This is a genomic window from Blautia sp. AM47-4 (assembly GCF_003479865.1).
Lineage (GTDB): Bacteria > Bacillota > Clostridia > Lachnospirales > Lachnospiraceae > Fusicatenibacter > Fusicatenibacter saccharivorans.
This window is the reverse complement of the sequence record NZ_QUHY01000014.1, coordinates 1-57,671: the sequence shown is the minus strand read 5'-3', so window position 1 is coordinate 57,671 and position 57,671 is coordinate 1. Positions and strand designations below refer to the sequence as shown.

The window sequence follows — 57,671 nt, the reverse complement described above, 5'->3', positions numbered from 1 at the left end:
GATCGGATGGGGTACGATGGGGACGATCTGGGGACCGCCAAAGAAAGGAAAGCAGATCATTACCGTATTTATCCGGGAAAGCCGCCGGACGCATCAGATTCTGCAGAAGGAAGACGAGTTTACGGTCTGCTTTTTTCCGGAGAAATATCGGAAGGATCTTGGAATCCTGGGATCAAAATCGGGAAATGATGTGCCGGATAAGATCAGTCTGACCAGTCTGACACCGAAGATGCTGGGAAATGCGGTTGGATTTGAAGAGGCAGAGCTGACCTTTGTCTGCAAAAAAATCTATGCGGTCAGAATGGAGAAAGAAGATCTGCCGGAATTTACGCGCGATACTTTATATAAAGATGGCGATCTCCATTATCTGTATATGGGCGAGATTGAAGATGTCTTTGGCATGATTGAGGAATGAAACAGGAAAATTGGCGTGATGTATCAGTATTTCTTATCACAATCTTGTATATACTGCACCGGGCAGAAAGGCATCAGACTGCGTGAAATGCGGAAAATGTGAGAAAGTATGTCTGCAGCACCTGCAGATCAGAAACCTGCTGGAGGATGTGGTGAAAGAGTTTGAAGCGGAGCGTGCTTGAAAAAATTTCCGAAATTTACAAAAAGTACATCTGATCAGGGAGTAACCTGATCAGATGTACTTTTTTGTACGCAGTATATCAGAGTTTGATCCAAGGGAACCATTCTGCTGCAGAATAATTGGATTAATAGTTGGCTTTATAAGAATTTCTTTTTTCCGCCGTTACGCGGTGCATCCGCTCTGCCATTACAACCATCAGAATCAAAATGGCCATCAGGAATACCGGATACAGTCCGAAGGAAATATGCTGGCCGAGAACACCGAAAACCGGCGGCATCAGGCAGGTTCCGACGTAGGCAAAGGCCATCTGGATGCCGATGATTCCCTGGCTTAAGTCAGCACCGAAGTTTGCCGGTGTCTCGTGAATGATGGAAGGATAAATCGGCGCACAGCCAAGTCCGATCAGGATCAGGCCGATAAACAGAAGGGAATCGCCAAGCGGCAGCAGCATCAGAATCGTGCCGACTGCGATCACAGCCTGTCCGAGCCGGATCATTTTCTGGTCATTTAATTTCATTGTGATGAAACCGCAGAAGAACCGTCCGATCGTGATGCCAATGTAGAACAGGCTTGCCCAGCTTGCTGCGCGTTTTGCATCAATGCCGCGGAACAGAGTACAGTAGCTTGCAGCCCACATGCCGGCAGTAGATTCTACTGCGCAGTAGCAGAAAAAGCAGGTCAGAACCTCTTTGACACCGGGAACGCGGATCAGGCGGGAAAAACTTCTCTGCTCCGGAACGGAGTTCTCATCTGCAGAAGCATCAGCAGATGGCTTCTGCCAGAGAGGAAGACTGAAAAATAAAATCAGAGTCAGCACAATCTGGAACAGGGCGATGGTACGGTAGCCGTTGTTCCAGGTGGAATGATTGATGGCATATCCCATGACGACCGGACCGGTGCTGCATCCGACGCCCCACATGCAGTGCAACCAGCTCATATGGCGGGCTTTATAGTGCAGTGCAACGTAGTTGTTCAGAGCCGCGTCCACGCTTCCGGCGCCAAGTCCATATGGGATACCCCAGAGGCAGAGGGCGAGAAAAGAGTGGCTGACGGAGAAACCAAACAGCGCAACCGCTGTTGTGAGAACGCTTACCGCCGTGATTTTTCCGGTGCCGAAGCGGGTATTCAGACGGTCGCTGTTCAAACTGGATACGATTGTTCCGGCGGCAATAATCATAGAAATGATGCCGGCAGAAGAAACAGAAGTTCCAAGCTCCTGATACATGACCGGCCACGCTGAGCCGAGCAGAGAATCCGGCAGTCCGAGACTGATGAATGCCAGATAAATGACTGGTAACAAAAGTGAAACCATGGTAAAAACCTCCTCTTAAGAAAAGATAAAATAAGAATGAATCGTTTTCTTGCGTTTAACGCAAAACCAAGATTCATAAGCAGTTTTAAAGTATCATAACCGATAAAAAGAATCAATACTTTCTTTTTTTGATTTTACAGTAAAATCTTTGTGGAAAAAGCTGTAAATTTATTTATTAATGTAGATTATTTTTTATATCAAATTTATTAGTTGTACTTTACAGTACGGAGAAGATCGTGGTACACTAAAAGAAGACTAGTTGCGGTTCCCGCATCGGTGAACAGTAACCGGGCATCCCGGTTTGCCGGGGCATTCATATTTAAGAGAACCCAAGGGAGAAAAAATACACAAAGAGAGGTAGACAAGAAATGGGAGGCTTTTTTGGAGTTGCATCAAGAAAAGACTGTACACTGGAACTGTTTTATGGAGTAGACTATCACTCACATCTCGGAACAAGAAGAGGCGGTATGGCGACATACGGGGCAAATGGCTTTTCACGTGCTATCCACAACATTGAAAATTCACCGTTTCGTACAAAATTTGAGCGTGATGTGGAAGAAATGGAGGGAAACCTCGGCATTGGCTGCATTTCCGACTATGAACCGCAGCCGCTTCTGATCCAGTCACACCTTGGAAGCTTTGCGATTACCACGGTTGGAAAAATCAACAACATGGATCAGCTTTTAAAAGAGGTTTACGGCAACGGCCGCACCCATTTCCAGGAGATGAGCACCGGTCAGATCAATGCAACCGAGCTTGCGGCATCTCTGATCTGCAGTGAAAAGACGATTCCGGAGGGCATCCGCCATCTGCAGGATGTTGTTGACGGTTCCATGACGCTGTTGCTGCTGACAAAAGACGGCATCTACGCTGCGCGCGATAAAAAAGGCCGCACCCCGCTTGTTATTGGAAAGAAAGAGGGAGCGTACTGCGCATCCTTTGAAAATTTTGCATATCTGAACCTGGGTTACACGGATTACCGTGAACTCGGACCGGGTGAGATTGACTTTATTACGCCGGAGAGCGTCGAGATGCTCGTGCCGCCGCAGGAGGAGATGAAGATCTGTTCCTTCCTGTGGGTTTACTATGGTTACCCGACTGCGTCCTATGAGGGGATCAATGTAGAGGAGATGCGATATCACTGCGGTGCCATGCTTGCCAAACGTGATGCGGGAAGCAATGTCCACCCGGATCTCATTGCAGGCGTGCCGGATTCCGGAATTGCCCATGCAATCGGCTATGCGAATGAGTCCAAAGTTCCGTTTGCAAGACCATTCATCAAATATACCCCGACCTGGCCACGCTCCTTTATGCCGACAAATCAGGAACAGAGAAATCTGATTGCCCGAATGAAGCTGATCCCGGTGCAGGCACTGATCGATCAGAAAAAACTGCTGCTGATCGACGACTCCATCGTGCGCGGTACGCAGCTCCGTGAGACAACGGAATTTTTATATCAGAGCGGTGCAAAAGAAGTTCATGTCCGCCCGGCGTGCCCGCCGCTGTTGTATGGCTGCAAATTCCTGAATTTCTCCCGCTCCAAATCCGAGCTGGATCTGATCACCAGACGGATTATTCTGGAAAAAGAGGGAGAAAACGCAGAGAAAGTACTGGAAGAGTATGCAGATCCGACCAGCGACCGCTACGAGTCCATGTGCCAGGAAATCTGCCGCCGTCAGAATTTCACCAGCCTCAGGTATCACCGTCTGGACGATCTGGTAGAGTCGATCGGACTGCCGAAATGCAAAATGTGTACCTATTGCTTTGACGGAAAAGAATAAACAGGTTATAATGGTTTTTAAACAGGCCAGCTGACAGAAAAATAAGAGTCTGTCGGCTGGCTTTTTTCTGTAGGAAAAAGAAGAAAAATATATTGGAGGCTTACCTATGGGAATTAGTATTCTGATTGTAGATGATGATAAGCTTCTGGTGGAAAAACTGGAAGAAACCGTCAACTGGAGCGGAATTGGAATTGATATGGTATTTACGGCGAACAACATCCGCCAGGCGCAGAAGCTGCTGGAAGAGTATCCGATAGAAATGCTGCTGTGTGACATTGATATGCCGCAGGGGAACGGGCTGGAGCTTCTGGAATGGATCCGGTACAAAAAGCTGGATATCGAATGTACCTTTCTGAGCAGCTATGCAAATTTCGCGTATGCGCAGATGGCGTTGAAGCTGTCGTCAAGGGAATATCTGTTAAAACCGATTTCCAATGTGGATCTGGAAACAGCGCTGCGCAGAATTGTCGGGATTGTGCAGGAAAAACATCAAAAACAGAAGAAACAGGAGAAAAAAGGAGAGAATGAAAAGCAATTCTGGGAGGATCTTCTGGTTCAGTGTCTGCAGGAGGAGTATTGGATTGAAAGGGCAAAAAAGAGCGGATATTGTACTCCGGATGAGACCTTCCGTCTGATTCTGCTGCGGGTACTGGAAATTCCGGATAAGGAACATTATAAAAAAGAGATCAGCTTATATAATTTTGTGATTACAAATGTTCTGACGGAATATGTGGAAACAACAGAAATGCAACTGGAAACCGTGGTACATGTCAGTGATCTGGAATGGGCAGTTGTGTTGCGAAATCACGGAAGTGCGATGGGAACGCAGGAGGAACTGGCAGGACTGCGGACCTGTCTGGCGGGCGCGTTTCCGGCAAGATTCTGCATGTACATGGGAAAACCGGCGGTACTGGATGAGATTTCAAAGAGCCGCGATCAGCTCGAAGAGATGGAAAAGTATGTAGTGCCGGATGAAACAGGGATTCTGTATGAGACACGCTGGTCTTTCGTAGAGCGCGATTATCAGGAAGTGCCGTGGAAAACGTATCTGGCTGAGATGGAGCGATCCGATTCCCTTGCGGCTGTGCGGGAAAAGCTGCAGGAATATCTGAGAAAGCGTGAGAAAAGTGGCGGTCTGCGAAAAGATTTCACAAGTCGTTTTTTTGAAGAAATGATACAGAATATATATGTTTATTTAAAAGAAAGCAATATCGTTTTCGGACAGGTTTTTGACAGTGAAGAGTATGAAACGAAACGGAGAGAGGCGGTTCTCTCTGTGGTAGGTGCCCATGCGTTCATCGATTATCTGTTTGATGTGCTGGAAGGTCAGAAAAAGAACGAATCCCGCAGTGACAATGTGGTGGAGCAGCTAAAAGACTATATCGAACAGAATCTGAACGAGGATCTTTCAAGATCCGTGCTTGCAGGAAAAGTGTTCCTCTCAGAGGACTATGTTTCCAAAATTTTTATGAAAACAACGGGAATGTCGCTTCCGAATTATATTGCTGAGCGGCGCATTGAGCGGGCAAAGGAGTATTTGCGCAGTTCATCGCTTCCGATTAGCAAAATTGCGATGGAAGTCGGCTATGGAAATTTTTCTTATTTCAGTAAAACGTTCCGGGAGCTGGTCGGATGTACACCAAATGAGTACCGGAGCAGACAAAAATAACAAAAAAACGATGTCAATAACAAAAAAAACGTTCTGATTAAAAAAGAGATGTGAAAAGACATCTCTTTTTTAATATACAGACTGCCGGAAAATGATAGAAAAACGCCCCTCTTTTTTGTATAATATGTTCATCGGTTGAAACGAGAGCATGAAAAAGAAAAATGGTAACTGTTTCAGAGCCATGCGAAATGAAAGAAAAATCGCGATGGAGATCTGAATCGTTACAAAAAATCTAAAGGAAAGAAGGGATGATATGTGAGCGCCAACCATAGTAAAACCAAAAAGAAAAGCTCCATAGGATTTGTAGAGGAAGTGAGAAGAAGCAGGCCATTATATTTACTGATGCTTCCTTCCATTATCATTTTTGCACTGTTTACGTACTATCCGATGTACGGAATTGTGATTGCATTTAAAAACTTTACACCTGCGGAAGGCATTATGGGAAGCAGCTGGGCTGGACTGAAATACTTCAAACAGTACTTTAATTCCTATCAGTTCGGTCTGACCATCAAAAACACAATCATCATCAGTCTTTACACCATTGCGGTAACATTCCCGCTTCCGGTTATCATGGGACTGCTGGTTAACCAGATGAAGGCACAGAAGTTTAAAAAGTTCTTCCAGGTATCAACCTACCTGCCGCACTTCATCTCTACCGTTGTTATGGCCGGAATGCTGATCCTGTTCCTCTCCCCGAGTACAGGTATTATCGCAAAGCTGGTCGGACTGCTTGGATTCAAGCTCCCGAACCTGATGGGAAGTGCGAAAGCATTCCCACACATTTATGTATGGTCTGAGGCATGGCAGCATGTAGGATGGGACAGTATCCTCTATATCGCAACACTTTCCTCTGTAGACCCGACCTTGTATGAAGCGGCAACGATGGACGGCGCCAACAAATGGCACAAAATGATCCACATCGATGTTCCGGCTCTGCTGCCGACGGCAACCATCATGTTTATCATGAGAATGGGAAGCGTTATGAGCGTTGGATTTGAGAAGGTTTACCTGCTGCAGAATACACTGAACAGTACCTCAAGTGAGATCATTTCCACCTATGTGTATAAGATGGGTCTTGTGAGCAGCCAGTACAGCCTTTCCGCTGCAATTGGCCTGTTTAACAACATTATCAACCTGGTTCTTCTTCTGGCAGTCAACTTCCTTTCCAGTAAAATGAGTGATACCTCACTGATCTGACAGAATTTTGAGCCTACATAGGAATGGAGAGCAAAGATATGAGTAAAGCAAAAGCAGTATCAACAAATAAAGTAAAAAAATCCAGAGAAGACTGGATTTTCGATATCATCCTGTATACGATCGGTGTGCTTCTGATCATCATTACCCTGTATCCGATGTACTTCATCGTCATTGCATCGTTCAGTGATCCGGCAGCCGTATCCAACGGACAGATTATGTTCCTTCCAAAAGGAGTTAACTTCAAAGGGTATAAGCAGCTGGCGAGCTACGCAAAGCTGTGGACTGGCTACCGGAATACGATTGCTTACGTAATTATGGGAACGCTTGTGACACTCGTTGTCAATATTCCGGCTTCCTACGCGCTTTCCAGAAAGCATTTATATGGAAGAAGATTTTTCACAGCATTTTACCTGATCCCGATGTTCTTCACCGGCGGTCTGATTCCAACCTACCTGGCAGTACAGAGATTTCATCTGCTGGACACCTTCTGGGTTATGGTTGTTCCGTTCTCCGTTGTAACGTATTACATCATCGTAGGACGAACGTTCTTCAACAACAGTATCCCGGAGGATCTCTGGGAGGCGGCGCAGCTGGATGGATGTGGATACCTTGGATTCTTCTTCAAGATTGTTCTCCCGCTTTCCAAAGCCGTTATCGCTGTTATTGCCCTGTGGGCAGCAGTAGGACAGTGGAACTCCTACTTTAATGCATTGATTTATATCCGAAGCGAAAGTCTGCAGCCGCTGCAGATTGTCCTTCGAAGCATTCTGGTCGGCAATCAGACCATGAGTGCCATGAGTACCGGCGCTGCGGCCGTTGAGGCAAAGCAGATGGCCGACCTCATCAAATACGCGATCATCGTGGTTTCCTCCGCGCCGATCATGTGTATGTACCCGTTAGTGCAGAAATACTTCAATCAGGGTGTTATGCTCGGATCACTAAAAGGCTGATCCTGCGGACAGGAGAGAAGTATTGCAAATAAAAAATCATAAAGGAGAGATGATGATGCGAAAGAAAACAAAAATGGCCTGGAGCGTTGCTCTTTCGGCCGCAATGGCAGCCGGACTGCTTGCAGGATGTGGAAGTAATGGAGGAACGGAAAGTACGAGTGGAAGCACTGCAGCAAGTTCTGCAAAGACAGAATCTTCTGCCAGTGACACGACAGATACCAGTGACCGCCCAACCTACAAAATTGCAACAGTAAGATGGACCGATACCTGGCCGACCGATTTCCTGAAGGAAGGAGTCATGAAGGAAATCGAGGACAAGATGAATATCAACATCGACTGGCAGGTTTATTACAACAGTGACTGGTCCGAGCAGAAATCTCTGCTGCTGGCTTCCGGAGACCTCCCGGATGCATTCCTTGGATCTATCTGCTTAACACAGGCAGATATGGCACAGAACAAATCGGCATTCCTGGATCTGACAGATCTGATCGAAAAAGATATGCCAAACCTGAAAGCAGCCTTTGAGGCTGATCCGGAACTGAAAGCAGTCTGCACCAGCCGTGACGGAAGAATCTACAGCTTACCGAAGAAGCTTCCGCTTCGTCCGAAGGTTTGCGGCGATGTTATGTGCATCAACCAGGAATGGCTGGATAACTTAGGACTGGAAACTCCGAAGACCTATAAAGAACTGGAAGAGGTTCTTGTTAAATTTGCGACAGAAGATGCTGACGGCGATGGCGATCCAACCAATGAGATCGGTATCACAAATGCAGCAAGCAGCGGACTGTTAAGCGGTGATCTGCGCCACATCCTTTCCCCGTTCGGAACCATGGTAAGCCGTGACGGAAACTACATGGGACTGAATGGCGAAGGAAAACCGGTCTTCATGCCGATGGAAGAAAATTACAAAGAAGCAGTAAAATGGATGCGTCAGTTATGGGAAGAGGGCGTTGTTGACCCAGAGTACTTCACACAGGATGGCTCCATGCAGACAGCAAAACAGCAGGCTGATGGCGGTTCTCAGGTAGGTCTTATCTTTGGATGGACTGCAGACGCTCAGGTTGGTCCGAACGTAAATCAGTTTAAGACTCTTGAGGCAGTAGAAGGCTACGATGGAAACCACTACGTAGAAGCAGCAACCAATTACCTTGATATATCCGACCGTGAGCTCATGATCTCCAAAGACTGTAAAGATCCTGACACCCTGCTGAAGTGGGCAGATGAATTTTACACCGATCTTGCATCGTTACAGACCTTCTATGGTTCCGTTGGAAGCCAGATCACAGACAATGGTGACGGAACCTACAATGTAGATGTACCAAGCGATGGATCTTCTCTGGATACCTCTGCATGGTCCAACTCCTTACGTGATTTCGGTCCGAAATACATGAACGAGGATTTCTATGACAAAGTTTCTCTTCCGGAGGATCAGGCGACGGTGTCAAACTGGCCGATGATGCAATCAATGAGAAATACGTTGATACTGAGAAAAACTGTGGATTCCCGATGGTTCAGTATACCGACGAAGACCTTTCCAGAATCACGGCAATCGGAACCGATATCTATAAATATGTAGAAGCACAGTATGCGCACTGGGTAGTAGACGGCGGCATCGATGATGAGTGGGATTCCTACATCGATCAGCTGAAAGCTATGGGCATTGACGAGTTCCTTCAGATTCAGACAGATGCTTACAATGCATACAAAGAAAATCTGGCAAAATAAACAGAAAAAATATTACCTGTAAGAAGCAGGCGTTGATCCGGCGGGTCAATGTCTGAAGTGCAAAACAGCAGGAGAAACGGCAGGCCAGAAATGACCTGCCGTTTTTGACAAAAGGAGGATTTTTACATGTTTTTGGAAAAAGAGGGTAAGTTAATTTATTCTTACGATGGCGAGACCGTCTGCATCGAAGCGTGGGGGAAAGATGCACTGCGTGTGCGCGCGACAAAAAATAGAAGCTTTACCGGCCGCGACTGGGCGCTGGAAGCAAAGGACGCGCATGCGGGAGAGGTTGAAATCTTTGAGGATCCATCAGCAAAAGGCGGAGCCTTTGCCAATATGTACGAGGGAACGGATACTCCTACGGAAAAATCACAAATGGAAAGCTTCATGCAGTGATCGATTCCGGCAGCGTCATTACGTTCTATCATGAGGATGGAAGAGTTCTGTTAAAGGAGCATTTCCGCCGTCTGCGCGATGAGGAAAGCATGCCGCTCAACATCATGGGACGCGAGTACAGCAACGGTGTCGGGGATAATTTCCGTATTGTAGCGCGGTTTGTAGCAAGAAAAGGTGAGAAAATCTTCGGAATGGGACAGTATCAGCAGCATGAGCTGGATCTGAAGGGCTGCATGCTGGAGCTGGCACAGAGAAACTCACAGGTCAGTGTTCCTTTTTATCTTTCCAGCATCGGCTACGGCTTCTTATGGAACAATCCGGGTGTCGGCCAGGTGATGTTTGCGAATAATGGAACGGAATGGGTAACGGAATCCGGGAAAGAAATCGATTATCTTGTGATTGCAGGTGATACGCCTGCCGAGATCGAGGAGAATTATATGACGCTGACCGGAAAACCGCCGATGATGCCGGAATATGGCATGGGCTTCTGGCAGTGTAAGCTCCGCTACTGGAATCAGGAACAGCTTCTGTCTGTAGCAAGAAAATACAAAGAGCTTGGCGTACCGCTTGATGTGATTGTCGTCGATTTCTTCCACTGGACGAAGCAGGGCGAGTTCAAATTTGATCCGAAATACTGGCCGGATGTGCCGGGCATGTGCCGCGAATTAAAGGAGATGGGAATTCAGGTTGTTGTGTCGGTATGGCCGACCGTTGACATTTATTCCGAAAACTTCGAGGAGATGAAAGAGAAGGGCTATCTGGTTCGCACGGAACACGGTGTACCGCTGACGATGCTCTGCGGTGGAAATGAAGTCTTCTTCGATGCAACCAACCCGGATGCAAGAACGTATGTCTGGGAGAAGATCAAGAAAAATTATTATGATCAGGGTGCCAAACTCTTCTGGCTGGATGTGGCAGAGCCGGAATACAGCGTTTATGATTTCAAGAACTACCGTTATCAGCTCGGAAGCGTACAGGAGGTCGGAAATATTTATCCGAAATATTATCTGAAAGCGTTCTATGACGGCATGACGGCAGAAGGCGATACCATGCCGATCAGCCTGATCCGTTCTGCCTGGGCAGGCAGTGCGAAATATGGTGCACTCGTATGGTCAGGCGATATTGTAAGTACCTTCGAGTGCTTCCGGCGCCAGGTACAGGCAGGTCTTAACATGGCAATTGCCGGTATTCCGTGGTGGACCACTGATATCGGCGGCTTCCACGGCGCAAGAACCGATGACCCGGATTTCCATCGTCTGTACATCCGCTGGTTTGAGTACGGATGCTTCTGCCCTGTCATGCGTCTGCACGGAAACCGCAATCCACAGGAGGGCTACGGTGCAGAACAGATCGGATCCGGCAGTGACAATGAGATCTGGAGCTTTAGCGATGAGGCATATGAGATTTCAAAGAAATACATTTTCCTGCGTGAGCGCCTGAGAGATTATATCCGGGTACAGATGAAGAAAGCACATGAGGACGGAACCCCGGTGATGCGGCCTGTTTTCTATGATTTCCCGACAGATCCGGAAAGCTGGAATGTGGAGGACGCTTATCTGTTCGGACCGGATCTCTATGTTGCACCTGTGATGGAGGATCACGTAACGGAGTGCAAGGTTTATCTTCCGGCCAGAACGGCATGGTTTAACGCATGGACCGGAGAGAAGTATGAGGGAGGACAGAAGGTAACGGTTGCTGCTCCGATGGATACTATTCCGGTATTCGTAAAGGAAGGAGCAGATACCGAACATCTGCTGAATATTTTCTCTGAATAAGAGAATGTTCCCGTTCATCGGTACCAGGCGAACGGGAACAGAGAATCCTGTTCTTGCCATGTGAAACACGGACTCTGCATGGACAAAGCCGGAAAATATGGTATAATGGGCTGTGTTACAAAGAACATAGCTGCAAATGCATTCCGTGAGTGTAAAAGGACTGCCGGAGCTGCGAGGTAAGGTGCGGCGTCCGGCAGTCGCTCTGCAGACAGAAAAAAAGGAGGGGTGGATGCGCTTATGAATCTCTGGCAGAAAGGAAAACGAAGGATGCTGCGCAGCGTTCGAATACGCAGTTTGAAGGATACGTCCCTGCGGCTTGGAACTCCGGTTTTTCTGGTCCTGATGGGGCTTATTGTCTGCCTGCTCTGGGGCGTTTGGGAAAACCGCAAGCTGGCAGATAAATATATTGCCGATACGGCAAAGCTCTATGTCGATCAGATCAACCGTGATATGTCGCAGATCAACAGTGAACTGATCTATCTGCTGGATTCTGACAGCAACATCAAAGAAATCCCGGATCAGATAACATCGACAGATGCTCAGTATTATGAAATGGAGCGGACGCTGCGGGAGCGAAACCGTGTGCTGAAAATCCGTTACCATGAGGTACAGACATTCTTCGTCTACGGTCAGAAAGCCAATGTTCTGATTACGGACAGCGGAACTATGTTTACCGAGAGTAAGGGAATGACAACGCTGAATCAGATGCTGATGTCCTATCTGCAGATTATGACATCAAAGGATTCGATCAGCACACAATGGACTGTGATTACGTTTGGCGACGACGACTATATTGTCGGCTGGTACGCGAAAAACAAAAAAGTTATCGGCTGCGTCATCAATCTGAATCTGATTTTCCGGACCATCCGCGCCAAAACAGAGGAGTATGATGTCATTCCGTTTATGGTAGATGCCAGAGGGCGCGTGATGACGCAGGCAGACACATCGGAAAAATATAAGAATGAGATTATCGATTTTTCCAAAGCGGGAAAGAAAAAGGAGAAAAATGCGACGGTCTATTCCTACCAGCTTGGCACGGTCGGAAAAATCAATCTTATGGTTCTTCCGGGAGGAGGTATTCTTGAGAATGTACTGATTATGCAGATTGCATTCGTCGTCCTGATCGCGGTTCTTCTGATTGTCTGCGCACTGGAAATTACAGCATATTACCACCGGATTCTGGAACCGCTGGAAAAATTCGGACAAAAACTGGAGGAGCTGGAAAAAGAGCAGAGTCTGAATGACGATGGAAGCAACAATCTGTTAGAGCTGGAGTCTGTGAGCGGCAAATTCAAGGAACTGCTGCGGAAAATACAGGGATTGAAAATTGCGATCTACGAAAAAGAGCTTGCCGAACAGAAAGCCGAGCTGGAATATACGCAGGAACAGATCAAGCCGCATTTTTTCCTGAACTGCCTGAGCCTGATTCATGGCATTGCGGATAAGAATAACGAAGGCGAGATCGTTGAGATCACAACGGTGCTGTCCGACTATATGCGCTACATTTTCCAGGATTCCAAGAAGCAGCGCGATGTGGAGGAAGAGCTGGAACACATTGAGGCATATATCCGCATCCAGAAGCTGCGGTACGGAGAAGAAGCCTTTTCCTTTGAAGCAACGACGGATGGTGATATCGGAGAATGGAAGGTTCCGTCTCTTCTGCTACAGACACTGGTGGAAAACTCCGTAGTACACGGTGTATCCCTGGACCGGAAGAGCGAGATTTCCCTGTATCTGACAAATGAAACGTACGAGGACGGTGAGTACCTCTACATCTGTATTTCCGACACCGGAAACGGATTTTCGAAAGAGGCACTGGATGCAATCGAAAACGACACGCCTATCATCTACCACGGCCGTCACCATGTCGGCATCTCCAATATAAAACGCCGCCTGGCGCTGATGTACGGCGAACGGGCGAGCATTACGTGCTCCAATATGGATGAAAATTACGGAGCCGTCGTAGAGGTGCGGTTGCCGAAAACAGAATAAAGCGAAAAGAAAAAAGCGGACCGGAGAAACATAGAGGGTTCCCGCCTTTTTGCGTGAAAAACTGCAGGAGCTTCCGGAACCTGATGGCTCCGGGAAGCTCCTGCAAAAGGGGAGATGATTCAAAAACTGTTTTCTGTATCAGATACGGGAAACTCCGTCATCGGTATAACGCTCATAGGAAGCGCCTTCGTATCCGACCATGCGGATGCTTTCCTCTTTGATATCCGGTACGGATTCTGCAAAATCGGCAACCGGGATTGCGCAGCCTTTGCGGATGAAGAGCGGAACCTCATTCAGGGCAACTTCTACATAGTGGATACCTTTCGGAAGAATCTCCTGGAACATGTTTCCGTTGCCGAGAAATTTTACAAACATCATTTCTTCCGGCAGATATACGTAACGGCCGATGGCATTCTGGGTGTAAACCGGTGCGATCATGATCTCATTACCGATCATCAACTGATCTTCTGTATTTCTTGCCAGCTTGTCATCCGGGTAAACGAAGGCAAGCGGTTTGAAGTACATATCATCGTTTAAAGCAGCCTTCATGTACTCGCTGTACAGATACGGAACGAGGCGGTAGCGGACGCCGATGACGTTGCGGAAGTCCTCGATATGCTCAAACTGGTAAGGTTCCTGCTCACGTGTTCCAAGTGCGGCATGGTTTCTCATCAGAGGAGTGAAAACACCAAGTGCCAGCCAGCGGAGCAGCAGGTCTCTTGTGGTATTTGCACCGAATCCGCCGAGGTCGGCTCCGGTATAGAGGAAACCGCACATGTTGAGGGACGGCATCATCTTCAGGTTCAGCAGGATGTGTGACCACCACGAGCAGTTGTCTCCGGTCCAGATTCCACCGTAACGGTGCATGCCGATGTAGGAAGAACGGGAGAACATCAGGATTCGCTTATCCGGGGAAATTCGTTCAAAAGCTTCACCGGCAGAACGGGTCATGTTGTAGCCAAACAGATTGTGTACCTTGTCATGGCGGACCTGTTCGCCGTTTACGTTGTGATAGAAGCGTTTATAGTCCTCATGGTTGTTTGCCAGTGCCTGAAGCTTTCCGCCTACCATGTAGTGCGGAACCTCCGGGTCACCTTCCACATATTTCTTTGCAGTCTCCTTGAAATCAGCAAGGCCTTCCTGGGAATAGAAGATGGATGGCTCGTTCATGTCATTCCAGAAGGCATCGATTCCCTTGGAAACGAGAACATCGTATTTGTCACCAAACCATTTTCTGGCATCTGCATTTAAGACATCCGGGAAATGAGTCCAGCCCGGCCATACAGTAGCTTCGAAGTAGGAGCCATCCTCGCGGCGGCAGAAGTAGCCTTTTTCACAGCCCTCTTCGTAAATGTCATAACCCTCTTCGACTTTCACACCGGCATCGATGATCGGAACGAGATGGATCTTTTCTTTTTTCATATCCTGTACAAATCCCTCGAAATCCGGGAAACGTTCTTCATTTACGGTGAAGTCCTTGTAATCCTGCATGTAGTCAATATCCATGTAAACCATATCGAGCGGCACATGGTTTTCGCGGTATTTTTTCACTACCGTGCGGAAATCATCCTCTGTTTTGTAGCCCCAGCGGCTCTGACCGTAACCGAAAGCAAACTTCGGAGCAATGTAGCTGCGTCCGATGATGCCGCGGAACTGTTTTACGATATCAAGATCGGAATCACCGGTGATCATGTAAACGTAGAGATCTGCGTTTTCGCAGGAAACGGTCATCGTATCGGAAGTTGTGTAGCCGATATCGAAACGCAGGGTGCCCGGATAATCGAAGAAGAATCCTACGTGTGTCTTGCCGGAGATGATGATGAAGTTGTGTGCTGCATACAGAGAGGTTTTGCTCTCTACGTGGTTTGGATCATCAGCGCAGTCACTGATGTAAAGAAAACCGCGTTTGTTGATGCCGCGGTTGGCTTCGCCAAGTCCGAATACCATGTCCTCGTCAGCAAGCTTTGTAGTGAAGGAGAAGCCGTTCTCGGTGGAGAAGGTACCGTAATCCGGGTTTCCTTCGGAAGAGGGGATCTCTTTTACGACAGCTTCGGTTTCAAATGGGGTTCCGTAGACAAATTTTTTTACCATGTCATCCTCCTTGTAAAATAAATGGAAAATATAGTGTTTTGGTTAGGTTTAGCGCAACACCTTTGTAATTTTATTATAACAGGGATCGGAAAAATGTCTAGCAAAATTCTTCCTTTTTTTAACAAAAAAACGTGTACAGAAAAAAATCAGGTTATGTTGGCAGGCCTTCTGCGCGTTTCCGGAAATCTCTCGGCGTACAATGGTAAGTACGCAGAAAAATTTTGGAATAATAACTCTGATGATTGAAACCGCATGCGGTACAGATTTCCACGATGGACATTTTGGTTGTGTTTAGCAGATGACAGCTTACTTCCAGACGGTAATGATTCAGAAAATCAATTGGGCTCTGGCAAAGATAGCGGCGGAAAATCTGACAGCATTTATTGCGGCAGACTTTTCCGGCGGCGGCGATCTCTTCCAGATTGATGGATTCACTGTAGTGGCTGTAAATATAGGAAACCATATCGCGCTGGATCAGAAGATCTGGATCCTGTGAGACGGCGGTGTTGCCGTCCGGCATCATCGGATGCGTGCGCAAAAGACGGCACCACAAAAGGGAAAGCAGAGCAGCAGCCTCGATTTCGTAGGCGGTCGGCTGTTCCTTCTTCAGCCGGAGAATTTCCGGGAGGGTCTGCAGCGCTTCAGTATCTTCCGGATTTTCCGGCTTCAGATGAAGATATTCCAGAGCCGGATTCGAAAGAACCGGCGTAATATAAGACTGGTACAGAACGCTGTTCGCGGTGAGGATTTTCGGATGGCACAGGATACAGATAAAGTCACATTCCTGGCCGTTTTCAGAATATCCGTAGTGCATCTGGCGGGAATTGACGATAATCGCCTCCCCGGCGTTTAAAAGGACTCTTTTTCCATTGATATAGTAGTTCATCTGACCGGAGCGGATCTGTACCCATTCGATATCCTCATGCCAGTGGCAGAGCGCCCGGTGATCCGGATAGGAAGAAAGCAGTCCTTCCCGGATATAAAGCGGAATGCCGACTTCATCGTAGCGGATGATCTCGGATGCGTCCTGCATGACTTTTGTAATTGGGTCATTTATCATAAAAACCTCCGTGAAAAAGTACAATTATTATAAAAAATAAGGAATATTGTCGTAGAAAAAACGCAAAACCTAAGATAATATGATTATAACATATACGTGTATGGAATAAAACAGAAAAAAGGAAAAAGAAATGAAAAATCAGAGGGAAATCAAGAAAAAAGATCCAGAATTCTACCGGAAACTTCTTGCACTGCTGATCCCGATGGTTGTACAGAATCTGATGAATGCACTGGTAAGTGCGTCCGATGCGTTAATGGTCGGTACGCTGGACCAGAATTCCCTGTCTGCAGTTTCGCTTGCCACACAGATTTCTTTTGTCCTGAATCTCTTTTATGCGGCGATTACGATCGGAACAACGGTCATGGTCGTTTATTTCCTGCTGAATCTGGATGAAATGATTAAGCTTCCTGCCGTATACAGACACTATAAAAAATATCAGTGGGTGAATAATATTACCAGGGAGGATACAGAATAATGAAAAACGTAGAGAGAAGAGACAGACAGTTACCGTACATTTCCGATGCAGAGGTCATGGAGCAGCAGATGAATGCGAGAAGACTGACGCAGAAACTGAACACCATCGACCGTTCGGATTTTGACGGAATCGCAGCCATTGTAAAAGAACTGTTTGGAAAATCCGAGGGTGCATTTGTCAATCCGCCATTTTACTGTGACTATGGCTTTCATATTGAGGTTGGAAAAAATTTCTTTGCAAATTATAACTGCACCATTCTCGATGTGGCAAAGGTAAAAATCGGAGACAACTGCCAGATGGCGCCGAACGTTGCCATCTATACTGCAGGTCATCCGGTGCATCCGGCGGCAAGAAACAGTGCGTATGAATACGGCATTGAAGTTACCATCGGAGATAATGTCTGGATTGGCGGAAATACCGTTATTTTACCAGGTGTACATATCGGAGATAACGTTGTTATCGGCGGCGGAAGTGTTGTAACAAAGGACATTCCGGACTGGTCGATTGCAGCAGGAAATCCGTGTAAAGTCATTCGGAAGATTACCGAAGAAGATAAACAGTACTATTTCAGAGATAGAAAATTTGATGATGAAGCATGGGAGGTAATCAAAAATCTGTAAAAACGAAATGTTTTCTTGGGCAGTTATGCGACGAAAAAAACTCTGTACCGTATCCATCCGGGAATTTCCGGGGATGCGGTGCAGAGTTTTTTTGCGATAGGAGACAGGAGATTCTGCCGGATTTTGCTGTGGCAAAAAATGTGAATCCTGCTTTTGTGCAGCAAAAAATGCCCAGAGCCGGAATCGAACCAGCGACACGAGGATTTTCAGTCCTCTGCTCTACCAACTGAGCTATCTGGGCATTTTGATTTCCTGTTGGAAACCTCTGTTAATATAACATGGATTCGCGAAAATTGCAACTGTTTTATCGAAAATCGCGAAAAAATTGTGCTTTTGGAGGAATGGCGGTGTATTTTCGTTCGAGAATGTGGTAGTATAAAAGATATGCAAAGAGGAACCAAGGAGAAGTATTAGAAAGATTATGAAAATTATTCTGACTGCGGTCAACGCAAAATATATTCATTCCAATCTCGCAGTTTATACGCTGCAGGCAAGCGCGGAGAAAGCCGGCGTGTTCCCGGAGATCCGCGAATTTACGATCAATCAGTCAAAGGATTCCATGCTGCGAAGCCTGTTTCTGGCGCGTGCAGACGTTGTCTGCGTTTCCTGCTACATCTGGAATATATCAATCGTAGAGGATCTGATTACAGAATATCATAAAATCAGTCCGAAAACAAAGATCTGGCTTGGCGGGCCGGAGGTTTCGTACCATGCAGAGGAGATGCTGGAGCAGTATCCGTTCCTTGCCGGAATTATGAAAGGCGAGGGAGAAGTGACTTTCCGGGAAATAGCAGTTTATTATCAGAACCAGGAGAATGGGATGGAGGGGAAAACGCTGGAGGAGATCCATGGCATTACATACCGTGATGCAGACGGTGCAGTCAAAAGCAACCCGTGGCGTCCGGTTATGGATCTGTCCGAGGTGGATTTTCCCTATGCAAACCTGAAAAAATTTGAGAACCGCATCATTTATTATGAGTCGAGCCGTGGCTGTCCGTTCTCGTGCAGCTACTGCCTTTCTTCCATTGATAAAAGGCTCCGGTTCCGAAATCTCGATCTCGTAAAAAAGGAGCTTGCCTTCTTTTTGGAGCAGAAGGTACCGCAGGTTAAATTTGTAGATCGTACCTTCAACTGCAAAAAAGATCACGCAATGGCGATCTGGAAATTCATCGCGGAACACGATAATGGTGTGACAAATTTCCATTTTGAAATTGCTGCCGATCTGATTACGGAAGAAGAGCTGGAACTTTTAAATACGCTGCGGCCGGGACTCGTACAGCTCGAGATCGGCGTGCAGTCTACGAATCTGCAGACGATCGAAGCAATTCACCGGAAGATGGATTTTGGAAAAGTGACAGAGATTGTCAATCGGATTGCGAAAGGAAGAAACATCCACCAGCATCTGGACCTGATTGCGGGACTTCCCTACGAGGACTATGCAAGTTTCCGCCGTTCTTTTGCGGATGTCTATGCGCTCCGGCCGCAGCAGCTGCAGCTCGGATTTTTAAAAGTGCTTCGAGGCTCCTTTATGTATGAGCATACGAAAGAATATGACTGCCATTATCAGGAACGGGAGCCGTATGAGGTGCTTTATACGAAATGGCTGCCGTATGATGATGTGCTGAAACTGAAAGACGTGGAAGAGATGGTAGAAGTCTATTACAACAGCGGTCAGTTTGTCCACACGCTGCCGATGATCGAGCGGTTGCATGAGAACCCGTTCGACTTCTTCCAGGAACTCGGTGATTTCTACCGGGCGAAGGGCTACAGTGAGGCGGCGCATAACCGGATCCAGCGGTATGAAATTCTGCTCGAGTTTTTACGGGACGAAAAACAGCAGGACGAAGCATTCTTCCGTCAGATGATGGTGCTTGATCTGTATGCGCGTGAAAATATGAAGACACGGCCGCGCTTTGCAAAAGATCCGTCCGAATGGAAAAACGAGTCGCGTGACTTTTATCAGAAAGAAGCCGAAACGAGAATGCTTCTGCCATCGTATACGACATACGATTGGAAGCAGCTGCAGCGCATGACGCATGTGGAAGTTTTTGATTACGATGTGCTCGGAAACGGGGAAAAGGCGCGTACGGTACTCCTGTTTGATTATCAGAAGCGCGATCCGCTGACGGGAAATGCGGAGATGATCGACTGCAGTGAGCTTTTTTACGCTTGACATTTCAAAAGAACATGAGATACTAGAAAAGGTAATAAAAGATGAAAATACAAGATTTTGTAGTGCTCGATCTTGAGACAACGGGTCTTTCTGTAAAGGAAGACCAGATTCTGGAGATCGGTGCAGTAAAAGTGCAGGGCGGAGAGGTCACGGCATCGTATGAGACTTTCGTCAATCCGGGCAGAAAAGTGCCGGAGCGGATCACGGAACTCACCGGAATCCGGGATGAGATGATTGCGAATGCGCCCGATGTGGAGACTGCTGTCCGCGGCTTTCTGGATTTCTGCGGCGGCCTGCCGCTTCTGGGGCACAATATTCTGTTCGATTACAGCTTCATCAAGCAGGCAGCGATAAATGCCCGTCTGGACTTTGAAAAAGAAGCGTGGGATACGTTGAAAATTGCACGGAAAGCCCTCCCGGATCTGGAGAGCAGAAGCCTTGAAGCACTCTGCGGCTACTATCAGATCCCGCGGGAACACGCACACCGTGCAATGGACGATGTGCTGGAAACGCTGGCACTGTTCCGAAAACTGGAAGAAGGATTTTCGGAAGATCACCCGGAATGGTTTGCCGCAGCGCCTCTGAAGGCCAAAATGAAACGTGAGGTTCCGGCGACGGAGGCACAGAAAAAATATCTGGCGGATCTGATCCGGTACCATGAGCTGGATCTCGAACCGGAGTGGGGAGCGCTCACAAAAAGCCGTGCATCCCGCATGATCGATCAGATTATTCTGGCACATGGAAGAATGGAAAAACGACAGAGAACTGAGAAAAAATAGAAGAGAAAAAGAAAGGATGGAACGATGAGTAATAAAGTCAATCGAAAAGCCCCGACAGAGACACAGAAAAAGAAGAAAGATCCGCTGGCAAAGAAGAGAAATGCAGCAAAGATACTGGCATTGATTCTTGCAGTGGTTATGGTGCTTGGTATGGTTCTTCCAGCACTTTTATGGCTGGTGTAAAGAGATTCTGTAAAAGACAGAGTGAAATGGGAAACGGATCAAGAAGAGGCACAGTATGAAAAACAGCAGAAAAATGAGAGGCCTGCTGGTGATGCTTATCGCATTCGCATTCTGCTTTCTGGCAGAACCAGTCAAAGCGGATGGCCGGACAGCGCTGGACGGAATCTATGTAGAAGACATTTCCGTCGGCGGTATGACCGAAGAGCAGATCACACAGGCAGTAAACGACAAAATTGAACAGTTAAAACCCTCGGTTATCAACCTGTCTGCCGGAGAGCAGAATGCACAGGTGACAGCAGGGGATCTCGGACTTTCCTGTGCCAACCCGGAGGTGGCAAGAGAAGCCGTCACAATCGGGCAGGAAGGCAATGTACTGAAGCGGTTCCTGACACAGAACCGGCTCAAAAATGGAGAGACGGTGACGTTTTCCCTGAAATATACAGTCGATGGCGAGGCAGCGCGCCAGGCGGTAGAAAACAACACAGCCGTGCTGAACCGCGAGGCAACAGATGCAACGCTGACCCGCGAAAACGGCGAATTTATCGTCAATCCGGGCCAGACCGGATGCAGCGTCAACGTGGATGAGTCCACGGCGAAGGTTGTCAATTACCTGACGACAAGCTGGCGGGGCGGCATCGGCGGCGTAGAACTGGTAACAGAAGAAACACCGGCAGGCGGCAATCCGGAGCAGCTTGCACTTGTCAAAGATCTGCTCGGCGAGGGTATGACGGAGTATGGCAACGGTACGAGCGGCAGAAAACAGAATGTCGCAGTCGGCGCAGAGAAGATTAACGGAACGCTGGTACAGCCGGGCGAGGAATTTTCCGTAGAGGCGGTCGTTGTGCCGTTTGATGCGGAAAATGGTTATGCACTGGCAGCATCGTATGAGATGGGCAAGGTCGTCGATTCGTACGGCGGCGGTATCTGCCAGGTTTCCACAACGCTCTATGTTGCTGTCTTAAAAGCAGAGCTTGAGGTGACGGAGCGGTACAGCCATTCCATGATTGTCCACTATGTGGATCCGTCGATGGATGCGGCGATTGCAGAGGGATTGAAAGACCTGAAATTCATCAACAATACGGATGCGCCGATTTATATTGAGGCGAGCGCGGACGGAAGCACCCTGCATTTTGCCATCTACGGCCATGAGACGAGAGATCCGAACCGCACGGTCCGCTATGAGAGTGAGACGACAAGCACGGAGGATCCGACGTCGAGCCTGACGGAAGATGCGAATGCATCGTTTGGAACAATTGAACAGACATCGTACGGCTATCAGGGTTCGACGGCGCGGCTGTGGAAGATTGTGAATGACAATGGAAATGAGACGAAGGAGCAGGTGAATTCCAGCACTTACCGCATGACATCGGATGTCTATACCGTGGGAACAAAGACGGACAATGCAGCGGCGCGTGCGGAAATGCAGGCGGCGATTGCGGCAAATGATCTTGCAAAAGCAAAGGAAGTTGCAGCGAAATACAGCCAGAGCAGTTCGTCATCGAGTTCTTCGGAGAAGAAGGAAGACAGCAGCGATGATTCGGATTCGGATGGTACGGAAAAGACGGACGACAGCAGCGATACAGAGAAAACGGAGGACGATGAGGACTAGGCGTTTTCTGGTTAAAATTCGCTGGGAACCAGTGAACTGTAACATTTTCCGTGAAAAATGGGAAAGCAGAGGGAAAAGGAGTACGGATTCCGTCTGCTTTTTCGTTTGAAACAGGAAGTTCGAGGAGGACAAGGGATGCGAAAGGGTAAATTACAGCAGAGCGTGCTGGTGCGCTCGGTGTTTAAGATGCTGGGGCAGAAAAGAGAGGACGCAGCAGGGTCGGCGGTCGGACGCGGGGTATCGGCACTTGCAGGAGAAAAGGAGACGCAGGTGTTTTCGTGTGCGCCGGTGCTGGTGAAGGATCCGGAGGACGCGGTGCTCGCGGTCTGCCGGGTGTGCAACAGTGTGGCCGCGGCGGGGGCATCGGCAAAAGGAGTGCTGGTGTCGCTGATGCTGCCGGAGGCGATGGAAGAAAAGGATTTAAAGGAGCTGATGCGGGCGGTTGACGGTGCGTGTGTGCGGTATGGAACTGCGGTGATCGGCGGGCATACGGAGGTGACGGACGGGGTTTTGTATCCGGTGCTTACCGTGACGGCGGCAGGCGGGACAACGCGTGCGGGGCTGTTTGATCCGTCGTGTGTGACAGCGGATTTGGATCTTGTCGTGACGAAGGGGATTGCGCTTGGCGCGGTGTCTTATCTGGCAAAGACAAGAAGGGATGAGCTTCTGACGAGATTTTCTCCGGGATTTATCCATGGGGCGGCGGATTTTTCGGAGGATTACTCTGTCTGCCATGAGGCGGAGATTGCGATCGAGCACGGTGTGGCTGCGATGCAGGATCTCTCGGAGGGCGGGATTTTCGGGGCGCTCTGGGAGATGGCGGACGGCGCGGGTATCGGGCTTGATGTGGCGCTGAAGAGGATTCCGATCCAGCAGGAGACGGTGGAGATCTGTGAGTTTTTCGGGGTGAATCCGTATCAGATGCTTTCGGACGGGGGCGCTGCTGATTGCAGCGGCGGACGGCGAGGGGCTGGTGCAGAAAATGGCACTCGAAGGGATTCCATCGGCGGTGATTGGGCGGACGACATCCGGAAAGGAGAGGATTCTCCGGAACGGGGAAGAGGTCCGGTATCTGGATAAGCCGCAGATGGATGAGATGTACCGGGTTGGCAGATAAGGCTTAAATATACGACAGGAGTGATTGGTAAAATGGCACATTTGAATATTGTTCTTCATGAGCCGGAGATTCCAGCAAATACAGGTAATATCGGACGGACGTGTGTGGCGACGGGGACAAGGCTGCATCTGATTAAGCCGCTGGGGTTTGATATTTCGGACAAGGCGGTGAAACGCGCGGGGCTGGATTACTGGCCGAAGCTGGATGTGACGGTGTATGAGAGTTACGAGGATTTTCTGGAGAGAAATCCGGGGGCGAAGATTTACTATGCGACGACGAAGGGGCCGCAGACGTATGTGGATGTGCAGTATGAAGAGGACTGCTTTATCATGTTCGGAAAGGAAAGCGCGGGGATTCCAGAGGATATTCTGTACAATAATCAGGAGACGGCGGTGCGGATTCCGATGATTAATGATATTCGTTCGCTGAACCTTTCAAATTCCGTGGCGATCGTACTGTACGAGCACTGCGGCAGAATAACTTTGACCATATGCAGCTCGCGGGGCATTTGCGGACGCATGAGTGGAGGTAGACGGACGGGACTCTGGTGATCGTAGACGGAACTGCATTCTTTTTATAAGGAAGAAGTTAAGATCATTTCCAATTCGGCGAAGACCTGCTCGGCGTAAAGCTGTTTGATTTCGTGGCGGGTCATGCCGGAGACGTTGGTCTGGAAGGTGAAGGTGTGGGCTTGGGTTTTGTATAAAATACAGAAGTAGACAACGCCCTGTACGCTGTCAGCGTTGTTGGGGTCGAGATTTCCGGTTGTGCCGGTGATTCCGATGGCGATGGCGGTGTGCAGATTTTCTTGTACTGTGCGGGCCATGGCTTCGGCGCATTCGGGGGAGTAGACGCCGTGGATTTCGATGACGGAAGGGTCGACGCCGACGAGGACTTTGGTTTCGTTCAGATACGTGACGTAGCCGCCGGGGAAAATGGCGGAGGCGCCTTCGGTGTCGGTGATCAGGGAGCGATCAGGCCGGAAGTGCAGCTTTCCATGGTGGAAATGGTGGTGTGGGATGCAATGAGCTGTTTGATGATGGAATCAATGGTGTTTGGGTTCATAGTGAAAATTACCTCCAGAGTTAGTTTGATATGTCTGGCAAAAAAGCCCCTCGGCGGAGGGGCTTATTTTGGTGCTTCGCCTTTGGCGAGTGTAAAGATAAATTCGGTACCAACGCCCTCTGTACTGATGACATTGATATTCTGGTTATGCGCAGTGATGATCTCTTTGACGATCGAAAGCCCAAGTCCCGTTCCTTTGCGGTCCTTGCCGCGGGAGGCGTCGAGCTTGTAGAAGCGCTCCCAGATTTTCGTGATGCTTGCCTTTGGAATGCCGCAGCCGGTGTCCTTGACGGAGACGAAGACTTTGCCGTGCTTCTCCGTTGTCTCAACTGTGATGGTGGAATCGTTGTTGCTGAATTTGATTGCATTATCAATGAGATTGTACAGCACCTGCTGGATTTTTCCCATATCGGCGCAGACATACAAAGTACGCGATGCGAGGATCAGTGAAATGGAAATCCGCTTTTTCGTGCAGGTTCCCTCAAACGAAGCGGCGGTATCCTTGATGACGGCGTTGATGTCAAACGAGGTCAGATCGAGCATATTCCCTTTATCGTCGATGTCGTTCAGCGTCAGCAGGCTCTGCGTCAGCTTGTGCAGCCGTTCTGTCTCAAACAGAACGATTTTCAGATATTTTTCCTGCATTTCCGGCGGAATCGTTCCGTCGAGGATTGCCTCCACATAGCCTTTGATCGAGGTCAGCGGTGAGCGGAAGTCGTGAGAGACGTTCGCCACAAATTTCCGCTGGTATTCGCCGGTCTTGTTCAGCTCGCCGGACATGTAGTTCAGCGTGGAAGCGAGATACCCCATCTCATCGTGAGATTTAACATCAATTTTGTGGGTCAGGTTGCCGGAGGCATACTCCTTTGCACCGTTGATGATCTTTTTCAGCGGCCGGTACACGACGAGGGAGAAAAAGATCAGAATCACAAACGAGAGTCCGAACACGAGCAGGAACAGAAAATCAATCCGTGCCAGCAGACTTTCCCTCTGCTGATAGACGTCCTGCAGCGGAAGGTGGATGGCGACATAGCCATTGATCCGGAAATCGGAGGTGACGGGAACCATGACGCTCAGCATCTTGTCTTCGAAATAGCCGAAAAACGTTCCCGTGCTGTAATACTCGCTGCCGAGCGCAACTGGATCAAAACCGTCGATGATCTCCGGGTTTTCCTCATCGAGTGCAGCTGCCGTGTTCAGCAGAATTTCCCCGTCTGCGCTGATGAGCCAGATCTGGGAATTGTGATAGGAAGCCAGTGCACTGAGCGAATTGTAAAGATCCGTCAGGGAACGCTCACTGTGGTAATAAAGGTCGCCCTGTTTGGAAGCGATCTGCGTGGCCTCCCGGTACAGACTGGTGCTCGCGCTGGAGACCAGACTGTCCTCCACCATGCGGGAGCCGACCGTTGAGATCAGCGTAAAGCCGGCAATGGCGAGAATGACATAAATGAGAATTAATTTCCGGTAAAGCGTGCGTCGCATTATTTTTTAACCTCAAACTTGTAACCGATGCCCCAGACCGTCGTGATAGCCCAGGAGGCATGGTCCTTGATTTTTTCGCGGAGACGTTTGATATGAACGTCTACCGTGCGGGTATCGCCGATGTACTCATAGCCCCAGATATGGTCGAGGAGCTGTTCTCGCGTAAAGACCTGGTTTGGTGAGGAAGCAAGGAAGTAGAGAAGCTCCAGTTCCTTCGGCGGCATATCGACGGTGCGACCCTGGTAAATGACGGAATAGTTCGTCTGGTTGATGATAAGATCCGGGTATTCGACACATTTTCCTGCGGTCGCGGATACCGGGATCGTGCGTGATGGCTGAAATCTCCGCAGCACTGCTTTCACACGGGCAACGAGCTCCTTGGAATCAAATGGTTTGATGATGTAGTCATCCGCGCCGAGCTCCAGGCCGAGGACTTTGTCGAACACCTCGCCCTTTGCCGAGAGCATGATGATCGGAACATCGGAATCGTGCCGGATTTCGCGGCAGACCTGGTAGCCGTCCATGCCGGGCAGCATCAGGTCGAGCAGAATCAGGTTCGGCTGGAAGGAGTGAAACTCCCGGACAGCCTCTTCTCCATCGTTTACAATTTTTGTGTCATAGCATTCCTTGGTCAGATAGAGAGAAATCAGTTCTGCGATATTGTTATCGTCATCGACGATCAGAATTTTCTGTTTGGAAGCCATAAAAGATTCTCCTTCACTGGGGACAGGACGGAACCGCATACAGTATGCGTTCCGTCCCATATTTTACTGAGTTTTTATTTCTTAAACGTAACAATCGTAACGCCGGCATCGCCCTCGCCGAATTCCGCTAAATGGAAGTCCGCTACGTGTTTCTGGCGGCGCAGATAATTGTGAATGCCTTTCCGCAGTGCGCCCGTTCCTTTTCCGTGGACAACGCGGACACTCGGCAGATGGGAGAGATAAGCGTCATCGAGATATTTGTCAAGTTCGGCAACCGCTTCATCCACCGTTTTTCCGAGCAGATTGATCTCGGTAGAAATCGTGGCAGCCTTGGAAAGCTTCGATTTTCCGCTGCTTGTGCGGGAGATGGACGGGCCGGTGATGACAGCCTCGTCGATCAGCACAAGGTCGGAGATATGCACTTTGGTCCGCATGATACCCATCTGGACGAAGAGATTTCCCTTCGAATCCGGGCGGGTGCTGACAGTACCTTTGAGATTCATGCTTAAGACTTTGACGGCATCACCGAGATGAAGATCCTGCGGGCGGAGATTTCCGGTGCGCTTCGGCACTTCCTTCGCCTTTTTCTTATCGAGCTTGTTCATCTTTTCACGCAGAGCGGTACGTTTCTGCTCCATTTCGCGGACGGAAACATTCTCTTTTCCAAATTTCTGAAAATCGCGCATCGTCTGGTCGGCGTATTCCTTCGCCTCGCGGAGAATTCTCTGTGCCTCCTCGGTTGCATTGGAGATCATCTTTTCTTTTCTTGCGTCGATCTGTTCCTGATTCTTGGCAAGGCTCTGCTTCAGGGATTCGACTTCCGCGCGGGTGCGGGCAAGCTCTTCTTTTTCGCGTTCCAGCGTGATCCGGTTCTGCTCGAGAGTGGTCAGAACGTCCTCAAACGATTCATCCTGCTCGCTGATTTCGTCTTTTGCCTTGTTGATGATGTAGTCCGGCAGGCCGAGTTTGCTGGAAATCGCAAACGCATTACTCTTTCCAGGAACGCCGACGAGCAGGCGGTATGTCGGGCTTAAAGTCTCGACATCGAATTCACAGCAGGCATTCTCCACGCCCGGTGTGGATAAGGCATAGATTTTCAGTTCACTGTAGTGTGTCGTTGCCATGGTGCGGATGCCGCGCTCGTGGAGCGTAGAGAGGATCGCGATGGCAAGCGCCGCGCCCTCTGTCGGGTCGGTACCGGCGCCGAGCTCATCGAACAGGACGAGGGAATTGCGGTCTGCCTTGTCGAGGAAGGAAACCACATTCGTCATGTGGGAGGAGAAGGTACTCAACGACTGCTCGATGCTCTGCTCATCACCGATATCGGCGTAAACCTCGTCGAAAACGGAAAGGGAGGAGCGGTCGAGTGCCGGAATGTGAAGTCCGGACTGGCCCATCAGTGTTAAGAGTCCGACCGTCTTTAAGGAAACCGTTTTACCGCCGGTATTCGGTCCGGTGACGATCAGAAGGTCGAAATCTTCGCCGAGCGACAGATCAATCGGAACGACTTTTTTCGCATTGATCAGCGGGTGGCGTGCCTTGCGCAGGTGGATTTTACCTTCGGTGTTGAAGATCGGCTCATTGGCGTTCTGCTCCATTGCAAGAGCGGCGCGCGCGAAGATGAAGTCAAGCTCTACCATGTTTTCGAGGTCGTAACGGATCTCATCGCGGTGCAGGTCTGCCTGGGCACTCAACGTAGAGAGGATGACCTCGATTTCTTTTGCTTCTTCAATTTCCAGCTCACGGATATCGTTGTTCAGTTTGACAACGGCCATCGGCTCGACAAAGAAGGTGGAACCGGTCGAGGACTGGTCATGTACCATGCCAGGAACCTGGCCTTTGTACTCGGATTTGATCGGGATACAGTAGCGGCCGTCGCGCATCGTGATGACGGCATCCTGCAGATACGTGCGGTAGGAACCGTTGACGAGTGAGATTAACTGGCTGTGGATTTTTTCCTCACACGATTTGATGGAACGACGGATGCGGCGTAGATTCGGGCTTGCATCATCGCTGATTTCATCCTCGGAGAGAATACAGCGGCGGATTTCTGTGGAAAGCAGCGTCAGAGGCTCCAGTGTTTCGAAGAGATCTTCGAGGCTGTCCGGCGTCTGGTCTGCATTTTCGCGGCGGCCGTACGCTTTGACGCGTGCCGTGTTTTCCAGAAGTGCGGCGGTCTGCAGAAGCTCCGTGATGTTCATGGAACTGCCGATTTCGAGACGCTTTAATGCGCCGCGGATATCTTTGGCATCACCAAAGGAAATGTGGCCTTTTTTAAAGAGCCGGGTGAGCGCGTCGTGTGTCTCGTGCTGCATCCGCGTAATCTGGGAGAGGGAAGAAGAAGGAACGAGCTCCAGACATTTCTTCCGGCCCAGCGGAGAACTGGCATACGAAGCCAGTTGTTCGATAATTTTATCGTATTCGAGCGTTTTTAATGCTTTCTGATTCATAATACTTACCTTTTCGTAATTCATAATTCAGTCATTGTCTACAGATAACGCGGTATTTTTGATGCAATACCGCACGGATCTGATGTTACAGTTCACAGGTACCCTGCGAACTGTAACATTCGCAGCCCTCATTTAAAGTTTTGCTTCGCAAAAGGAGGGCTGCTCACACCTGAATCACTTTCTTACGCAGCGAAACAGCAAGTGTTTCACTGCTGAGTGAACAGTAGCGATCTGATCATATATCTGCACGGGAAGTACAGACCGGAAGTGGAATGTGGGTCACAGGTTTTTCCACTCCCCCAATTATACCTTAAAAAAGAAAAGAAAGAAACCCCAAGAACGAGAAAATGCAGGATGTTGCGCAAATGAGAAAAAAATGTAACAGTCTTCATAAAATGTTCATATCTATCTGGTAAAGTTTTTTATATATGTGAAGATTGCGGAAGCGCATATGCGCAGAGCAGTTCGGTATGGAATACAGATGTATGGAGAAAGAAATGTATGGAAAATGACCCAAAACCTTACAAATTCATGAAAGAGAGCATCAAAAAGCAGCCGCCTGACTGGAAAAAGATCGTATTGCTGATTGCCGGATGGCTGGTTCTTGCAGCACTTGGCGGTCTGGTTGCGGCCGCGGTCTTTGCTGTGACAGAGCCAAAGATTGCCGGTGCAATTACAAAAGAGGAGCCGCCGGCCAAAGTGGATATTCCGGGCGACGAGGATCCGAACAGCGGACAGGAGATGGATGAGACGATGACAGCATCTTCGGAGAATGCGCCGGTGGACAGCAGTGGTTCCGGCTCGGAAATCAGCAGTTCCACAGCGGATGGCAGTGTTTTGGATGAAAGTGTCGCAGAAAGCACGATTTCCGAGAGCACGGATGGAAACGAAGCGGCAGAGGGAACGGAGACGGGGGAGGAGAGCAGTGAGGCTCCACAGTCGATGGTGAAACGGATGCGGAGGCAAAGGACAACAGTCTCAGAAATTATGAAGTGCTCTACCAGGATATGCTGGAAGTAACGGAAAAACCAAAACGAGCGCTGGTGACCGTCATCGGCATTACCAATCAGATGGACTATTTTAACCAGAACTATGAAAACCAGCAGCAGATTTCCGGACTGATCGTTGCAGACAACGGACAGGATCTTTTCATCCTGACGGAATACCGCATTGTGGAAAATGTGGAGCGGATTCAGGTTACGTTCTGGGATGAGACGATGGTAGATGCCACATACCAGCGCCATGATCCGAGCACCGGTTTTACGATTGTGAAGGTGGACAAGTCGAAGCTGGATGAGGAAACACGGGACGGCCTTGAAATTGCGCCGCTTGGCAGTTCGTATCTCGTAAGCCAGGGTGATCCGGTTGTGGCCGTCGGAAGCCCGGTTGGCTACAGTGATTCGATTGCGTACGGCGTGGTGACTTCGGTTACGAATAAGATCTCAGCGCTGGACAATGAGTACAATCTGCTGACAACTGACATCCTCGGCAGTACGGACGGCAGCGGTATTCTGGTAAATCTGGACGGCGAAATCGTCGGTATTATCGCGCAGAGCTACAGTGCCAAGGGAAACAACGTGGTGACGGGCATTGCAATTTCGCAGATCAAAAAGCTGATTGAAAATCTCTCCAACAATGTGAGCCGCGCTTATATCGGCATCCGCGGGCAGGATGTCACAGAAGAGCTTTCCGACAAAACAGGGATTCCAAAAGGCGTTCTGATCAGCAGCGTCACAGACGATTCGCCGGCGATGATGGCGGGCATGAAAGAGTATGATGTGATTGTAAAGCTCGGGGAACAGAAGGTGGAAACGATCAAACAGTACCATGAGCAGCTGGGAAAACACAGCGCAGGAGAAGTGGTTACCGTGACGGCGATGCGGAAAGGCGCCGAAGGATACGCGGAGATGACGTTTGATGTGACGCTTGGAGAAGTCTGAAAACAGAGGCTTTCGGAAGCCAAAAAGCCGGCCTTGACCGGCGTGGTTTCCGAAAGCTTTTTCTTTTCGGACGGTTTCCGAACCGCTGTGAAAAAATACGTGCATTCTGTATAAAAATCTGGTAGAATTGGTAAGGCATGTAAAGAAACAAGGAAAACAAAAACGGAACGCTGTGTCCGCATTTATTTTAGAAAAAGAGGATTTATTTTTATGAAGTATATTAACGAACTCCGGGAAGGAAACCGCATGTCCGGTGTCTATCTCTGCAAACATAAACAGTCAGCCGTTACGAAAAACGGAAAACAGTATGAAAACGTGATCTTACAGGACCGCACCGGTACGATCGATGCGAAAATCTGGGATCCGAATTCGATGGGAATCGACGAATTCGAAGCACTTGACTACGTCGACATCAGCGGCGATATCACCGTATTCAACGGCGCGCTTCAGGTTTCGATCAAGCGTGCAAGAAAGGCAGGAGAGGGCGAGTACAACCCGGCAGACTATCTGCCGACCAGCCGTTACGACATCGACACGATGTATCAGGAACTGCTTTCCTGGATTGGAACGGTGAAAAACCAGTATCTTTCCGCAATCCTGACGTACTATTTTATCCAGGACCAGGAGACGGTAAAACGGTTCCGCATGAGCTCTGCGGCAAAAAGTGTTCACCACGGCTTTGTCGGCGGACTGCTGGAGCATACGTTAAGTGTCACCCGTTTCTGTGATTTTATGGCGAAATCGTACGGGATCTTAAACCGTGATCTGCTGATTACGGCAGCGATTCTGCATGACATCGGAAAGACGAAAGAACTCTCTTTATTCCCGCAGAACGATTACACGGATGATGGACAGCTTCTCGGCCACATTATGATCGGTGCGGAGATGGTACACGATGCTGCACAGAAAATAGAAGGTTTTCCGATGGAGCTGGAAAATCAGTTAAAACACTGCATTCTGGCACACCACGGTGAGCTGGAATACGGTTCCCCGAAAAAGCCGGCAATGGTAGAAGCGGTAGCGCTGAACTTGGCTGATAATGCCGATGCCAAAATGGAGACTCTGACCGAGCTGTTTGATGCAGCGCCGGCAGGCAATGAGTGGATTGGCTACAACCGGTTCTTTGAGTCCAACATCCGCAGAACAGGAGACTTTTCATGAGCTATCAGAAAAATGATGTACTGACGGTGAAAATTGAAGATATGGGACACGACGGAGAGGGTATAGGCAAATGCGAGGGCTATACCCTCTTTGTCAAGGACACGGTTATCGGAGATCTTGCCGAAGTAAAAGTGATAAAAGCAAAGAAAAATTACGGCTACGCACGGCTGATGCGTCTGATCGAACCGTCCCCGCACCGCGTAGAGCCGATATGCCCTGTGGCCCGTCCATGCGGCGGCTGTCAGTTACAGATGCTTGATTATGCAGAGCAGCTCCGCTTTAAAGAAAAGAAAATTGCCCAGAACCTCCAGCGGATCGGTGGGATGACGGAAATTCCGATGGAGCCGATTGTGGGGATGGAGTCTCCGTTCCGGTATCGAAACAAAGCACAGTTCCCGATCGGACAGGATAAAAACGGGAAACTGATTACCGGATTTTATGCGGGAAGAACGCATCAGATCATGGAAAACCGGAACTGCTATCTTGGCGTAGAGCAGAACGAAGAGATTTTGAACCGCATTCTCGCGTGGATGGAAGAAAACAGCGTTTCGGCATACCAGGAGGAGACCGGCAAAGGTCTGGTGCGCCATGTGCTGATCCGGTTTGGATTTACAACGAAAGAAATCATGGTCTGTCTCGTTGTGAACGGAAAGAAACTGCCGGCAGAGAAAAAACTCATCCAATCACTGACGGAACTGGAAGGCATGACGAGCATTACACTCAGCGTAAACCGTGAGCGGACCAATGTTATCATGGGGAAAGAGATTCGCTGTCTGTGGGGACAGGAATTTATTACCGATTATATCGGAAAGGTAAAATACCAGATTTCTCCGCTTTCCTTCTATCAGGTAAATCCCGTGCAGACAGAAAAACTGTACAGCCTTGCGCTGGAATATGCTGGTCTTACCGGAGAAGAGACTGTCTGGGATCTGTACTGCGGTATCGGAACGATTTCACTTTTTCTGGCGCAGAAGGCGAAAAAAGTTTACGGCGTGGAGATCGTGCCGGAGGCCATCGCAGATGCGAAAAACAATGCGAAAATTAATGGAATCGAAAATGCAGAGTTTTTTGTCGGAAAATCCGAGGAAGTACTGCCGGAATATTACGAAAAATATGCCAAAGAACATCCAGGCGAACATGCGCATGCCGATGTGATTGTAGTCGATCCGCCGCGGAAAGGATGCGAGGAAAATCTGCTCCGCACCATGGCCGATATGCAGCCGGATCGGATTGTGTATGTCTCGTGCGATTCTGCGACACTGGCAAGGGATCTGAAGATTCTTCAGGAGCTGGGGTATGAGGTGAAAAAGGTAAGAGGCGTGGACCAGTTTCCGATGACTTGCCATGTAGAGACGGTTGTTCTTTTGTCCCAACATCGAGACAAGAAAACTTGTCTCGATGAACGCGGCAGTCGGCAAATCGAGATGCAAGCATCTCGGCTAGCTCGTTGCTCGCGCAAAAACCAGATGACACGATAGAGATCGACTTAGACTTAGATGAGCTGGATGCAACCAGTGCAGAGACGAAAGTGACCTATCAGGAAATCAAAGATTATGTGCTGAAAGAATTTGGCTTGAAGGTTTCAAATTTATATATTTCTCAAATCAAAAGGAAATGTGGAATCGAAGTAGGAGAGAACTATAATCTGCCAAAGACAGAAAATCCAAAAGTGCCACAGTGTCCGAAAGAGAAAGAAGATGCTATCAAGGCTGCCCTGAAATATTTTGCGATGATCTAAGGATATCGCTGATTTCAAGGAGGAATAACACATGAAAAGCACATTTGAAAAGATGGGTGGAACCTACACACGGGGAGCAGACGGAATTTACTATCCGAATCTTGTCAGTACAGATGAAGAACCGCATTATGGGAAATATGGAATGATTCGGAAAACGTATCTGAAAGAGCATCGTCCGGCAATGTATTCTCTGTATATGTTGGAAGACAGATTAACAGAACATTTGAATGCTGTGGACGATGAAGCACAGGAGAGGATGGGTATTCTGGTGCGTCAGATGATGGAGAAGCAAGGCGTTACGGAGGATTTAAAAGCTCGTGATCAGATGGTGTGGGTTGGAGTTGTAAATAACATCCGGAATGCAACAGAAGAGATTGTGTTAAAAGAATTAGTGTATATTTAAGGTAATGGAAAGCTCCTTCGGGAGCTTTTCGTTGATTATAGAAAATTTAAAGATGATAAAGTGTAAGGTGGAGGTAAAATTATATGAGAGATGATTTTTCACAAAGAACAAAGGATTTGTTAGCTAATAGAGTTGGATGGAAATGCAGTAATCCTAATTGTAGAAAAGCAACTCGTGGAGCAGGAACAGGAAAAGAGAATATCATAAATATTGGAGTTGCATCTCATATTACAGCAGCTTCTAAAGGCGGACCAAGGTATGATGAGAACATAACGTCTCAAGAGAGAGCATCAGCAGAAAATGGAATATGGTTATGCCAGTCGTGTTCAAAATTAATAGATTCAGATGTGAATAGATATACGATTGCTAAATTGAAAAAATGGAAGGAAATTTCAGAGCAAATGGCAGTTCTTGATTTGGAAGAAGCAACAGCAGAGGAGCAACATGAAGATAAAGAACTTATAAAGTTCTTTGTGCAATGTTTTGATCGTCCAGCATTTCAGGATAGAATATATCAAGAAGGAAGAATGGAAGATTTTGATAAGGCTATTGAGGATACTATTATCGCTTTAAATACGGGAGTCCTTAGAACCAGAGACGGAAGTATCTTAAAAAAAGCAGACGGAAAATCGTCTGTTGTAAATATAGAGTGGCGGGAGAAGCTTAATACTATTTGTGATATGTTGGTTGCACTAAGAAAACGATTAAAAATTGCAAAAGACACTGGAGCATATTCATTATATGGAGAAGATGATGTGATGTATTGTTTCTATGACAGAGATTTGGCAATATGGTTTGATTCAACAAGGGAAGAAATATTAAAGATATTATCTTCAATTTGTGAAGAAATAGGAATACATGGATTAGGTTTTCCTAGGAAACGGTACGAGTGGTAACTGATAATAATGGATAACTGTCATAAAGGGCTGTTGGCAGCAATAAAGAATGATGAGCAGTTTACATTCCTGTGTGAAAAATATAGAGATGAAATAAACATGTTAGAAAATTTAAATAATAATGTGTGAGTATTTAAAATCCCGGTGCCCTTATGGTACCGGGATTTTAGAGTAATGCATACATGAAGATGATTATAATTCCATATCATGTGACCTTTTCTTAGTTCGAGTAGGTTGATTTCTTCTAACTTCCTGTTTCCTCTGATATTCCAGTTCCCATGCACGATGGGAGAAGACATCAGGATCTTCCACATTGAGATAATCCACTTCATTGGTTGCAATATCACGACGGTGATAGTCATAATATTTACCGAACGTACCTTTGAGTTGCTCTATCAGCTTGTCCCGAAAATCAGGACGTATCTGGATTCTGGTATCCAACAATTCTGTGTATTGTTCCGGATCAGGACGAAATTTTTCTTCTCGGAAAGCAGCGGCGTCTTTTTTAAGCTGCTTTTTAAGGGAGATGTCCTGAGAATCCAGGATATCAAGATTGTTATTCATCTGGTCATATTTCTTGGATAGATTCGTCATATCTTTATCAGTGGAGCATTGTGCCTGGAAGATTAGTTGTTCTTTCCTTGATTTCAGTTCTTCAATTTCTTCCGTAACAGTGGTAAGCTGCTGATTCAATTTTATATGCTGGATGGGATTCAAAATACTGGTTTTCTCTTTTTCCACATTCAGCTCTTTCCGTTCTGTAACTTTAGCTTTGAGTTTCTTTTTAACGGTGTTGTATTTATTCAGTATTGGATTAAAATGATTCATCCAATCATGAATTACTTCTTTTTGCATCTCATTATGAAGTAAATGATATTGTGTAAAAATCATATGATTTCGGATAGTTTCCATTGTTTCTGCAATTACAGGAATAGAATTTTTGACAGCCTGAGCCAGTTTCTCTACCTGAGCTTTTAATTCCCGGAGCATTTTGTTATCTGCACGAATTTGACGATTGATTTCACAACGGTCAGCGATCATTCCTTTCTTTTCCATGTTTTGAGCAATATAGCCTTCATGGATGGTCGGCTGTTCGGTGATTCCCTGATCTGAAAAGCTGCGGTGATCAATGGATGCATTTATCTGATTGCGGGCAAGCATTTCATTTACAGTATCTGCCCAGTTTGCTCTCCAGATACAGAGTTGCTCATCACTGTTCCATTGTTCAGAAATGGGATTCTGCCTGCCATAGCGGCTGCTTTTTGGATGCTTGTCAATGCGGTCATAGCCTTTTTCCTGTGCGGCAGATGCGGTCATATAAATCTTCTTTTTTCCAACTTTATATCTGTATTGCTTTTCCCAGCCATCTTTTTGAGCAGCTTTGAATTCAGTAGCTGTAAATCCTTTTTCTTCTCCATTTTTTATGCAGAGATATTCTTTTTCTGTTTTATACTGCCATGTTCCGTTTTCATTCAGTGGACGGACGGTAAGCAGAATGTGTGCATGAGGATTGTGTCCATCTGTATCGTGAATAGCAAAGTCAGCACACATGCCCATATTTACAAAGTTCTTTTGAATAAAATTTTGAAGAAGAGAAATATTACTGTCCTTATCTAATTCAATGGGAAGTGCGACAACAAATTCCCTTGCCAGTCGACTGTCTTTTGTCTTTTCTGCAGCTTCCACAGCATTCCAGAGTTGTTCACGGTCTTTCCATTCTGGTGGAGCCATCGGTGGAAGCAATACTTCCTGATAAACCAGTCCATGCTTTCTTGTATAGTCATGCTGAATGCCATCATAGTCATTATACATCCGGCTGCAGCTCATATAAGCAGAAGCTGCGACAGCGGAACGTCCGGAACCACGGCTGACAACTTTAGCTTGCATATGATAAATTGCCATATCTGGCACCTCCTTTCGATGTTGCCTGCAACAGTGGATAAAGCCCTCGGCAGAGCGCACGAGCCCCGAAGGGGATACCACTGCCTGATTTATCAGGTGGTGAGTAAGTGCGCCCTTCGGGAGTAGAACTTGTGCGTTTACATTCCCCGTAGCCGGATCATCAGCTCCCGTTTCAGGGAATCTAAATCCATTTCTTTAATATGGGGAACAATACTTTCCAGAATGGCTCCTTCCTGGACTAATCGGTGTGTTCTGGCATCACGTTCTTTTTTGCGATTTCTTGCTTCGGCTTCTTCCTGGCGGTGTCTTGCCTGTAAAAGTGCTTTTTCTTCCGGTGTCATGATTCTTTTATCTGCCATATCTGGCACCTCCTTTTTATGCCCGTATCCGGGCAGTTTTGGTTTTAAAATCTTTTGGTTTGGTACTATGGTTTTAGATAACTGACAGTGGCATATTTCTGGTAATAAATGAGGGAAGAAAGTAGTACCACTGTCAGTGAAAAGTAATCATTGTGTTATACTTCTTCGAGTCAATTCTGGTTCGGAGCATGATTGTTCAACAGGATTTTTTTCGCCTGTTTTAAATTAGCTGTTGCATTGTCCTGACGAATATTCCGGTTATTGATACGGACAGGAATACATCTCTCCAGAATACGGTCATAAATTCGTTTGTGTGCGATATCAGCGGCGTTATTCAGCTCGGATAAAGTGAGATTGGTCGTTATGATCAGAGGCTTTTTACTGCGGTAACGACTGGCGATCACATTGAATACCTGTTCCAGTGCAAAGTCAGAGTTCCGCTCAATTCCGAGATCATCAATAATCAGAAGACTGTAGCGGTTTAAGCTGTTGATGAACTGGTTTCTGTTTTCAAAATGCATTCCGGTAAGGGTATTCAGAATCCGGGAAAAGTTGGTCATCAGTACAGGAACGCCTTTTTCCAGAAGGGCATTGGCAATGCAGCCTGCAAAAAAAGATTTTCCAGTACCGACATCACCCCAGATGAGAAGTCCGGAAGCGTTTGCTTTCATCTCTTCCCAGTTGCTTACATAATTGTGTGCCAGTTTTATTTCCGGATTGATGCCGTTATCCCTGGCAAAAGTGTAGTCATAGAGTGCTTTGTCCTGTAAGCCGCTGGTTTTAAGATGCTCTATTTCCATTTGTTTTTCATGAAGTTTTCTCTGGGCCTCTTCCTGCTCAAAGATTTCCTGCTGGCATTTACAGCGGATGGAAGGAATAAGAACCTTTCCCTGTAATTCATGCCGGCATTGTCTTGGCGTATTGCATTTGGAACAGTAGATCAGGTGGTCTGTTTCGTTAAAATATTCATCAGGCTGAAGTTCTCTGTTTGGTGTTATAGCATTTGCTTTTTCTGTAAATCTTGTCATAGTGTTTCGTATTCCTCACTTTCGTAATTCCTTTGCCGGGAAGCAGGATGATCCTGTCTTGCCCAACTGATGATGGTAGCTGCATGGTTCTGATATTGCTTTACGGTAGAAGCCATATAACCGGATAAGCGTTCAATATAATCCTGCCAGTCAGGGATTGTCTGCCGGATATCTTCAAGCTCTTTTTCTGACAGAAAAACATTTTGAAATTTTCCATAGGGTGAGAGTGGATCCTTACTCCCTCTTTTTTTTAAATTGTTCTTTTTTATCTCTTTCTTATTACCAGACAGTTTTCTGTCTGTATCAGGGAAAGAATCCTGTCTGTCAATAGGACAGTTTTCTGTCTGTCTTAGGGAAAGAAATCTGTCTGTATAGTGGATGGTTTCTTTTGGGAGTTTTACATAAATCCGATTAGGCTGTCCGGGTCCCTGCCGTTTTCGGAAGATAAGCTCCTGTTTTTCCAGTACTGCCAGAGCAGTTTTAACAGTCATCTGGCTTTTATGGAGAACTTCTGCCAGTGCTTCAATCGTAAAGTAAATGAACACATGACCATCTGTATCTGACCAGCCCTCATTTTTCTGGGAAAGCCTTGCCCGGTCGAGCAGGATAATATAAAGCATTTTGGCAGTTTCGTTTATTTCCATGTCCAGAAGGAAACGGGGAAACATCATATAAGATGGCAGGTTGGTGTCTGCTGTCAGAAAGTCAGTCATGTGTTCACCTCCAATCAAAAGGGTTTATTCTCCAAGAAAATCCCAGTCTACATCACTATCTGGCTGTGAATTTTCAGGTGCTGGAAAGGACGCCTGATTTGGGGCTCCCTTTGCGCCATGCCTGCAGTCAGTCCAGAAAGAAAAAGTGGCAATGCCTGTTTCAGACTGTTTGCCACTGCATCTACAATCTGTTTTACAAAAAGTTCTTCTCGTTCTCTTGTTTCCAGATAAGGATCAGCCTGTGTGCGATAGTAGCGGTCAAAATAATCTACCAACGCAAGAGAGATTACCTGACTGTAAGATTTAAAATCCTGCCTGTCCATCGTCTGTAAATATTCCCAGGCTCTCCGTTGCTGTTCTTTGTCCAGATTAAAACGCAGGTTTGTGTTGCGGATATTGTTCTGCATGATTTATCCCCTCCTTTTCAGGCTCATATAAGCCAGAGATTCATAACCTTTGGCGGTGGCACAGATGTCATCAATGATAGTGACTCGTGATTTGTCATAAGTTCCGAAGTTACGGATCAGACATCCACCGCCGCCAACTACATACAGGCGCATTAGGTCAGGATTGTATTCATATTTGCGGAGTGTGGAAAAAAGTTCTGCCACATACTGTCTGGCAATAGAACTGATACAATCCAGATATGGTGCTGAAATGTCAGCTGTTCCAAACCGCAGAATCTGTTCTACTGTGGATTCTTCAATCTTCACTCCAAACTTGTCCAGAACAGCGTTCTTTGCAGCAATCATGCATTGGTTTACACCAAGTTTTTCTGTCCAGCATCGGCTTTCCTGAGCTTTCTTATTGTTGACATACAGAATGTTCATGGTTCCGTTTCCGATATCTGCAAGGAGATTGGTTCCCTTGAAATTTCCTAGTTGGTTTATGATAGCCGGATATCCCTGTGGGTAAAGGCTACATCCCACAAAGTGGAGATGATATTCTTTGCCGTTGAAACGATAATGGACTTCTGGATTCTGGAGCAGATAGGAACGAAAAGCTTCTCTTTGATTTCTGATCCATGTCAGAGGAAGTCCGGCAGCCAGATGAACATCTGCTTCACGGATGGAAAAGACATTCAGTTCCCTTGCAATAGCCATTAGCGTCAGAAGATAATATTCTTCGTCCATAGCTTTATCCGGGATAAATTCTTTGTGTCCTTCGCCAATCCGGTAGTAAATGCCGTTATATTCCAGAATATTTCCGGTGAAGAGTGGTTCTGTTTCATAGGCTTTGATTCCGGTTGGTGTGACTGTGTTTGCTGTTTTCATGTTGCCGTAGCCATGATCTACAGCGATGATTTTTGTGTTTCTGAGTTCTCGCATAAAAAATACCTCCGTTTTCGTATTGATTGATTCAGCAGGTCATACCGGTGTGGTACTGCTTTGCTGTGAGATAAGCATACGAAAATCGGAGGTAAAAGACATTGAGTGGAAATTGAGCTGGAATTGAGAAAAAAGATATATTGTGCGTACGTTCTTCATGTACTCTTGTTGTGATTTCATTGTTTTTTATCGTATAATATGGATACTGGAGGTGGTTTGGATGAAATACAAGATTTTAGTTGTCGATGATGATAAAGAATTGGTGAAAATGCTTTGTAGTTATTTTAATATGAAACAATATGAAACCATTACGGCTACAGATGGAATGGAAGCATTAAATAAAATAAAAATGAAACCGGATATTATTTTGTTGGATATCAATATGCCACGCATGGATGGGATTGAAGTATGTCGTCTGATACGCAGTAAAGTGTTATGTCCAATTTTATTTCTAACAGCAAGAGTTGACGAAGATGATAAAATTAATGGGTTGCTTTCAGGTGGGGATGATTATATTACGAAACCATTTAGTCTTCGGGAGTTGGAAGCGAGGATTGTTACAAACATAAAGAGAGAAGAAAGGCATCAACAAAAAACGGAATACCGTTTCATGGATGAAATGCTGATTGATTATTCTGAAAAAATAGTAGCTATAGCTGGACACAGGATGGAGTTCACAAAAATTGAGTATCAGATTATTGAATTCTTATCCATGCATCCAGGGCAGGTGTTTGATAAAGAACGTATATATGCACAAGTCTGTGGATATGATGCGGAAGGGGACAGTAGAACGATAACGGAATTAGTACGGCGTATAAGGAAAAAAATAGCGGATTATTCAGAAAAAGAATACATAGAAACTGTATGGGGGATTGGATACCGATGGAAAAAATAAGAAACTTGTCACTGAAAAAAACAATTCTGCTTTATTTTGTGATCAGCTTAACGGCAGCATTTCTGTTATCTGGATTTACAGTTCATTTTGCAAGAAATATGCAGAATAAAATATGGGAAAAATATATTGATTATGCAGATTATACGGACATGTTTCAGCAATATGGAAAGAAATACGAGATTGAGATATCAAGACCTAATCAATCACAGATGAATCGTTTGGACCATCATCTTTCGGAAATGTGTGACTTTATGGAAACATATTCGGTACTGATTTTTTCGATTGTTGGGAGTGTTGTTGCGGTATTCTTTTTTTATAAAAATAAGTTAAAGACACCTCTACAGGAACTAAAAGATGCCTCACAAATGATTGCAGATAATGAACTGGATTTTCATGTGTCCTATGAAAATAAAGATGAGATGGGAACTTTGTGTAAAGAATTTGAAATGATGCGAAGTGATTTATCAGATAACAACAGAAAGATGTGGCGAATGATTGATGACGAGAAGGCTTTGCGGAATGCAATTGCACATGATATACGTTCTCCACTTTCCATATTGCGTGGGTATCAGGAAATGCTCTTAGAGTTTGTTTCTGCTGAGAGTATAAAAACAGAGGATGTTATTGATATCTTACAAACAGGCATGTATCAGATTGACCGTATAGAGCATTTCACGGAAAACATGAGAAAAATGTCCCATTTAGAACAGAGGGAACTGCAATGCTCAGAGATAGAATTATCGGAACTGGCAAAAAAGATTGAGGCAGAAGCTGCCATGCTGTCCAAGAAGGAAAGTAAATTATGTAAGGTAGAAAGAGTGCAGGAACAAAACATTGTGAAAGTGGATGAGGAACTTGTCATGGAAGTGACAGACAACTTACTGGAAAATGCGGTTCGATATGCACAAAAAAGTATTGCTTTGCAGATAAAGAAAAAGGATGGTTTTCTTATAATTTCTGTTGAAGATGATGGAATAGGATTTGTGGATACTGAGGAAAAAGTAACAGAACCATTTTATCATAAGAATCCACAAGATGATTTAAAGCATTTTGGCCTTGGTATGTATATTTCTCGTATTTTCTGTGAAAAGCATGGAGGAAATTTGAAAATATATAATGCCAGACAAGGCGGTGCTCATGTAGAAGCTCTTTTCAAAGCTGAATAAAAATACTTTATAAGGCTGAAATCACAAATAAAGTGGTTTTAGTCTTTTTTGTTGTGAATTTATTGAGAATTGATTTGTATGATGTTGTTAAAGAAATAAAGAAAGGAAGAGATACAATGAAAACAATCATAAAAAGAAGTATACTTGATTATTTAAAGAACCCTGTTTTGTGGATTGGCTTGATTATTATAGTTGCCAGTATGTATCAATGTCTGTCACCGTATTTGCAAATTCATTATATCAAACAGAATGAACAGGTCACACAAAATGATGTAGAATTGGAAGATGCCGATGTCATGGATGGGTACATTCCCACATCTGATGATAAAGAAAGAAGAAGGGAGTGGGAAGATACGATCAAAGAGACGTTAATGGACACCTCCCAAAATGGTTTTGGATTTAGCAGGCAGGAAGCGGATCATGTAATGAAAGAAATTCAGAATATGGATGTAAAGACTGCTTCTGAGTTTTTGGAATCCCAATATGGCTATTATAATGCAATATATGCTTATGAGGACCTTGAAATTCATAAGGGGACAGCAGAAGAAATCAATCATTATATCGAGCGGAAATTATCCGAACATTCTTTTTCCTGGTACTTTGCCAAAAAATTTACGGATTTTGCAGGATTGCATATGGCCTTTTTTGCAACAGTCTTGCTATCATTTTTATTTATTCAGGATACACGAAAAAGTACCTATGAATTGTTACATACAAAGCCTGTTACGGCAGTCCAATATATATGTGGGAAAGTAATAAGCGGATTCATTAGTATGCTGGGAGTATTAGTGATTTTGAATGTTATATTCTTTATGCTGTGTTTGAAAACGTCTTTAGAATCGGGCTTTCCAGTAACACCAATTGATTTTTGCGTGAATTCTCTGATCTATATTATTCCGAATCTTTTGATGATATGTTGTGTCTATACAATTACAGCAGTAATATTTAAAAATCCGCTTCCGGCAGCACCAATCTTGTTTTTACACATTATATATTCAAATATGCTGACCATGAAGAATGATATTTATTATATGAGACCGTTCTCTATTATGGTGCGATTCCCTGGCAGATTTTTTGAAACACATGTAGCCAAAATGTCAAACATAAATCAGATTATTCTTGTAATTTCATCAGTTATATTAGTATGTATTTCTGTTACAATCTGGAAAAGGAGGAGGGTTCATTGAAAACGGAACTAAAAAACTGCCTGTCGTTATATAAGATTTTTTATTCATGTGCATTTATACTGATATTGTGTGCTATTCATCCGATTATATACTATGAAGAAATCGGTTCAGCGATTCAGTCGCCAATAGCATTTTTAACAATTATTTTTTGTAGTGACACATATTTGATGGAAGTAAAAAGTAAGCGTGCCGATGTATTTCATTTGTATGATCAAAAAAAGCAGTTAAAAGTAATATCGCAGAGAGTGGGCGTTCAAATATTATATTTATTAATACTTTCCTGTGTTGGATATGTTTTGTTTTTCTGGCAAAAACCGGGCAGTGTAAACGAAGGCATTTCGGGTATTCAGATATTTCTTTTATATTCATTGCAATGTTTGGAACTATCTGGCTTTGGAGTATATGCTCTGTGATTTTGTGTACATTGCTTCGAAATATGTGGGCAGGTATTGGATGTTTATTTGGAATTGTCATTGGACTTATATCAAAAGCGGGAAGTTCATTTTTCGGAAATCTGGGATTGTTTTCTTTCAGCTTTTGTGAACCTACTCAATTAATGTCCGAGAGTTGGATTTATGGAACGCTTGTGTCTTTTATAGCGGGGCTGTTTTTATTTGCAGTATTACCAATGACTTTAAAGAAAAGAGGATAGATTATGAGTATTAGAATAAATGATTTAACAGTTAGATTTAAAAATGGTGTAGTTGCAGTAAATAAGGCATCTCTTGAAATACCTAAGGGAATTTACGGACTTTTGGGTGAGAATGGTGCCGGAAAAACCACTTTGATGAGGGTTCTTACAACTGTTTTAAAACAAACGGAAGGAATGGTTTCCCTTGATGGAATTCTGTATAACGAGGGAAATTATGAGAAAATACAGAAAAAGATTGGTTATCTTCCACAGGAAATCGACTTATATCCGAATCTTACGGTGAAAGAATGTCTTGTATATATGGGGGGACTGTCAGGAGTAGCCAGAAATGACCTCGAACAAAGAATTACCTATTATCTGGAAAAGACTTCTCTTACAGAGCATCAGAATAAAAAAATGCGGCAATTATCTGGTGGTATGAAGAGACGTGTCGGACTCATACAGGCACTTCTTAATAATCCGGATTTTTTGATTATTGATGAACCTACCACCGGGTTAGATCCGGAAGAAAGAATCAGGATCCGCAATCTTTTGGTTGATTTTTCAAAGGATAGAACTGTGCTGTTTTCCACTCATGTAGTAGAAGATTTAGCAGCAACCTGTACACAGCTTGCCATTATGAAAAAGGGAAGTTTTTTATATTCTGGAAGCGTGAGTGGGTTGCTGGAAAATGCAAAGGGCTGTGTTTGGAATTGTACGGTACAAAATGCAGAAGAAGCCCGTTTGTTAGAAGCCAATTATTCTATATCATCTAAGCAGTATGTAGAAAATGGAATTCATATGAAAGTATTAAGCAAAGGAAAGCCAAATGAGAATTGTGTCCTGGATAATGATATCACTTTGGAAGATGCATATATTTATTTGACGAATAGTTGAATATAACGGCGGGCAAGTTGCCCGCCGTAAATATGCTTATTTTGTTAAAAGACCGGATAGTTTTTTTCCAATGCAAAATCCAATCTGTGGATATAACTCCTGAATTTCCTGATATTTTGCTTCAATCATTTCTGGTTCATCAGCCCAGATCTTTTCATATATTTTGAAAGCTCTTTTAAAATGTGTTTTGGCTTGCGGAAGATTGGCAGTCATCAGATAAATGGTTCCAAGGGTTTCCTGTACTTTGGCATAATCCAGACAGTCATCGGAATGGTATTCCTTGATGATGCCGGATAATTTTTGCAATTCAGAGATGCCTCTTTCGGGTTCCTGCTGTTCTGTCAGGAACATTGCATAATTGGCAATCTGAGGTATGCTGTCATTTATATGAAGCAGGTTAAATTGGTCAAGCAGTGAGATGCTTTTTTCCATGTGTTCTCTTGCAAGATCGGGATAACCGTTCATGCGGTAAAGTCCTCCAAGATTGGCATGAAGGTTAGAAACGAGGCGAGCATTGTCAGCAGTGATATTTTCTATCTGGGCAAGTGCATCTTTTTCCAGTTTTATTGCTTTTTCAGGTTTGGTTTCAAGGGTTGCCTGAAAATCCAGTAATAACGCCCGGTCAGAGTTGGTGCCAATGCTTTTTGTCTTTAACAGCACCTTCAGTTCCTGAATGATTCCCTTCATACCTTTGTGATAGTTATAGTTATCCATGTATGGAAATGCATTTTCCAGAAAAAGCAGATACTTTGGCATATCATCTTTTTCAATTAATTCTATGATATTTCCGATTGTTTGAAATAGCTTTTTATAATAATCTACTTCCATTCCATGCATTAAACATATGTGCTGTAAAGAATCCAGAAACGTGTGACAACTACTTACAGATGGTTTTGTCTCTGAAAGGGTGATTTCCTGAATCATCGGATGCAGAGAGATAGTGCGACGTGTTGTTGTCTGAACGAAACCAGTCTCAATTAAATCGTTGATTTCATTTAGTGTGGACAGTTCCAGCCATTTGGCAAATATACGGGCAGAAATACCGGTGGAAGGAAGAAAGCACATATTACACATGATATCCTGCTGTTTAAGAGATAAAGTGTATAAAGAAAACAGCGTATGGATATGACTATAATAGGTGGCTTTGCTGCTTTGTCCATCTTTGATTATTTTAATTTTATCTTCGTTATGGAAGATGCTTTTTCCACCTGAAGTCTTGTTAATAACTGGTCTGGAGTCGAGATTCCATTTTCCAGAAGTTTTGCTGCCAGTTCCACGGCAAAAGTATGAGAGTGAACAGTTTCGATGATCTTTTCAACTGTTGCACGGTATGCGTCTGCCTCTGAATAAAATGCTGATGCCAGCTGTAAGAGAGCGTTCATATCCTCTATTTCTTTTAATGGCAGAGTACAGTATTCATCCAGTTTGCTTCTGGTTGTAAACAAAATCTGGCAGCGATATTTTAATACTACTGACAGAAAGCTGTCCTGTGTGGCAGTGACATTAAAATTATCTATGATAAGCAGAGTATCAGATTTCAGGGAACGCAGGAAACGGTTATGTCTTTGAAACCGTTCCTGTTCAGTGCTTTCCGGAAGATCGTCAATAAAATCCATGTCAGTAATATCCTGATGAAGATTGCCGGTATATTCTACATAAAGGATATTGGTGTATTGCTTTATGTACCGCTTTGCGTAGGCTTTGGCAAGTTCACTTTTTCCAATTCCGGCGATTCCGCAAAGAAAAACATGACGGTTTTCCTCAAGCATGGTATATAATTCTTCCAGTTCTTTATCTCTTCCGATAAAATGACGGCATGGTTTCGGAACCTCACTGTCCATAATATAATCCAGCACAATGGGGGATAAAGCGCCTCCGGCGAGCAGCTTCTGATTTTTGGTATTACGTTTGATGAATTGGCGTTCCATGCCAAAAGAAATCAGTTTTGCAAGAAACAGCAGTCTTGAACTGGCTGGTTTATATAAGGGAGTCAGATTTTTCTTTTTCGCATCTGAGATGCTGTCATCCTGAATGAATAAAGTGTAAATATCTTGTATAACCATATTACAGTCAGACATCAGTGGAAGAAGATTCTGGTGGATGGTATGGGCTAATTTTTCCTGATTGGATGACTTGGAATAGTAAGCGGATATTTTAGGACTGATTTTAGCCTGACCAGTCATCCAGCGGCAAACCAGACCGTTGTCCATTGAAAATCCTGATTTGTCGGATCATCCATAAAATCTTCAAATAATTCGTATAAAAAATCAGGCTGACTCATTTGATTACTTTCGCTGATATGATTTTTTAAGCAAGTGCTAATAGAAGAAAAATCGCATCGATTCAATAGAAATTCCCCTTTCGTAGTTAAGATTAAGTATATCTATCATAACACGAACATACATTCGATTCAAGAAAATACGGATATTTTTAAAGTGATTGTGTCAATTTACAATCAATTTCTATTCAATGTGGTTTTCCGGCAGGTTCTGTAAAATAAGCTCAGATCAAAACAATAACGGGAGGAGCTTATGCAACAGAATATTGAATTTGAGCGGTGCATTGATTTTCTGGTACGGATGATTGATAAGTACGGCGCTGAAGTCCTCCGGGAGTTGGAGGAAGAAAAACAGAATAAGGAAGAAAAAGAAGCGGCAGTTTCCTGAAATACAAAATGTAAATCAGACTGTCGCTTTTTTCATGCATTTTTAAATCAAATAAATTTTAAAAGCTGATGCAGAGTGTGTGGCTCATTATTCTGAGAAGCGGTAATACGAGTATCAAATGGCTTGAAATGATTCTGCGTATAAAAGCTCAGAAGAAATTCATTATCTTCGCATTCAAGAAACTCCATAACGCCACCTACGGAATATTTGAGACTGGATATGGTTTCCAGTGCAAATCCCAGTAGAATATTTCCAGGAATTCGTTTTTCCTTTGGAAGAGAATAGTTCTTTCCCAACTGGGCGATCAGGTAAGCTGCGGTAGTATAGGATTGTGTTTCTTCATCCAAAATACTGACACGGGACAGCTTTTTTGCCATTGTCTTGCTGATATTTGAAGCACGGACAGAGATGGGTTTTACTGTAAGTGAAAAATAACCAACCAATGAAGCATCTTCAGCATCAAATACCAGATAAGTGATAGATTGATCTTTTTTGGTAAACTCAATCGCATTATGTAATAAAAAGTATTCCACATCGAGATTTTTGGGACAAGAAAAATCGGAGAGTAAGTCGTAAAGACTTTCCTCTCCGATATATGTCGGTTCGTCTTTATCCAAATATGCCCGAATATTAACGGTAAAATATTTATCAGACATGTTTTTTCTTCCTTTTTGACATTAAAGCTAAGATTTCCTGTGGGTTCGTTAACTGACGTCCGGGAAGTGTCTGCTTTGGTGTGCGGTCACGGTCGGCTTCGTCAATTGCTGCGACAAAACGCTTTATGCTATTTGGATTGGATACGACAAAATTATGAGTAATACTTGAAGTAGCCATACTAACACCTCCTCTTTTTTGGCTTTTTTGTGTATTTATAGTATATGCAATGTGTGATAAAAACACAATATCGAAAACAAAAATAATTTCTAAATAATTTTCAAGCCGGACATTTATTAGACGCTTCCGGTAAGCGAACAATATTTTCGAGCCAATCATTTATAAGTCGCCAATGGTGGGCGGGCAATATTTTGATAACAGAAATGCTCTGTATCTAACTTAATTATACGATTGGCGAAGAAATGCGTCAATACGGAAAATAAGTATTGAAAATAGTTGGAACAAGTACTAAAATTAAGTTGGGACATTGAATGGAAGTTATGTTACGAGATAATAAGAATTGTAGGTGGAAGGTTTGAACATAGAAGCATATGATGCTGATTCATTGAGAAAAATGGTTAGGTTGCTTGAATATGAGAACAAGATATTAAAAGATAAATTGAAGAAAGCAGGCATTTCATATGAAGAGGTGAATCCTTTTGAAGAAAAAATAGAAAGTGCAGAAGAATATGACCTGGATCAAGGGAGTCGTATTGTAAATCCGCCATATATTACAGAGAAAATGGCAATACGTTTCTTTTCGATGTTTTGGGGAAGAGAAGATGTATATGCCAGACGGGGAAAGAACGGGGGTTATTTTCCACAATGTGCAAATCGTTGGAATGACCGGCTTTGTCCTAAACAACGTAAAGAGAAGGTATTTTGTGATGAATGTGAAAATACCAAATGGATAAGTCTGGATGTAAAAAAAATAATTGCTCATTTGTTAGGCACAAAAGAAGATGGATCAGATGTAATAGGTGTATATCCTTTACTGCCAAATGGAACATGCAGATTTATTGTATTTGATTTTGATAATCATGAAAAAGGAGCAGAGGTTACGGACTTTGCAAATACGGATAATGAGTGGCATAAAGAAGTGGATGCGCTTAGAAAAATGTGTGAGCTTAATGGTATCAGACCTTTAGTTGAGAGATCTCGATCTGGAAAAGGTGCCCATGTATGGATTTTCTTTAAAAAGGCAATATCTGCGGCAACAGCAAGGAATTTTGGATTTCTCCTGTTAGACAAGGGTTCAACTTCCATCAATCTGAAATCTTTTCATTATTATGATAGAATGTATCCTTCGCAGGATGTGGCAAGCAGCATAGGTAATTTGATTGCATTGCCATTACAGGGGCAGGCACTTAAAAATGGAAATAGTGCTTTTGTAGATGAAAATTGGAATGCATATCCTGATCAATGGGATGCTCTTTTCAATAAAACAAAAAAGCTGGGAATAGAAGATGTTGAACAATGCATGGCAAAATGGCAGGGAGAATTAGCAGAAGTCAGAGGAACGCTTACTAATATTGAGAAGAATGTCAGACCGAAACCATGGAAGAAGAAATGTGAGTTTTGTAAGTCAGATGTTGTGGGCAAGCTTCATATGGTATTGGGCAATGGAGTTTATATTGATACTCTGAATCTTATGCCAAGAATACAAAATCAGGTCCGTAGTTTGGCGGCATTTGATAATCCGGAATTTTACAAAAATAAAAGGCTGGGATATTCTAATTATTATAATTTCAGTACTGTATATTTAGGTAAGGATATAGATGGATATATACAGATTCCGAGAGGACTGCGGGAAAATATTATACAGGAATGTGAAAAAGCAGGCATTTCAGTTGATGTTTCAGATCAAAGAGAAACAGGACAACCTATCAGAGTATCTTTTAAAGGTGATTTGCGAATGCAACAGGAATTAGCAGCAGAAAAATTATTATCACATTCAGATGGGGTTTTGAGTGCGGCAACTGCATTTGGAAAGACTGTAGTATGTAGTTACCTTATTGCAGAGCGAAAAGTAAATACGCTCATTTTGCTGCAAAATAAAGATTTGCTTAATCAGTGGGTTGATGAATTGAATCATTTCTTAGAGATAAGAGAAGAACCACCGGAATATGAAACAAAAACAGGAAGAAAGAAAAAAAGAAATAGTGTGATAGGCGTTTTGCACGGAAATAAAAATACATTGACAGGGATTATAGATGTTGCAATGGTTGGTTCAATGTACAGCAGAGGAAAATTTAATGAACGGATTAATTCTTACGGAATGGTAATTATGGATGAATGTCATCACGCAGCTTCTAACACATCTATGGAATTATTGCAGAAAATAAATGCAAAATACGTATATGGTGTTTCTGCTACACCTAAACGTGGTGACAGTCTTGATCGGATCATCTATATGCTGTTAGGACCTTTGAGACATAGATTTACTGCATTGGAGAGGGCTAAGGAACAGGGGATTGGACATTATTTTGTCCCAAGATACACAAGAGTAGTTGATACTGCAGAAAGCAAGGATAATATTAATAAAGCATATAATTTGATTAGTACCAGTAAGGTGCGCAATGAAATGATCATAGATGATGTTATAACTTGTGTTGCAAGAAAACAAACTCCTGTAATTTTGACAAGATTTAAGGAACATGCAAAATTTTTACATGATGCCTTAAAGAAAAAAGCAGATCATGTATTCCTTCTGTATGGGGATAATTCGGATAAGGAAAATGCTGAAATAAGAGTAAAATTAAAGCAGATACCTGAAAATGAATCGCTTATTTTGGTGGCAACTGGTCAGAAAATAGGAGAAGGGTTTGATTTCCCAAGACTGGATGTATTAATGCTTGCAGCACCTGTATCTTTTGAAGGACGCCTGGAACAGTATGTAGGTAGATTAAACAGAGATTATGTCGGAAAAGAAGCCGTTTATGTGTATGATTATATCGATTCGCATGTGCGTTATTTTGATAAAATGTATGCAAAAAGATTGAGAACATATAGGAAAATGGGATTTTCAATCTGGACGCAAGAGTTGCAACCTAAACAAATAATAAATGCAATATTTGATTCTGTAAATTATACCGAAAAATTCGAGCAAGATATTGTAGAGTCAGAAAAAATGGTGGTAATTTCCAGTCCGGATATCAGACAGGATAAAATTGACAGATTTTTATTACTAGTCAAGAAGAGACAGGAAGTAGGGGTAAAGGTCACAGTTATTACAACAGATCCGGAAGATATTACTTACGGAAAGTCAGATGTATGTTATGAATTAATCAGAGCAATGCAATTGGTAGGAATAAATGTGATAACAAGAACAGAAGTAGAAGAATATTTTGCCGTTATTGATGATGAAATAGTATGGCATGGTGGGATGAATCTACTTGGAAAAGCTGATGTCTGGGATAACTTAATGCGTATCAGAAATTCACAAGTTGCAACGGAATTGTTGGAAATTGCTTTGGGATGTTCTGAGGAGAGGAGGAAAAGTGAATAAAAAGATAAAATGTGATATCTATACCAGAGTATCCACAACCATGCAGGTAGATGGCTACAGTCTGGATGCTCAGAAAGAAAAACTCGAGAGATATGCGGAATTTCAGAACATGGAAATCGTAAATGAGTATTCCGATGAAGGTAAGTCTGGAAAAAGCGTAGAGGGCAGACCGGAATTTCAGAGAATGTTGGATAATATTGAGAATGGAACAGATGAGGTGCAGTTTGTACTGGTGTTCAAGCTTTCCAGATTTGGTCGTAATGCGGCAGATGTTTTAAATTCTTTGCAGAGGATGCAGGATTTTGGAGTGAATCTGATCTGTGTAGAAGATGGAATTGACAGCTCAAAAGATAGTGGAAAGCTGATGATTTCTGTTCTGTCTGCGGTGGCAGAGATCGAACGAGAGAATATCCTTGTTCAGACAATGGAAGGACGTAAGCAGAAAGCCAGGGAAGGAAAATGGAATGGTGGATTTGCTCCGTATGGTTATGAATTAGTAAATGGAGAATTGCAGATTGCAGAGGACGAAGCAGAGATTATTCGTCTGATCTATGACAAATTTATTCATACCAATATGGGAATCTCTGCGATTGCTGCATGGCTGAACCAGCATGGATACAAAAAGAAAAAACGACAGAATAATACACTGGACGCATTTGCCGCTTCATTTATAAAGGGCGTTCTGGATAATCCGGTATACTGTGGAAAGCTGGCTTATGGACGAAGGAAAAACGAGAAAGTTTCTGGTACAAGAAATGAATACCGCATTGTAAAGCAGGAAAATTATATGCTGCACGATGGTATCCATGAAGGGATTGTTTCAGAAACAGACTGGGAGCTGGCACATCAAAAACGGGAAAAAACAGGTGTGAAATATGAAAAGACACATAGTTCGATCATGAGCATATTTTATCCGGAATATTGAGATGCCCATTATGTGGAAGTGGTATGTATGGAAACGTGAACCGAAAGAAAAAGAAAGACGGAACCTTATATAAGGATTATTTCTATTATGCCTGCAAACATCGTCGCCTGGTAGATGGTCATAAATGTGGATATCGTAAACAATGGAGCGAGGAGAAGATTAACAATGCAGTGGAAGAAGTTATTCGGAAGCTGGTGAAGAATCCGAAATTTGAAGAAGCAATTCTGAATAAAATCGGTTCAAGAATAGATACAGAAGAAATAGAAAAAGAGATTGAAAGACTGGAAAAACAGCACAGGCAACTGACCGGAGCAAAAGCAAGACTTGGACAGCAGATGGACAGTCTGGATATCATGGATAAATTTTATGAGAAGAAATATCAGGATATGGAGACAAGGTTATACCGTTTGTATGATGAGATTGAAGGCGTGGAGAACAGTATAGAAGAAGTCAAGAACCGCCTGCTGAATATCCGGCAACAGAAAATATCAGAAGAAAACGTCTATCAATTTCTTTTGTATTTTGATAAACTATATGATAAGTTCACCGACCTGGAGAAGAAAGAATTTCTTAACAGTTTTGTGGAACAGGTGGACATTTACGAGCAGGAGCAGCCAGATGGCAGATTCCTGAAGCACATAAAGTTCCGTTTTCCGGTGTATTTTGGAGACAGGGAGACGCAGGAACTTTGTTGGGACAACGAAAGTACAGTTGAAACTGTGTGCCTCTTGAGCAACCGAAAACCAGATACCACGGTAAAACTCAGCGTGGATATGGATGATTACTATCGTATTAAAGATGGTAAAGAGCCTAAATAAAATCGAATAATACACTGAATTAAAGCAGGATAGAAGCTGTTGATGCGTTAGAAGATAACGTGTCAGCGGCTTTTTCTTTTTATCTGAAAATCTATTAGTCAAATCTGAAAGGAGTCAATTCTATGGCAAAGAAAAATGTAAGGAATATGAAGGTTTGTGGACAGAGCGGTTATAAATATGAGACAGTTCCGGCAATTACATTAAAAGGAAAGTGGCTGGAAGAACTGGGATTTCATCTTGAGGATTATGTGCAGGTGAAATGTGAAAATGGTCAGCTGATTATCACGCCGGATGTGGATAAAGCACAAGAGCAGGAAGCGAAGACCGCATTTATGGATGAGGAGATTAAGAAACTGATAATCAGATACCAGAATGAAAAAGAAGAAATTACTGCAAAATATGTGGCAGAGCAGAGTGCAGGCTGTTATGGAAAGAAAGCATGAGAGGGGGAGAATGTATGGCAAGGATTATAATGTGTGGATCATTTAAAGGGGGAGTTGGCAAAACTGCCAGCTCCTGGAATTTGGCGTATTCACTGGCTGAGATGGGAAAAAGGGTTCTGGCTGTTGATTTTGACAGCCAGGCAAATCTGACAACCTGCTTCGGAATTGAAGATCCTGCGGCTGTGCCGGTGACGATTGGACATCTGATGATGAATCGGCTGGAAGATGAGGAAATGCCGGATCCGTCAGAGTTTATTCAGAGCAGAAATAGCGTGGACTTTATTTCATCATCCATGATGCTTTCAGCAGTGGACAGTAAGCTGCGGATGGAGATGGGTTCAGAGAAGATGCTGACTGGTATTCTGGAGCCGCTGAGAGGGCTGTATGACTATATTATTGTAGACACCTGCATCGCTCGGAACATTGACGATTAACGCATTGACGGCGGCTGATGAGGTGATTATTGCCGTCAATCCGCAGCTTTTGGCAATGATGGGATTGCAGGATTTTATCCGGACAGTGAAGAAAGTCAGAAGCAGACTGAATGACCGCCTGCAGATTGCAGGGATCCTGCTGACTATGTGTGATGCCAGAACAAATCTCTGTAAGGTAATCACAGAACAGCTGACGGATACTTTTGATGGACAGATCCGGATTTCTAAGAGTATCATACCAAACACAGTAAAGGTGGGAGAATCAATTTATTACAGTGAGCCGCTTCTGGAGTATGCACCGGAGAATAAGGCTTGTAAAGCATACCGGAATCTGGCAGAGGAGGTGGTTGGGGATGAAAGCTAATGCACCAAAAGAAAAGTATTTCAGGACGCACTGGATCTTCTTGCTGAGGATCCGGTGAAGAATACGCCAGTGCCTGTGAACGGGATTGTTTCTATTCCGGTTGAGGAAATACATCCGTTTCAGGATCATCCGTTCCGGCTGTATGAGGGAGAACGCCTGGAAGATATGGTACAGAGCATCAGGGATCATGGTGTGCTGAATCCGGTGATTGTGAGGAAAGCTGCAAGGGGCTATGAGATGCTTGCAGGGCATAACAGAACCAATGCGGCAAAGATAGCAGGATTGACAGAGATACCTGCGATTCAGTATTTATCAGGTTTTGCCGAAGCTGATTGAGTTGTGGGGGATGAACATCAGGACGGATGTGGAGGCTAAAAAAAACTTCATGCAACAGACCGTGAAAGGACAACTCCCCTGTTTCTTCTCCGGTGTGTGCAGTTGGGGATTTCCATCCGGGATCTGGATCTGCTGACTATCGGGATGGTGAATGATATGTTTGTGGAAAGCAGGAACGATGAGTATAAGGGATGGAGACAGGTTGCCACGCAGGAGGATTTTGACAGGTTCTGATCTGATGAAATGTGGTGACAGGATGTTTCAGAAAGGGTATAATGGGTTTATCAAAGTCGGGATTTGGAGGAGATTCTTATTTATGAAAAAAGGAATAAATAAATCAATCTTATTTTATATTGCATCAGTTCTGTTTCTCGTAGCCTCAGCTATAGACTTTACGAGTGGAAATGAAAATTCTATGGCTATAGTATGGTTATGTCTTGGTTCTTCGTTTCTTTGCTTGGGTTCGACTCATAAGAAAAAGGAAAACAATACAGATGATAAATAATTTCCTGCTTGTATTGCTGGAAAATCGGGATTCATAGAGTCCTTTTGTGATTTGCAACTGCTGGTTGACAGATTTACAGCCTGAAATGGTGGAATGCAAACAGCAAAACTGTTATATTTAGCTCATAAAATCTGCAAAAGGAGGAAAAAATGATTTTAGCTGATAAGATTACAGAGGAAAGAAAAAAGAATGGATGGTCACAGGAAGAACTAGCCAATCAGTTGGGCGTATCCAGACAGGCAGTATCTAAGTGGGAAAGTGCAGGAGCTGTTCCAGATTTGCAAAGAATTTTACAGATGTCGGAGCTTTTTGGTGTTAGTACAGATTACCTATTAAAAGATGAAATGAAAGCAGAAAATATCACCTATCACGAAAGTACTGAAAGCTATGCAGAACCGTTGAAAAAAGTAACTATGGAGAATGCAAATGAATTTCTTGACATGAAAAGAAATGGATCCAAAGTAGTGGCAAACGCAACAAGTATGTGTATCTTAAGTCCAATATTATTGATTGTTCTTGTGACAATGGCAGAAGATAGCGTATTTCATGTTTCGGAATCTCTGGCAACAGTATTTGGATGTGTTTTTTTGCTTGGAATGGTTGCGGCAGCCGTCTTTTTGTTTATTACATATGGAATGAGTGAATCACATATGGAACATTTTGAAAAAGAATGCTTTGAAACAGAGTATGGTGTATCTGGAATGGTACGAGAAAAAAAAGATTCCTATGAACCAATTTTTATCAGAGGAACGGCTGTTGGGGTAGTGCTTTGTATACTGGCAGTGATTCCGACAATTATTGCCGAATCTATGGAAGCGTCCGACTATTACTGTGGTCTTTCCGTTGGATTACTGCTATTCATACTTGCAATAGGAGTGAATCTGTTGGTTCGTGTTGGGATGGTAAAAAGCAGTTACGATACCCTTCTTCAGGAAGGGGAATATACAAAAGAAGAAAAACTGTTTAAGAAAAAGACTGACACGTTTTCTGGTGTATATTGGTGCTTGACTACAGCGATTTACCTTGCATGGAGCTTCTGGACGATGAGCTGGGATATTACATGGATTGTATGGCCGGTTGCAGGTGTTTTGTTTGCAGCATTGCTTGGTGTGGCGAAAATGGTGTTAAAGAGTGGCAGTGAAACTCAGCACTATATTTAAGATGGAGTTAAGTTTATTTTCCGCATATTATACTCATCCAGAAATTCAAGTTTGGAGAATTGAAAAAAACGGAATTTACCTATTAAGACATATAAACTCTTGACAATAAAGCTCCTATATAGTATGTTTTTAATAAACTACTATATAGGAGCTTTTGTATGGAAATGAATGGAGGATTTCTTGTCACCAAAATAAAACAGCTTGGAGACCGGATTTTTGAGAAGATTCTCAGTGAAAAGAATATTGATGCGTTTAATGGAGCCCAGGGACGTATTCTTTATGTGCTGTGGCAGGAGGATGGTATCTCAATCAGGTCACTCTCGACTAAATGCGGATTAGCGATAACATCTCTTACTACGATGCTGGAAAGAATGGAAAATCAAGGGCTGATAAGCCGTGTTCAGTCTGAAACGG

The 57,671-nt window shown here is 44.6% G+C and carries 51 protein-coding genes, 1 tRNA gene and 5 pseudogenes (1 of these 57 running past the window's edge); 39 read left to right on the top strand and 18 right to left on the bottom strand.

The genetic code is table 11. The features are described from left to right. Nucleotides 1–415: the 3' portion of a flavin reductase gene (locus DW965_RS10700; protein ID WP_117509337.1), read on the top strand. The gene continues 113 nt to the left of window position 1, outside the view; only the last 415 of its 528 coding nucleotides appear in the window; its start codon lies off the left edge, out of view; its stop codon occupies nt 413–415. Nucleotides 416–719: 304 nt separating this feature from the next. Here the strand turns inward: DW965_RS10700 and DW965_RS10690 are convergent, their stop codons facing one another. After that, nucleotides 720–1,907, bottom strand: a complete 1,188-nt coding sequence (locus DW965_RS10690; protein WP_055220595.1) for an MFS transporter — start codon at nt 1,905–1,907, stop codon at nt 720–722. Between the two features lie 368 nt (nt 1,908–2,275). Between DW965_RS10690 and DW965_RS10685 the strand changes: the two genes are divergently transcribed. The 9 genes from DW965_RS10685 to DW965_RS10650 all read left to right on the top strand — a co-directional run bounded on the left by DW965_RS10685 (nt 2,276) and on the right by DW965_RS10650 (nt 13,392). Next, the gene (locus DW965_RS10685; RefSeq protein WP_119198383.1) at nt 2,276–3,688 is read left to right on the top strand and encodes an amidophosphoribosyltransferase; all 1,413 of its coding nucleotides are present in this window, start codon (nt 2,276–2,278) and stop codon (nt 3,686–3,688) included. Nucleotides 3,689–3,794: 106 nt separating this feature from the next. After that, nucleotides 3,795–5,357: a response regulator transcription factor gene (locus tag DW965_RS10680; protein WP_119198382.1), complete on the top strand. Its 1,563-nt coding sequence runs from the start codon at nt 3,795–3,797 to the stop codon at nt 5,355–5,357. 255 nt (nt 5,358–5,612) lie between these two features. Beyond that, entirely contained in the window at nt 5,613–6,554 is a 942-nt protein-coding gene (locus DW965_RS10675; RefSeq protein WP_158582841.1) for an ABC transporter permease, read from the top strand. Between the two features lie 38 nt (nt 6,555–6,592). Continuing rightward, on the top strand, nt 6,593–7,504 hold the full coding sequence (locus DW965_RS10670; RefSeq protein WP_055220601.1) for a carbohydrate ABC transporter permease: 912 nt from the start codon (nt 6,593–6,595) through the stop codon (nt 7,502–7,504). A 55-nt stretch (nt 7,505–7,559) separates the two neighbouring features. Beyond that, complete coding sequence (locus tag DW965_RS10665) at nt 7,560–9,080, top strand: extracellular solute-binding protein (RefSeq protein ID WP_158582839.1); 1,521 nt, start codon at nt 7,560–7,562, stop codon at nt 9,078–9,080. Continuing rightward, entirely contained in the window at nt 9,011–9,229 is a 219-nt protein-coding gene (locus tag DW965_RS10660; protein WP_119188505.1) for a hypothetical protein, read from the top strand. Before DW965_RS10665 ends, DW965_RS10660 begins: the two co-directional genes overlap by 70 nt. A 126-nt stretch (nt 9,230–9,355) precedes the next feature. Further along, entirely contained in the window at nt 9,356–9,625 is a 270-nt protein-coding gene (locus DW965_RS20005) for a hypothetical protein (RefSeq protein WP_243036610.1), read from the top strand. Beyond that, nucleotides 9,622–11,400, top strand: a complete 1,779-nt coding sequence (locus DW965_RS10655; RefSeq protein ID WP_243036608.1) for a glycoside hydrolase family 31 protein — start codon at nt 9,622–9,624, stop codon at nt 11,398–11,400. The genes DW965_RS20005 and DW965_RS10655 overlap by 4 nt, the downstream gene beginning before the upstream one ends. Nucleotides 11,401–11,637: 237 nt before the next feature. Further along, nucleotides 11,638–13,392, top strand: coding sequence for a sensor histidine kinase (locus tag DW965_RS10650; protein WP_119198379.1), 1,755 nt, complete (start codon nt 11,638–11,640; stop codon nt 13,390–13,392). A gap of 138 nt (nt 13,393–13,530) precedes the next feature. On the opposite strand, the gene DW965_RS10645 is transcribed toward DW965_RS10650, so the two are convergent. Both DW965_RS10645 and DW965_RS10640 read right to left on the bottom strand, forming a co-directional pair. Beyond that, nucleotides 13,531–15,483: a glycoside hydrolase family 31 protein gene (locus DW965_RS10645; RefSeq protein ID WP_118659328.1), complete on the bottom strand. Its 1,953-nt coding sequence runs from the start codon at nt 15,481–15,483 to the stop codon at nt 13,531–13,533. Between the two features lie 151 nt (nt 15,484–15,634). After that, nucleotides 15,635–16,543, bottom strand: coding sequence for an AraC family transcriptional regulator (locus tag DW965_RS10640; RefSeq protein WP_119198378.1), 909 nt, complete (start codon nt 16,541–16,543; stop codon nt 15,635–15,637). Nucleotides 16,544–16,673: 130 nt separating this feature from the next. Here DW965_RS10640 and DW965_RS10635 point away from each other — a divergent pair, with 130 nt between their 5' ends. Together DW965_RS10635 and DW965_RS10630 are read left to right on the top strand one after the other, a co-directional pair. Then, entirely contained in the window at nt 16,674–17,018 is a 345-nt protein-coding gene (locus DW965_RS10635; RefSeq protein WP_117509327.1) for an MATE family efflux transporter, read from the top strand. Next, nucleotides 17,018–17,638, top strand: a complete 621-nt coding sequence (locus tag DW965_RS10630) for a sugar O-acetyltransferase (protein ID WP_022462409.1) — start codon at nt 17,018–17,020, stop codon at nt 17,636–17,638. Before DW965_RS10635 ends, DW965_RS10630 begins: the two co-directional genes overlap by 1 nt. A 168-nt stretch (nt 17,639–17,806) precedes the next feature. On the opposite strand, the gene DW965_RS10625 is transcribed toward DW965_RS10630, so the two are convergent. Further along, nucleotides 17,807–17,879: transfer RNA gene (locus tag DW965_RS10625), tRNA-Phe, on the bottom strand. Between the two features lie 180 nt (nt 17,880–18,059). Between DW965_RS10625 and DW965_RS10620 the strand changes: the two genes are divergently transcribed. The 6 genes and pseudogenes from DW965_RS10620 (at nt 18,060) to trmL (ending at nt 24,031) form a co-directional block, all read left to right on the top strand. Next, entirely contained in the window at nt 18,060–19,811 is a 1,752-nt protein-coding gene (locus DW965_RS10620; RefSeq protein WP_119198377.1) for a B12-binding domain-containing radical SAM protein, read from the top strand. Between the two features lie 41 nt (nt 19,812–19,852). Beyond that, the gene (locus tag DW965_RS10615; RefSeq protein WP_055220616.1) at nt 19,853–20,590 is read left to right on the top strand and encodes a 3'-5' exonuclease; all 738 of its coding nucleotides are present in this window, start codon (nt 19,853–19,855) and stop codon (nt 20,588–20,590) included. A 24-nt stretch (nt 20,591–20,614) separates the two neighbouring features. Continuing rightward, a complete protein-coding gene (locus DW965_RS19135; protein ID WP_158582837.1) occupies nt 20,615–20,773 on the top strand; it encodes a hypothetical protein in 159 nt (52 codons plus the stop codon). Nucleotides 20,774–20,828: 55 nt separating this feature from the next. Then, on the top strand, nt 20,829–22,382 hold the full coding sequence (locus tag DW965_RS10610) for a VanW family protein (RefSeq protein WP_119198376.1): 1,554 nt from the start codon (nt 20,829–20,831) through the stop codon (nt 22,380–22,382). A gap of 135 nt (nt 22,383–22,517) precedes the next feature. Next, nucleotides 22,518–23,462: an AIR synthase related protein gene (locus DW965_RS10605; RefSeq protein ID WP_158582835.1), complete on the top strand. Its 945-nt coding sequence runs from the start codon at nt 22,518–22,520 to the stop codon at nt 23,460–23,462. 69 nt (nt 23,463–23,531) lie between these two features. Next, nucleotides 23,532–24,031 (top strand): annotated as a pseudogene (trmL, locus tag DW965_RS10600) (tRNA (uridine(34)/cytosine(34)/5-carboxymethylaminomethyluridine(34)-2'-O)-methyltransferase TrmL). Between the two features lie 42 nt (nt 24,032–24,073). On the opposite strand, the gene DW965_RS10595 reads toward trmL, so the two are convergent. The 5 genes from DW965_RS10595 to DW965_RS10580 form a co-directional block, all read right to left on the bottom strand. Further along, a complete protein-coding gene (locus DW965_RS10595) occupies nt 24,074–24,409 on the bottom strand; it encodes a CinA family protein (protein ID WP_243036617.1) in 336 nt (111 codons plus the stop codon). 53 nt (nt 24,410–24,462) lie between these two features. Continuing rightward, nucleotides 24,463–24,564: a CinA family protein gene (locus tag DW965_RS20000; RefSeq protein WP_243036606.1), complete on the bottom strand. Its 102-nt coding sequence runs from the start codon at nt 24,562–24,564 to the stop codon at nt 24,463–24,465. A 63-nt stretch (nt 24,565–24,627) separates the two neighbouring features. Beyond that, nucleotides 24,628–26,046 (bottom strand): sensor histidine kinase, encoded by a 1,419-nt coding sequence (locus tag DW965_RS10590; RefSeq protein ID WP_022461606.1) that lies wholly within the window; start codon nt 26,044–26,046, stop codon nt 24,628–24,630. Further along, the gene (locus DW965_RS10585) at nt 26,046–26,750 is read right to left on the bottom strand and encodes a response regulator transcription factor (RefSeq protein WP_022461607.1); all 705 of its coding nucleotides are present in this window, start codon (nt 26,748–26,750) and stop codon (nt 26,046–26,048) included. Before DW965_RS10585 ends, DW965_RS10590 begins: the two co-directional genes overlap by 1 nt. A 74-nt stretch (nt 26,751–26,824) precedes the next feature. Beyond that, the gene (locus DW965_RS10580) at nt 26,825–29,200 is read right to left on the bottom strand and encodes an endonuclease MutS2 (RefSeq protein WP_055220632.1); all 2,376 of its coding nucleotides are present in this window, start codon (nt 29,198–29,200) and stop codon (nt 26,825–26,827) included. 501 nt (nt 29,201–29,701) lie between these two features. Between DW965_RS10580 and DW965_RS10575 the strand changes: the two genes are divergently transcribed. The 7 genes from DW965_RS10575 to DW965_RS10550 all read left to right on the top strand — a co-directional run bounded on the left by DW965_RS10575 (nt 29,702) and on the right by DW965_RS10550 (nt 35,338). After that, the gene (locus DW965_RS10575; RefSeq protein WP_119198374.1) at nt 29,702–30,220 is read left to right on the top strand and encodes a hypothetical protein; all 519 of its coding nucleotides are present in this window, start codon (nt 29,702–29,704) and stop codon (nt 30,218–30,220) included. Continuing rightward, on the top strand, nt 30,208–31,140 hold the full coding sequence (locus tag DW965_RS10570) for a S1C family serine protease (RefSeq protein WP_147398785.1): 933 nt from the start codon (nt 30,208–30,210) through the stop codon (nt 31,138–31,140). The genes DW965_RS10575 and DW965_RS10570 overlap by 13 nt, the downstream gene beginning before the upstream one ends. A 210-nt stretch (nt 31,141–31,350) precedes the next feature. Continuing rightward, entirely contained in the window at nt 31,351–32,301 is a 951-nt protein-coding gene (locus DW965_RS10565; protein ID WP_118600857.1) for a 3'-5' exoribonuclease YhaM family protein, read from the top strand. Beyond that, nucleotides 32,298–33,779 (top strand): 23S rRNA (uracil(1939)-C(5))-methyltransferase RlmD, encoded by a 1,482-nt coding sequence (gene rlmD, locus DW965_RS10560; RefSeq protein WP_330421122.1) that lies wholly within the window; start codon nt 32,298–32,300, stop codon nt 33,777–33,779. The genes DW965_RS10565 and rlmD overlap by 4 nt, the downstream gene beginning before the upstream one ends. Before the next feature lie 50 nt (nt 33,780–33,829). Further along, the gene (locus DW965_RS21310; protein ID WP_330421120.1) at nt 33,830–34,039 is read left to right on the top strand and encodes an RNA methyltransferase; all 210 of its coding nucleotides are present in this window, start codon (nt 33,830–33,832) and stop codon (nt 34,037–34,039) included. 31 nt (nt 34,040–34,070) lie between these two features. Next, on the top strand, nt 34,071–34,442 hold the full coding sequence (locus DW965_RS10555) for a TnpV protein (RefSeq protein WP_119198372.1): 372 nt from the start codon (nt 34,071–34,073) through the stop codon (nt 34,440–34,442). 83 nt (nt 34,443–34,525) lie between these two features. After that, the gene (locus DW965_RS10550; RefSeq protein WP_119198371.1) at nt 34,526–35,338 is read left to right on the top strand and encodes an HNH endonuclease; all 813 of its coding nucleotides are present in this window, start codon (nt 34,526–34,528) and stop codon (nt 35,336–35,338) included. Between the two features lie 192 nt (nt 35,339–35,530). On the opposite strand, the gene mobQ is transcribed toward DW965_RS10550, so the two are convergent. From mobQ to DW965_RS10520, 6 genes and pseudogenes are all read right to left on the bottom strand, one after another. Then, a complete protein-coding gene (gene mobQ, locus DW965_RS10545; RefSeq protein WP_119198370.1) occupies nt 35,531–37,240 on the bottom strand; it encodes a MobQ family relaxase in 1,710 nt (569 codons plus the stop codon). 137 nt (nt 37,241–37,377) lie between these two features. Continuing rightward, nucleotides 37,378–37,599, bottom strand: coding sequence for a DUF3847 domain-containing protein (locus DW965_RS10540; RefSeq protein WP_005362330.1), 222 nt, complete (start codon nt 37,597–37,599; stop codon nt 37,378–37,380). A gap of 170 nt (nt 37,600–37,769) precedes the next feature. Next, nucleotides 37,770–38,627, bottom strand: a complete 858-nt coding sequence (locus DW965_RS10535) for an ATP-binding protein (RefSeq protein ID WP_119198369.1) — start codon at nt 38,625–38,627, stop codon at nt 37,770–37,772. After that, nucleotides 38,624–39,340, bottom strand: coding sequence for a replication initiator protein A (locus DW965_RS10530; protein ID WP_119198368.1), 717 nt, complete (start codon nt 39,338–39,340; stop codon nt 38,624–38,626). The genes DW965_RS10535 and DW965_RS10530 overlap by 4 nt, the downstream gene beginning before the upstream one ends. A gap of 24 nt (nt 39,341–39,364) precedes the next feature. Beyond that, nucleotides 39,365–39,747, bottom strand: a pseudogene (locus DW965_RS10525) (adenylate cyclase). A 3-nt stretch (nt 39,748–39,750) separates the two neighbouring features. Continuing rightward, nucleotides 39,751–40,668 carry a ParM/StbA family protein gene (locus tag DW965_RS10520; RefSeq protein WP_119198366.1) on the bottom strand — a complete coding sequence of 306 codons (918 nt, stop codon included), beginning with the start codon at nt 40,666–40,668 and terminating at the stop codon, nt 39,751–39,753. A 220-nt stretch (nt 40,669–40,888) separates the two neighbouring features. Between DW965_RS10520 and DW965_RS10515 the strand changes: the two genes are divergently transcribed. The 5 genes from DW965_RS10515 (at nt 40,889) to DW965_RS10495 (ending at nt 45,444) form a co-directional block, all read left to right on the top strand. Further along, nucleotides 40,889–41,563 carry a response regulator transcription factor gene (locus tag DW965_RS10515; RefSeq protein ID WP_014080778.1) on the top strand — a complete coding sequence of 225 codons (675 nt, stop codon included), beginning with the start codon at nt 40,889–40,891 and terminating at the stop codon, nt 41,561–41,563. Next, nucleotides 41,551–42,729 carry a sensor histidine kinase gene (locus DW965_RS10510; RefSeq protein ID WP_119198365.1) on the top strand — a complete coding sequence of 393 codons (1,179 nt, stop codon included), beginning with the start codon at nt 41,551–41,553 and terminating at the stop codon, nt 42,727–42,729. Before DW965_RS10515 ends, DW965_RS10510 begins: the two co-directional genes overlap by 13 nt. Nucleotides 42,730–42,845: 116 nt before the next feature. Continuing rightward, nucleotides 42,846–43,916, top strand: a complete 1,071-nt coding sequence (locus DW965_RS10505) for an ABC transporter permease subunit (protein ID WP_119198364.1) — start codon at nt 42,846–42,848, stop codon at nt 43,914–43,916. Continuing rightward, nucleotides 43,913–44,329: a hypothetical protein gene (locus DW965_RS19995; RefSeq protein ID WP_243036605.1), complete on the top strand. Its 417-nt coding sequence runs from the start codon at nt 43,913–43,915 to the stop codon at nt 44,327–44,329. Before DW965_RS10505 ends, DW965_RS19995 begins: the two co-directional genes overlap by 4 nt. A 242-nt stretch (nt 44,330–44,571) precedes the next feature. Then, nucleotides 44,572–45,444, top strand: coding sequence for an ATP-binding cassette domain-containing protein (locus DW965_RS10495; protein ID WP_005348496.1), 873 nt, complete (start codon nt 44,572–44,574; stop codon nt 45,442–45,444). Between the two features lie 36 nt (nt 45,445–45,480). Here the strand turns inward: DW965_RS10495 and DW965_RS22155 are convergent. Beyond that, nucleotides 45,481–47,725 (bottom strand): annotated as a pseudogene (locus DW965_RS22155) (tetratricopeptide repeat protein). A 250-nt stretch (nt 47,726–47,975) separates the two neighbouring features. On the opposite strand from DW965_RS22155, the gene DW965_RS20410 reads away from it, so the two are divergent. Then, complete coding sequence (locus tag DW965_RS20410) at nt 47,976–48,110, top strand: hypothetical protein (protein ID WP_005348500.1); 135 nt, start codon at nt 47,976–47,978, stop codon at nt 48,108–48,110. A gap of 47 nt (nt 48,111–48,157) precedes the next feature. Here DW965_RS20410 and DW965_RS10485 read toward each other — a convergent pair whose 3' ends face one another. Beyond that, the gene (locus DW965_RS10485; protein ID WP_055157105.1) at nt 48,158–48,766 is read right to left on the bottom strand and encodes a hypothetical protein; all 609 of its coding nucleotides are present in this window, start codon (nt 48,764–48,766) and stop codon (nt 48,158–48,160) included. Then, nucleotides 48,759–48,944, bottom strand: a complete 186-nt coding sequence (locus DW965_RS19985) for a hypothetical protein (RefSeq protein WP_009245306.1) — start codon at nt 48,942–48,944, stop codon at nt 48,759–48,761. Before DW965_RS19985 ends, DW965_RS10485 begins: the two co-directional genes overlap by 8 nt. 355 nt (nt 48,945–49,299) lie before the next feature. Between DW965_RS19985 and DW965_RS10475 the strand changes: the two genes are divergently transcribed. The 8 genes and pseudogenes from DW965_RS10475 to DW965_RS10440 all read left to right on the top strand — a co-directional run. Further along, nucleotides 49,300–52,272, top strand: coding sequence for a TOTE conflict system archaeo-eukaryotic primase domain-containing protein (locus DW965_RS10475; protein WP_110925840.1), 2,973 nt, complete (start codon nt 49,300–49,302; stop codon nt 52,270–52,272). Between the two features lie 40 nt (nt 52,273–52,312). Continuing rightward, nucleotides 52,313–53,937: pseudogene (locus tag DW965_RS22150) on the top strand (recombinase family protein); the annotation flags it as partial. A 200-nt stretch (nt 53,938–54,137) separates the two neighbouring features. Beyond that, a complete protein-coding gene (locus DW965_RS10465) occupies nt 54,138–54,458 on the top strand; it encodes a SymE family type I addiction module toxin (protein WP_118595131.1) in 321 nt (106 codons plus the stop codon). Then, a pseudogene (locus tag DW965_RS22570) lies at nt 54,455–55,256 on the top strand (ParA family protein). The gene DW965_RS10465 and the pseudogene DW965_RS22570 overlap by 4 nt, the downstream one beginning before the upstream one ends. A gap of 54 nt (nt 55,257–55,310) precedes the next feature. Continuing rightward, entirely contained in the window at nt 55,311–55,592 is a 282-nt protein-coding gene (locus tag DW965_RS10455) for a ParB N-terminal domain-containing protein (RefSeq protein ID WP_330421114.1), read from the top strand. A 316-nt stretch (nt 55,593–55,908) separates the two neighbouring features. Beyond that, nucleotides 55,909–56,097: a hypothetical protein gene (locus DW965_RS10450; RefSeq protein WP_117509428.1), complete on the top strand. Its 189-nt coding sequence runs from the start codon at nt 55,909–55,911 to the stop codon at nt 56,095–56,097. A 149-nt stretch (nt 56,098–56,246) separates the two neighbouring features. Then, complete coding sequence (locus DW965_RS10445) at nt 56,247–57,257, top strand: helix-turn-helix domain-containing protein (protein ID WP_117509301.1); 1,011 nt, start codon at nt 56,247–56,249, stop codon at nt 57,255–57,257. Between the two features lie 158 nt (nt 57,258–57,415). Next, a partial coding sequence (locus DW965_RS10440) for a MarR family transcriptional regulator (protein WP_119198362.1) occupies nt 57,416–57,671 on the top strand: 256 nt, incomplete at its 3' end.

Excerpts from the sequence above, each read along its gene's own strand:
- DW965_RS10690 (WP_055220595.1), bottom strand. The coding sequence starts at position 1,907 with ATGGTTTCACTTTTGTTACCAGTCATTTATCTGGCATTCATCAGTCTC.
- DW965_RS10685 (WP_119198383.1), top strand. The coding sequence starts at position 2,276 with ATGGGAGGCTTTTTTGGAGTTGCATCAAGAAAAGACTGTACACTGGAA.
- DW965_RS10680 (WP_119198382.1), top strand. The coding sequence starts at position 3,795 with ATGGGAATTAGTATTCTGATTGTAGATGATGATAAGCTTCTGGTGGAA.
- DW965_RS10670 (WP_055220601.1), top strand. The coding sequence starts at position 6,593 with ATGAGTAAAGCAAAAGCAGTATCAACAAATAAAGTAAAAAAATCCAGA.
- DW965_RS10665 (WP_158582839.1), top strand. The coding sequence starts at position 7,560 with ATGCGAAAGAAAACAAAAATGGCCTGGAGCGTTGCTCTTTCGGCCGCA.
- DW965_RS10660 (WP_119188505.1), top strand. The coding sequence starts at position 9,011 with ATGGTTCAGTATACCGACGAAGACCTTTCCAGAATCACGGCAATCGGA.
- DW965_RS20005 (WP_243036610.1), top strand. The coding sequence starts at position 9,356 with ATGTTTTTGGAAAAAGAGGGTAAGTTAATTTATTCTTACGATGGCGAG.
- DW965_RS10650 (WP_119198379.1), top strand. The coding sequence starts at position 11,638 with ATGAATCTCTGGCAGAAAGGAAAACGAAGGATGCTGCGCAGCGTTCGA.
- DW965_RS10645 (WP_118659328.1), bottom strand. The coding sequence starts at position 15,483 with ATGGTAAAAAAATTTGTCTACGGAACCCCATTTGAAACCGAAGCTGTC.
- DW965_RS10640 (WP_119198378.1), bottom strand. The coding sequence starts at position 16,543 with ATGATAAATGACCCAATTACAAAAGTCATGCAGGACGCATCCGAGATC.
- DW965_RS10635 (WP_117509327.1), top strand. The coding sequence starts at position 16,674 with ATGAAAAATCAGAGGGAAATCAAGAAAAAAGATCCAGAATTCTACCGG.
- DW965_RS10630 (WP_022462409.1), top strand. The coding sequence starts at position 17,018 with ATGAAAAACGTAGAGAGAAGAGACAGACAGTTACCGTACATTTCCGAT.
- DW965_RS10620 (WP_119198377.1), top strand. The coding sequence starts at position 18,060 with ATGAAAATTATTCTGACTGCGGTCAACGCAAAATATATTCATTCCAAT.
- DW965_RS10615 (WP_055220616.1), top strand. The coding sequence starts at position 19,853 with ATGAAAATACAAGATTTTGTAGTGCTCGATCTTGAGACAACGGGTCTT.
- DW965_RS19135 (WP_158582837.1), top strand. The coding sequence starts at position 20,615 with ATGAGTAATAAAGTCAATCGAAAAGCCCCGACAGAGACACAGAAAAAG.
- DW965_RS10610 (WP_119198376.1), top strand. The coding sequence starts at position 20,829 with ATGAAAAACAGCAGAAAAATGAGAGGCCTGCTGGTGATGCTTATCGCA.
- DW965_RS10605 (WP_158582835.1), top strand. The coding sequence starts at position 22,518 with ATGCGAAAGGGTAAATTACAGCAGAGCGTGCTGGTGCGCTCGGTGTTT.
- DW965_RS20000 (WP_243036606.1), bottom strand. The coding sequence starts at position 24,564 with ATGAACCCAAACACCATTGATTCCATCATCAAACAGCTCATTGCATCC.
- DW965_RS10590 (WP_022461606.1), bottom strand. The coding sequence starts at position 26,046 with ATGCGACGCACGCTTTACCGGAAATTAATTCTCATTTATGTCATTCTC.
- DW965_RS10585 (WP_022461607.1), bottom strand. The coding sequence starts at position 26,750 with ATGGCTTCCAAACAGAAAATTCTGATCGTCGATGACGATAACAATATC.
- DW965_RS10580 (WP_055220632.1), bottom strand. The coding sequence starts at position 29,200 with ATGAATCAGAAAGCATTAAAAACGCTCGAATACGATAAAATTATCGAA.
- DW965_RS10575 (WP_119198374.1), top strand. The coding sequence starts at position 29,702 with ATGGAAAATGACCCAAAACCTTACAAATTCATGAAAGAGAGCATCAAA.
- DW965_RS10570 (WP_147398785.1), top strand. The coding sequence starts at position 30,208 with ATGCTGGAAGTAACGGAAAAACCAAAACGAGCGCTGGTGACCGTCATC.
- DW965_RS10565 (WP_118600857.1), top strand. The coding sequence starts at position 31,351 with ATGAAGTATATTAACGAACTCCGGGAAGGAAACCGCATGTCCGGTGTC.
- rlmD (WP_330421122.1), top strand. The coding sequence starts at position 32,298 with ATGAGCTATCAGAAAAATGATGTACTGACGGTGAAAATTGAAGATATG.
- DW965_RS10555 (WP_119198372.1), top strand. The coding sequence starts at position 34,071 with ATGAAAAGCACATTTGAAAAGATGGGTGGAACCTACACACGGGGAGCA.
- DW965_RS10550 (WP_119198371.1), top strand. The coding sequence starts at position 34,526 with ATGAGAGATGATTTTTCACAAAGAACAAAGGATTTGTTAGCTAATAGA.
- mobQ (WP_119198370.1), bottom strand. The coding sequence starts at position 37,240 with ATGGCAATTTATCATATGCAAGCTAAAGTTGTCAGCCGTGGTTCCGGA.
- DW965_RS10540 (WP_005362330.1), bottom strand. The coding sequence starts at position 37,599 with ATGGCAGATAAAAGAATCATGACACCGGAAGAAAAAGCACTTTTACAG.
- DW965_RS10535 (WP_119198369.1), bottom strand. The coding sequence starts at position 38,627 with ATGACAAGATTTACAGAAAAAGCAAATGCTATAACACCAAACAGAGAA.
- DW965_RS10530 (WP_119198368.1), bottom strand. The coding sequence starts at position 39,340 with ATGACTGACTTTCTGACAGCAGACACCAACCTGCCATCTTATATGATG.
- DW965_RS10520 (WP_119198366.1), bottom strand. The coding sequence starts at position 40,668 with ATGCGAGAACTCAGAAACACAAAAATCATCGCTGTAGATCATGGCTAC.
- DW965_RS10515 (WP_014080778.1), top strand. The coding sequence starts at position 40,889 with ATGAAATACAAGATTTTAGTTGTCGATGATGATAAAGAATTGGTGAAA.
- DW965_RS10510 (WP_119198365.1), top strand. The coding sequence starts at position 41,551 with ATGGAAAAAATAAGAAACTTGTCACTGAAAAAAACAATTCTGCTTTAT.
- DW965_RS10505 (WP_119198364.1), top strand. The coding sequence starts at position 42,846 with ATGAAAACAATCATAAAAAGAAGTATACTTGATTATTTAAAGAACCCT.
- DW965_RS10495 (WP_005348496.1), top strand. The coding sequence starts at position 44,572 with ATGAGTATTAGAATAAATGATTTAACAGTTAGATTTAAAAATGGTGTA.
- DW965_RS20410 (WP_005348500.1), top strand. The coding sequence starts at position 47,976 with ATGCAACAGAATATTGAATTTGAGCGGTGCATTGATTTTCTGGTACGG.
- DW965_RS10485 (WP_055157105.1), bottom strand. The coding sequence starts at position 48,766 with ATGTCTGATAAATATTTTACCGTTAATATTCGGGCATATTTGGATAAA.
- DW965_RS19985 (WP_009245306.1), bottom strand. The coding sequence starts at position 48,944 with ATGGCTACTTCAAGTATTACTCATAATTTTGTCGTATCCAATCCAAAT.
- DW965_RS10465 (WP_118595131.1), top strand. The coding sequence starts at position 54,138 with ATGGCAAAGAAAAATGTAAGGAATATGAAGGTTTGTGGACAGAGCGGT.
- DW965_RS10450 (WP_117509428.1), top strand. The coding sequence starts at position 55,909 with ATGAAAAAAGGAATAAATAAATCAATCTTATTTTATATTGCATCAGTT.
- DW965_RS10445 (WP_117509301.1), top strand. The coding sequence starts at position 56,247 with ATGATTTTAGCTGATAAGATTACAGAGGAAAGAAAAAAGAATGGATGG.